This is a genomic window from Geodermatophilus sp. SYSU D00708, assembly GCF_054050115.1.
Genome location: NZ_JBJGYS010000014.1, coordinates 56291 through 111451, shown reverse-complemented (window position 1 = coordinate 111451; position 55161 = coordinate 56291). Strand labels below are relative to the sequence as shown.

Annotated in this window: 61 protein-coding genes (2 of these 61 only partly in view); 30 read left to right on the top strand and 31 right to left on the bottom strand. The window is 75.3% G+C overall.

Annotation, left to right across the window (positions count from 1 at the left end; translation table 11 throughout):
* Both rdgB and rph read right to left on the bottom strand, forming a co-directional pair.
* Window positions 1-502: the 5' portion of an RdgB/HAM1 family non-canonical purine NTP pyrophosphatase gene (gene rdgB, locus ACI79D_RS13710; RefSeq protein WP_456918974.1), read on the bottom strand. It extends 110 nt beyond the left edge of the window; the window shows 502 of its 612 coding nt (coding positions 1-502); its start codon is at window positions 500-502; its stop codon lies off the left edge, out of view.
* Window positions 499-1248 carry a ribonuclease PH gene (gene rph, locus ACI79D_RS13705; protein ID WP_456918973.1) on the bottom strand — a complete coding sequence of 250 codons (750 nt, stop codon included), beginning with the start codon at window positions 1246-1248 and terminating at the stop codon, window positions 499-501. The genes rdgB and rph overlap by 4 nt, the downstream gene beginning before the upstream one ends.
* 59 nt (window positions 1249-1307) lie before the next feature.
* On the opposite strand from rph, the gene ACI79D_RS13700 reads away from it, so the two are divergent.
* Window positions 1308-1712 carry a YjbQ family protein gene (locus ACI79D_RS13700; RefSeq protein ID WP_456918972.1) on the top strand — a complete coding sequence of 135 codons (405 nt, stop codon included), beginning with the start codon at window positions 1308-1310 and terminating at the stop codon, window positions 1710-1712.
* Window positions 1713-1742: 30 nt separating this feature from the next.
* On the opposite strand, the gene ACI79D_RS13695 is transcribed toward ACI79D_RS13700, so the two are convergent.
* Window positions 1743-2456, bottom strand: coding sequence for an alpha/beta fold hydrolase (locus ACI79D_RS13695; protein ID WP_456918971.1), 714 nt, complete (start codon window positions 2454-2456; stop codon window positions 1743-1745).
* Between the two features lie 208 nt (window positions 2457-2664).
* Between ACI79D_RS13695 and bcp the strand changes: the two genes are divergently transcribed.
* A complete protein-coding gene (gene bcp, locus ACI79D_RS13690) occupies window positions 2665-3165 on the top strand; it encodes a thioredoxin-dependent thiol peroxidase (protein WP_456918970.1) in 501 nt (166 codons plus the stop codon).
* Between the two features lie 132 nt (window positions 3166-3297).
* Here bcp and ACI79D_RS13685 read toward each other — a convergent pair whose 3' ends face one another.
* From ACI79D_RS13685 to ACI79D_RS13660, 6 genes are all read right to left on the bottom strand, one after another.
* Window positions 3298-3783: a DUF4262 domain-containing protein gene (locus ACI79D_RS13685; protein ID WP_456918969.1), complete on the bottom strand. Its 486-nt coding sequence runs from the start codon at window positions 3781-3783 to the stop codon at window positions 3298-3300.
* A gap of 93 nt (window positions 3784-3876) precedes the next feature.
* On the bottom strand, window positions 3877-4830 hold the full coding sequence (locus ACI79D_RS13680; RefSeq protein WP_456918968.1) for a DNA polymerase domain-containing protein: 954 nt from the start codon (window positions 4828-4830) through the stop codon (window positions 3877-3879).
* 60 nt (window positions 4831-4890) lie between these two features.
* Window positions 4891-5631: an MBL fold metallo-hydrolase gene (locus ACI79D_RS13675; RefSeq protein ID WP_456918967.1), complete on the bottom strand. Its 741-nt coding sequence runs from the start codon at window positions 5629-5631 to the stop codon at window positions 4891-4893.
* 149 nt (window positions 5632-5780) lie between these two features.
* Window positions 5781-6731, bottom strand: a complete 951-nt coding sequence (locus ACI79D_RS13670) for a PLP-dependent cysteine synthase family protein (protein ID WP_456918966.1) — start codon at window positions 6729-6731, stop codon at window positions 5781-5783.
* Window positions 6732-6778: 47 nt separating this feature from the next.
* On the bottom strand, window positions 6779-7057 hold the full coding sequence (locus tag ACI79D_RS13665; protein ID WP_456908608.1) for a ubiquitin-like small modifier protein 1: 279 nt from the start codon (window positions 7055-7057) through the stop codon (window positions 6779-6781).
* A 172-nt stretch (window positions 7058-7229) separates the two neighbouring features.
* A complete protein-coding gene (locus ACI79D_RS13660) occupies window positions 7230-7703 on the bottom strand; it encodes a Mov34/MPN/PAD-1 family protein (protein WP_456918965.1) in 474 nt (157 codons plus the stop codon).
* A gap of 132 nt (window positions 7704-7835) precedes the next feature.
* On the opposite strand from ACI79D_RS13660, the gene ACI79D_RS13655 reads away from it, so the two are divergent.
* Window positions 7836-8192 carry a hypothetical protein gene (locus ACI79D_RS13655; RefSeq protein ID WP_456918964.1) on the top strand — a complete coding sequence of 119 codons (357 nt, stop codon included), beginning with the start codon at window positions 7836-7838 and terminating at the stop codon, window positions 8190-8192.
* Here ACI79D_RS13655 and ACI79D_RS13650 read toward each other — a convergent pair.
* Both ACI79D_RS13650 and clpS read right to left on the bottom strand, forming a co-directional pair.
* Window positions 8131-8628 (bottom strand): DUF2017 family protein, encoded by a 498-nt coding sequence (locus ACI79D_RS13650; protein ID WP_456918963.1) that lies wholly within the window; start codon window positions 8626-8628, stop codon window positions 8131-8133. The genes ACI79D_RS13655 and ACI79D_RS13650 overlap by 62 nt on opposite strands.
* Window positions 8625-8921 carry an ATP-dependent Clp protease adapter ClpS gene (gene clpS / locus ACI79D_RS13645; RefSeq protein WP_456918962.1) on the bottom strand — a complete coding sequence of 99 codons (297 nt, stop codon included), beginning with the start codon at window positions 8919-8921 and terminating at the stop codon, window positions 8625-8627. The genes ACI79D_RS13650 and clpS overlap by 4 nt, the downstream gene beginning before the upstream one ends.
* Before the next feature lie 67 nt (window positions 8922-8988).
* Between clpS and ACI79D_RS13640 the strand changes: the two genes are divergently transcribed.
* A complete protein-coding gene (locus ACI79D_RS13640; RefSeq protein WP_456918961.1) occupies window positions 8989-10272 on the top strand; it encodes a nicotinate phosphoribosyltransferase in 1284 nt (427 codons plus the stop codon).
* 17 nt (window positions 10273-10289) lie between these two features.
* Window positions 10290-10865, top strand: a complete 576-nt coding sequence (locus ACI79D_RS13635; RefSeq protein WP_456918960.1) for an isochorismatase family protein — start codon at window positions 10290-10292, stop codon at window positions 10863-10865.
* 157 nt (window positions 10866-11022) lie between these two features.
* On the opposite strand, the gene serB is transcribed toward ACI79D_RS13635, so the two are convergent.
* The 4 genes from serB to ACI79D_RS13615 form a co-directional block, all read right to left on the bottom strand.
* Window positions 11023-12279 carry a phosphoserine phosphatase SerB gene (serB, locus tag ACI79D_RS13630; protein ID WP_456918959.1) on the bottom strand — a complete coding sequence of 419 codons (1257 nt, stop codon included), beginning with the start codon at window positions 12277-12279 and terminating at the stop codon, window positions 11023-11025.
* Window positions 12280-12418: 139 nt separating this feature from the next.
* Window positions 12419-14170 carry an aa3-type cytochrome oxidase subunit I gene (gene ctaD / locus ACI79D_RS13625; protein WP_456918958.1) on the bottom strand — a complete coding sequence of 584 codons (1752 nt, stop codon included), beginning with the start codon at window positions 14168-14170 and terminating at the stop codon, window positions 12419-12421.
* A 103-nt stretch (window positions 14171-14273) separates the two neighbouring features.
* On the bottom strand, window positions 14274-15110 hold the full coding sequence (locus ACI79D_RS13620; RefSeq protein ID WP_456919000.1) for a putative RNA methyltransferase: 837 nt from the start codon (window positions 15108-15110) through the stop codon (window positions 14274-14276).
* Between the two features lie 35 nt (window positions 15111-15145).
* Window positions 15146-15649: a metallophosphoesterase family protein gene (locus ACI79D_RS13615; RefSeq protein WP_456918957.1), complete on the bottom strand. Its 504-nt coding sequence runs from the start codon at window positions 15647-15649 to the stop codon at window positions 15146-15148.
* Window positions 15650-15732: 83 nt separating this feature from the next.
* Between ACI79D_RS13615 and ACI79D_RS13610 the strand changes: the two genes are divergently transcribed.
* Window positions 15733-17328, top strand: coding sequence for an MFS transporter (locus ACI79D_RS13610; protein WP_456918956.1), 1596 nt, complete (start codon window positions 15733-15735; stop codon window positions 17326-17328).
* 115 nt (window positions 17329-17443) lie between these two features.
* Here ACI79D_RS13610 and ACI79D_RS13605 read toward each other — a convergent pair whose 3' ends face one another.
* From ACI79D_RS13605 to ACI79D_RS13595, 3 genes are all read right to left on the bottom strand, one after another.
* Entirely contained in the window at window positions 17444-18403 is a 960-nt protein-coding gene (locus ACI79D_RS13605; protein WP_456918955.1) for a cytochrome c oxidase assembly protein, read from the bottom strand.
* A 126-nt stretch (window positions 18404-18529) separates the two neighbouring features.
* Window positions 18530-19453 (bottom strand): cation diffusion facilitator family transporter, encoded by a 924-nt coding sequence (locus ACI79D_RS13600; protein ID WP_456918954.1) that lies wholly within the window; start codon window positions 19451-19453, stop codon window positions 18530-18532.
* Window positions 19454-19613: 160 nt separating this feature from the next.
* Window positions 19614-20693 (bottom strand): peptidoglycan DD-metalloendopeptidase family protein, encoded by a 1080-nt coding sequence (locus ACI79D_RS13595; RefSeq protein ID WP_456918953.1) that lies wholly within the window; start codon window positions 20691-20693, stop codon window positions 19614-19616.
* A gap of 292 nt (window positions 20694-20985) precedes the next feature.
* Between ACI79D_RS13595 and ACI79D_RS13590 the strand changes: the two genes are divergently transcribed.
* From ACI79D_RS13590 to ACI79D_RS13580, 3 genes are all read left to right on the top strand, one after another.
* Window positions 20986-22167, top strand: a complete 1182-nt coding sequence (locus ACI79D_RS13590) for an alcohol dehydrogenase catalytic domain-containing protein (protein ID WP_456918952.1) — start codon at window positions 20986-20988, stop codon at window positions 22165-22167.
* Between the two features lie 164 nt (window positions 22168-22331).
* Complete coding sequence (locus ACI79D_RS13585; protein WP_456918951.1) at window positions 22332-23534, top strand: MFS transporter; 1203 nt, start codon at window positions 22332-22334, stop codon at window positions 23532-23534.
* A gap of 29 nt (window positions 23535-23563) precedes the next feature.
* The gene (locus ACI79D_RS13580; protein ID WP_456918950.1) at window positions 23564-24445 is read left to right on the top strand and encodes an aldo/keto reductase family oxidoreductase; all 882 of its coding nucleotides are present in this window, start codon (window positions 23564-23566) and stop codon (window positions 24443-24445) included.
* 4 nt (window positions 24446-24449) lie between these two features.
* Here the strand turns inward: ACI79D_RS13580 and ACI79D_RS13575 are convergent, their stop codons facing one another.
* Complete coding sequence (locus ACI79D_RS13575) at window positions 24450-25787, bottom strand: D-arabinono-1,4-lactone oxidase (RefSeq protein WP_456918949.1); 1338 nt, start codon at window positions 25785-25787, stop codon at window positions 24450-24452.
* Window positions 25788-25901: 114 nt separating this feature from the next.
* Between ACI79D_RS13575 and ACI79D_RS13570 the strand changes: the two genes are divergently transcribed.
* Window positions 25902-27128 (top strand): alanine racemase, encoded by a 1227-nt coding sequence (locus tag ACI79D_RS13570; RefSeq protein WP_456918948.1) that lies wholly within the window; start codon window positions 25902-25904, stop codon window positions 27126-27128.
* A gap of 106 nt (window positions 27129-27234) precedes the next feature.
* On the opposite strand, the gene ACI79D_RS13565 is transcribed toward ACI79D_RS13570, so the two are convergent.
* Genes ACI79D_RS13565 through ACI79D_RS13555 form a run of 3 tightly spaced genes read right to left on the bottom strand, consistent with a single transcriptional unit; the run spans window position 27235 to window position 29523 of the window.
* Window positions 27235-27633 carry a hypothetical protein gene (locus ACI79D_RS13565; protein WP_456918947.1) on the bottom strand — a complete coding sequence of 133 codons (399 nt, stop codon included), beginning with the start codon at window positions 27631-27633 and terminating at the stop codon, window positions 27235-27237.
* A gap of 31 nt (window positions 27634-27664) precedes the next feature.
* On the bottom strand, window positions 27665-29284 hold the full coding sequence (locus tag ACI79D_RS13560) for an ABC-F family ATP-binding cassette domain-containing protein (protein ID WP_456918946.1): 1620 nt from the start codon (window positions 29282-29284) through the stop codon (window positions 27665-27667).
* Window positions 29285-29328: 44 nt separating this feature from the next.
* The gene (locus tag ACI79D_RS13555) at window positions 29329-29523 is read right to left on the bottom strand and encodes a three-helix bundle dimerization domain-containing protein (protein WP_456918945.1); all 195 of its coding nucleotides are present in this window, start codon (window positions 29521-29523) and stop codon (window positions 29329-29331) included.
* Window positions 29524-29712: 189 nt separating this feature from the next.
* Here ACI79D_RS13555 and ACI79D_RS13550 point away from each other — a divergent pair, with 189 nt between their 5' ends.
* Both ACI79D_RS13550 and ACI79D_RS13545 read left to right on the top strand, forming a co-directional pair.
* On the top strand, window positions 29713-31008 hold the full coding sequence (locus ACI79D_RS13550; protein ID WP_456918944.1) for a phosphoribosyltransferase family protein: 1296 nt from the start codon (window positions 29713-29715) through the stop codon (window positions 31006-31008).
* Window positions 31009-31013: 5 nt separating this feature from the next.
* Window positions 31014-32120, top strand: a complete 1107-nt coding sequence (locus ACI79D_RS13545) for a CapA family protein (RefSeq protein WP_456918943.1) — start codon at window positions 31014-31016, stop codon at window positions 32118-32120.
* A gap of 6 nt (window positions 32121-32126) precedes the next feature.
* Here the strand turns inward: ACI79D_RS13545 and ACI79D_RS13540 are convergent, their stop codons facing one another.
* From ACI79D_RS13540 to ACI79D_RS13525, 4 genes are read right to left on the bottom strand one after another with little or no spacing between them, the layout of a single operon-like run.
* Window positions 32127-32549, bottom strand: coding sequence for a DUF1801 domain-containing protein (locus ACI79D_RS13540; protein ID WP_456918942.1), 423 nt, complete (start codon window positions 32547-32549; stop codon window positions 32127-32129).
* A gap of 11 nt (window positions 32550-32560) precedes the next feature.
* Window positions 32561-32686, bottom strand: a complete 126-nt coding sequence (locus ACI79D_RS13535) for a hypothetical protein (protein ID WP_456918941.1) — start codon at window positions 32684-32686, stop codon at window positions 32561-32563.
* Window positions 32687-32717: 31 nt separating this feature from the next.
* Window positions 32718-33296 (bottom strand): class I SAM-dependent methyltransferase, encoded by a 579-nt coding sequence (locus tag ACI79D_RS13530; RefSeq protein WP_456918940.1) that lies wholly within the window; start codon window positions 33294-33296, stop codon window positions 32718-32720.
* Between the two features lie 13 nt (window positions 33297-33309).
* Window positions 33310-34059: an SDR family NAD(P)-dependent oxidoreductase gene (locus tag ACI79D_RS13525; RefSeq protein WP_456918939.1), complete on the bottom strand. Its 750-nt coding sequence runs from the start codon at window positions 34057-34059 to the stop codon at window positions 33310-33312.
* Between the two features lie 311 nt (window positions 34060-34370).
* Between ACI79D_RS13525 and ACI79D_RS13520 the strand changes: the two genes are divergently transcribed.
* From ACI79D_RS13520 to ACI79D_RS13495, 6 genes are all read left to right on the top strand, one after another.
* Window positions 34371-35294, top strand: coding sequence for a hypothetical protein (locus ACI79D_RS13520; protein ID WP_456918938.1), 924 nt, complete (start codon window positions 34371-34373; stop codon window positions 35292-35294).
* Between the two features lie 90 nt (window positions 35295-35384).
* Window positions 35385-36899, top strand: coding sequence for a hypothetical protein (locus ACI79D_RS13515; protein WP_456918937.1), 1515 nt, complete (start codon window positions 35385-35387; stop codon window positions 36897-36899).
* Between the two features lie 98 nt (window positions 36900-36997).
* Complete coding sequence (locus tag ACI79D_RS13510) at window positions 36998-37537, top strand: GNAT family N-acetyltransferase (protein ID WP_456918936.1); 540 nt, start codon at window positions 36998-37000, stop codon at window positions 37535-37537.
* Window positions 37538-37575: 38 nt separating this feature from the next.
* Window positions 37576-38667, top strand: coding sequence for a winged helix DNA-binding domain-containing protein (locus ACI79D_RS13505; protein ID WP_456918935.1), 1092 nt, complete (start codon window positions 37576-37578; stop codon window positions 38665-38667).
* A 48-nt stretch (window positions 38668-38715) separates the two neighbouring features.
* Window positions 38716-39687, top strand: coding sequence for an aldo/keto reductase (locus ACI79D_RS13500; RefSeq protein ID WP_456918934.1), 972 nt, complete (start codon window positions 38716-38718; stop codon window positions 39685-39687).
* 150 nt (window positions 39688-39837) lie between these two features.
* The gene (locus ACI79D_RS13495; protein WP_456918933.1) at window positions 39838-41388 is read left to right on the top strand and encodes an FUSC family protein; all 1551 of its coding nucleotides are present in this window, start codon (window positions 39838-39840) and stop codon (window positions 41386-41388) included.
* 37 nt (window positions 41389-41425) lie between these two features.
* Here the strand turns inward: ACI79D_RS13495 and ACI79D_RS13490 are convergent, their stop codons facing one another.
* Genes ACI79D_RS13490 through ACI79D_RS13475 form a run of 4 tightly spaced genes read right to left on the bottom strand, consistent with a single transcriptional unit; the run spans window position 41426 to window position 44566 of the window.
* Window positions 41426-42388: an ABC transporter substrate-binding protein gene (locus tag ACI79D_RS13490; RefSeq protein WP_456918932.1), complete on the bottom strand. Its 963-nt coding sequence runs from the start codon at window positions 42386-42388 to the stop codon at window positions 41426-41428.
* 58 nt (window positions 42389-42446) lie between these two features.
* Window positions 42447-42905 (bottom strand): nitroreductase family deazaflavin-dependent oxidoreductase, encoded by a 459-nt coding sequence (locus ACI79D_RS13485; RefSeq protein WP_456918931.1) that lies wholly within the window; start codon window positions 42903-42905, stop codon window positions 42447-42449.
* 9 nt (window positions 42906-42914) lie between these two features.
* Window positions 42915-44168, bottom strand: coding sequence for a glutathionylspermidine synthase family protein (locus ACI79D_RS13480; protein ID WP_456918930.1), 1254 nt, complete (start codon window positions 44166-44168; stop codon window positions 42915-42917).
* 5 nt (window positions 44169-44173) lie between these two features.
* Window positions 44174-44566 carry a hypothetical protein gene (locus ACI79D_RS13475; RefSeq protein WP_456918929.1) on the bottom strand — a complete coding sequence of 131 codons (393 nt, stop codon included), beginning with the start codon at window positions 44564-44566 and terminating at the stop codon, window positions 44174-44176.
* A gap of 143 nt (window positions 44567-44709) precedes the next feature.
* Between ACI79D_RS13475 and ACI79D_RS13470 the strand changes: the two genes are divergently transcribed.
* The 3 genes from ACI79D_RS13470 (at window position 44710) to ACI79D_RS13460 (ending at window position 47393) form a co-directional block, all read left to right on the top strand.
* Complete coding sequence (locus tag ACI79D_RS13470; RefSeq protein WP_456918928.1) at window positions 44710-45567, top strand: formate/nitrite transporter family protein; 858 nt, start codon at window positions 44710-44712, stop codon at window positions 45565-45567.
* A 75-nt stretch (window positions 45568-45642) separates the two neighbouring features.
* Window positions 45643-46560, top strand: a complete 918-nt coding sequence (gene ypfJ, locus ACI79D_RS13465) for a KPN_02809 family neutral zinc metallopeptidase (RefSeq protein ID WP_456918927.1) — start codon at window positions 45643-45645, stop codon at window positions 46558-46560.
* Between the two features lie 71 nt (window positions 46561-46631).
* On the top strand, window positions 46632-47393 hold the full coding sequence (locus tag ACI79D_RS13460) for an enoyl-CoA hydratase/isomerase family protein (protein WP_456918926.1): 762 nt from the start codon (window positions 46632-46634) through the stop codon (window positions 47391-47393).
* A gap of 20 nt (window positions 47394-47413) precedes the next feature.
* Here ACI79D_RS13460 and ACI79D_RS13455 read toward each other — a convergent pair whose 3' ends face one another.
* The gene (locus ACI79D_RS13455) at window positions 47414-48256 is read right to left on the bottom strand and encodes a siderophore-interacting protein (protein WP_456918925.1); all 843 of its coding nucleotides are present in this window, start codon (window positions 48254-48256) and stop codon (window positions 47414-47416) included.
* A 390-nt stretch (window positions 48257-48646) separates the two neighbouring features.
* On the opposite strand from ACI79D_RS13455, the gene ACI79D_RS13450 reads away from it, so the two are divergent.
* The 9 genes from ACI79D_RS13450 to ACI79D_RS13410 all read left to right on the top strand — a co-directional run.
* Window positions 48647-49540 carry a hypothetical protein gene (locus ACI79D_RS13450; RefSeq protein WP_456918924.1) on the top strand — a complete coding sequence of 298 codons (894 nt, stop codon included), beginning with the start codon at window positions 48647-48649 and terminating at the stop codon, window positions 49538-49540.
* Between the two features lie 3 nt (window positions 49541-49543).
* A complete protein-coding gene (locus tag ACI79D_RS13445) occupies window positions 49544-50107 on the top strand; it encodes a phage holin family protein (protein WP_456918923.1) in 564 nt (187 codons plus the stop codon).
* 39 nt (window positions 50108-50146) lie between these two features.
* Entirely contained in the window at window positions 50147-50848 is a 702-nt protein-coding gene (locus tag ACI79D_RS13440) for a DUF3618 domain-containing protein (RefSeq protein WP_456918922.1), read from the top strand.
* Window positions 50849-51034: 186 nt separating this feature from the next.
* Window positions 51035-51424: a response regulator transcription factor gene (locus tag ACI79D_RS13435; RefSeq protein ID WP_456918921.1), complete on the top strand. Its 390-nt coding sequence runs from the start codon at window positions 51035-51037 to the stop codon at window positions 51422-51424.
* Entirely contained in the window at window positions 51421-52677 is a 1257-nt protein-coding gene (locus tag ACI79D_RS13430; RefSeq protein WP_456918920.1) for a sensor histidine kinase, read from the top strand. The genes ACI79D_RS13435 and ACI79D_RS13430 overlap by 4 nt, the downstream gene beginning before the upstream one ends.
* A 168-nt stretch (window positions 52678-52845) precedes the next feature.
* Window positions 52846-53457: a TasA family protein gene (locus ACI79D_RS13425; RefSeq protein WP_456918919.1), complete on the top strand. Its 612-nt coding sequence runs from the start codon at window positions 52846-52848 to the stop codon at window positions 53455-53457.
* A gap of 34 nt (window positions 53458-53491) precedes the next feature.
* Window positions 53492-54106: a signal peptidase I gene (locus ACI79D_RS13420; RefSeq protein ID WP_456918918.1), complete on the top strand. Its 615-nt coding sequence runs from the start codon at window positions 53492-53494 to the stop codon at window positions 54104-54106.
* The gene (locus tag ACI79D_RS13415) at window positions 54103-54777 is read left to right on the top strand and encodes a response regulator (RefSeq protein ID WP_456918917.1); all 675 of its coding nucleotides are present in this window, start codon (window positions 54103-54105) and stop codon (window positions 54775-54777) included. Before ACI79D_RS13420 ends, ACI79D_RS13415 begins: the two co-directional genes overlap by 4 nt.
* Window positions 54778-54963: 186 nt before the next feature.
* Window positions 54964-55161 carry the 5' end (the start) of a TasA family protein gene (locus ACI79D_RS13410; RefSeq protein WP_456918916.1) on the top strand. Its footprint extends 423 nt past the window's final position, so only the first 198 of its 621 coding nucleotides appear in the window; it begins with the start codon at window positions 54964-54966; its stop codon lies off the right edge, out of view.

Here is a 55161-nt window from a genome sequence, read left to right as displayed (position 1 = left end):
CGAGCCCCTCGGGGACGAACACCGGGTCGTAGCCGAACCCGTTCGTGCCGCGCTTGTCCCGGGCGACCCGCCCCCGCCAGGTGCGCTCCAGCACCCGCTCGGCACCCTCGGGGGTCACGAGCGCGGCCGCGCAGACGAACGCCGCTCCCCGCCGCTCGTCGGGCACGTCGGCCAACTGGCCCAGCAGCAACGCGGTGTTCCCGTCGTCGTCGCCGTGCCGGCCCGACCAGCGCGCGCTGAGCACGCCGGGCATCCCGTTGAGCGCGTCCACGGCGATCCCGGAGTCGTCGGCCACCGCGGGCAGACCCGTGTAGCGCACCGCCTCCCGCGCCTTGAGCAGCGCGTTCTCCGCGAAGGTGGCACCGGTCTCGGGCGCCTCCGGGTAGTCCTCGACGTCGCGCAGGCCGACCACGGTCACCCCGGGGACGGCGGTCTCCAGCAGCCGCTGCAGCTCGGCGAGCTTGCCCGGGTTGCGGGTGGCCAGCAGCAGCCGGGTGCTCACCGGGCGGCCCCCGCCAGGGCCGCGGTCTGGACGCGGGTCAGCTCGGCGCAGCCGCCGACGGCCAGGTCCAGCAGCGCGTCGAGGGTGGCCCGGTCGAAGACGCCGTTCTCGGCGGTCCCCTGCACCTCGACGAAGCTCCCGTCGCCGGTGCAGACGACGTTCATGTCGGTGCCGGCCCGCACGTCCTCCTCGTAGGCGAGGTCCAGCCGCGGCTGCCCGTCGACGACGCCGACGCTGACCGCGGCGACCGACTGCACGATCGCGGTCTTCTTCGCCAGCTTCTTGCGGTCGGCGAGCCAGGAGACGGCGTCGGCCAGCGCGACGTAGGCGCCGGTGATGGCCGCGGTCCGGGTGCCGCCGTCGGCCTGGAGGACGTCGCAGTCGATCGCGATGCTGTTCTCCCCCAGCGCGGCCAGGTCGATCGAGGCCCGCAGCGAGCGCCCGACCAGCCGGCTGATCTCGTGGGTGCGGCCGCCGACGCGCCCCTTGACCGACTCCCGGTCACTGCGCGTGTGGGTGGCCCGCGGCAGCATCGCGTACTCCGCGGTGACCCAGCCCAGGCCCGAGCCCTTGCGCCAGCGGGGCACGCCCTCGGTGACGCTCGCGGCGCACAGCACGCGGGTGCGCCCGAACTCCACCAGCACCGAGCCCTCGGCGTGGTCGAGCCAGTTGCGGGTGATCGTCACGGGGCGGAGCTGGTCGGCCGCCCGGCCGTCGGGGCGGGTCTTCCCGGGGATCGCCGTCACGTGCTCCGACAGTAGTGCGCCGCGCGCGGTCACCTCCGCCGCCCGGCAGGATCACCGGCATGCGATCGGAGCTGCGAGCGGTCCGGACCGGCGGGGTGCCGGCCGTCGTCGACCTCACCGACGAGTGCGCCGAGTTCGTGCGGAGCGAGGCCGACGGCCTGCTGCACGTCTTCGTGCCCCACGCGACGGCGGGGGTGGCGATCATCGAGACCGGCTCCGGCAGCGACGAGGACCTGCTGGCCCAGCTCGACGAACTGCTCCCCCGCGACGACCGCTGGCGGCACCGGCACGGCAGCCGGGGCCACGGCCGGGACCACGTACTGCCGGCGTTCGTCCCCCCGCACGCCACCGTGCCGGTGCTTCGGGGGCGCATGGAGCTGGGCACCTGGCAGCGGATCTGCCTGGTCGACACCAACACCGACAACCCGCAGCGACAGGTGCGGCTGTCCTTCCTGCCCGGCTGACGGGGTCGAGCCAGGAGCCCCGGGCTCGGGTCAGCGCTCCAGGAAGTCGACCAGCGGCTTGGTCGCCGACAGCCAGGGAGAGTGGTCGACGTCGAGTTCGAGGACCTCCTCACACGGGCTGGCCTCGATCATCCGGCGCTGCAGGGCCGGCGGGATGGCCCGGTCGGCGGTGCACAGGACGTACCGCCGGGGGACGTCGGCCACGGCCGGGTCGAGCGCGACCGGCGTGACGAACGGCAGCACTGGCTGGGGGCCGAGGAACTGCAGCGCCCAGTCCGCCTGCTCGTCCGTGCAGTGCCCGTAGAAGACCTCGCGGGCCGCCTGCGGGGACATCTCCGCGACGGGCGGCTCGCCGCTCACGGTCATGTTGCTCTGCACGCCGTCCCCCGCGCCCTCGGGCAGCTCGGTGAGCGCCTTGAGGCTCTCCCCGTCCCGCGGGAGGAAGGCGGCGACGTACACCAGCCGGCTGACCTGTTGCGGGCACCGGGACGCCGCCTGGGTGATGACCACCCCGCCCATGCTGTGCCCGACCAGGACGGCCGGCTCCGGGTCCGCCGTCAGTGCGGCGCACACCCGCTCGGCGTAGGCGTCGAGGGTCACCTGGTCGACGGGCGTGCGGTCGGCGCCGGACCCGGGCAGGTCGACCGCCACGACCGAGTGCCCCCGCTGCCGCAGCGCGACGGCCACCGGCTCCCAGCACCAGGCACCGCCGAACGCTCCGTGCACCAGGACGAACCGGGTCATGTGGGATCTCCTCCAGGATCTCGGGGGTTGCCGGTGGCCGCGGGCGAGCGCCCCACCGGACGGGCACTCTAGAGGACGGTGTGACCAGGAGCACGTCCACGGCTCGCCGCGCCGACCAGCGGGAACGCCCCTCAGGCGTCCCGGGGGCTGGTCCGTCCGGGGTGCTCCCCGTGGAGACCCGTCGGCCGGACAGGGCAGGATGCCGGGCATGACCGACACCGCCAACGGCATCGACACGGCCCCCGTCCGCCTGGCCCCCGGGGACCCGGCACCGGAGTTCACGCTGCCCGACGCGGACGGCAACCCGGTGTCGCTCGCCGACCACCGCGGGCGCCGGGTGATCGTCTACTGCTACCCCGCCGCGCTGACCCCGGGCTGCACCACCCAGGCGGTCGACTTCACCGCCGCCGCCGGGGAGCTGGCCGAGGCGGGGCTGGACATCATCGGCATCTCGCCGGACCCCGCGGAGAAGCTGCTGCGCTTCCGCGAGAAGGAGGGCCTGGGCATCACCCTGGTCTCCGACGTCGACAAGCAGGTGCTCAAGGCCTACGGCGCGTACGGCCCCCGGAAGCTGTACGGCAAGGAGGTGATCGGCGTGATCCGGTCGACCTTCGTCGTGGACGCCGAGGGCCGCATCGAGAAGGCCGCCTACAACGTGAAGGCCACCGGGCACGTGGCCAAGCTGCGCCGGGACCTCGGCCTCGCCTGACCCCTCGGCCCGGCCGGACGACGGCCGGCGCCACGGCCGGCAGCACGGGCGCGCGGCCGTCATGGCGGGCGCGCGGCCGTCATGGCGGCCGCCGCGGGAAGCGAGAAGCGGGTTCGCGGCGGGCGGACCCGCTCACGCCCGCCACGACCCCGGTCGCGGCTGGCAGCCGGGGCCGCACGGGTAGCCGGGCTCCCACGGGAAGCTGCCGTCGCTGTGCGCCCAGGCCAGCTGGTTGGCGGGAACGGAGTGCTCCGGCGGCCTCCGGTAGAAGCGGTTGGCCGCGAACAGCACCTCGCCGGGGTTCGGGCACGCCTCGACGAACAGCGCGCTCACCCGGTCGCCCCAGGTCAGCAGCTCGCCGGGGACGAGGTCGCGGCCGGCGGCGACCTCGCCGGCGACCCGCTGCAGCATCGCGTGCGTGGTGTCGGCGTCCAGCCCGACGACGACCTTCTCCGGGTGGCCGAGGCCGAACAGCCCGACCGTGTAGCCGAACGACGGCCCCTCGCCGTCCTCGCCCGGCCACACGTGGGTCACGGCCCAGCGGTGCGCCCGGATCACCCCGGCGAGGTGGGCGTCCTCCTGGTCGAGCCAGGCGGTGGTCTGCGGATCGATCGTCATGCCGGCAGCCTGCGCCGGCGGTCGGTGCCCGTGCGGGCCACGGCGGGTCCGGCTGTGGACGGCGCCCTCGGCTGTGGAGGGAGCGCGGAACCGTCAGTCCCCACCCTCCGCGCGATGGGCCCGCGCCCGCCGCCGGCCCTCGTGCATCGCCTGCACCCGGGCCACCGGGATGGTGTGCCCCTCGGCGACCAGGTCGGCCGGCAGCTCCTGCGGCTCGGGCAGCAGCTCGGCCCACCGGTCTCCGTCCCCCAGCTGTTCCGCCGCCGTCCGCACGGTGGGCTCGCCGGCGCGGGCGGCCGGGAGGTCCGCCCACGCCACCGGGGCCGACACGGGCAGGCCGGGCCGGATGCGCGGGCTGTAGGGCGCCACGATCGTCGACGAGTAGGACCGGGTGGAGTCGAGGAAGACCCGGCCGTGCCGGTCGGCCTTGATGTAGGCGGTCGTGGCGAGCTCGGGGTCGAGCCGCTCGGCCCGCACCGCCAGCGCCCGGGTCGCCGCCGCCGCGTCGTCCGCCCGCGCCCCGCGCACCGGAACGACGACGTGCACGCCCTTGGAGCCGCTGGTCTTGACCGCACCGGCCAGCCCGGAGTCGGCCAGGGCCCGGCGCACCAGCTCGGCGGCGCGGACGACGACGTCGAACCCGGCGTCCTCGGGCGGGTCGAGGTCGAGCACGATCCCGGTCGGCTCGGTCTCACCGGCCCGGACGAAGGGCACGTGGAACTCCACGGCCCGCTGGTTGGCCAGCCACAGCAGGGTCCGGCGGTCGTCGCAGAGGACCTGGTGCACCTCGCGGTGCGCTCCGGTGGACCAGACGGCGACCGTCCGCACCCACTCCGGCGCGCCCTTGGCCACGTTGCGCTGCATGAACGGCTCCTGGCCGGGCCGGACGCGCTTCACCGACAGCGGGCGCCCGGCCAGCTGCGGCACCAGCCGGTCGGCGAACGCGTCGAGGTGCTCGACGAGGTCGCCCTTCGTGACCTCCAGCCCGTCACCCAGCGGTGCATCCAGGCTGGTCAGCCGCACGCCGTCGCGTTCGTCGTCCACCACCCGGCCCACCGTGCCCGGACCGACCCGCCCGGGCAAGTGCGACCCGGGACGGGTCCCCGCTCAGACGTCGTACGTGGCGCCGGGCTGCACGAGCTCGCTCGCCGCGAACACCGCGCGCGCGTCGGCCAGCTGCGCGTCGCGGTCGACCCACGCGGGCACGTGGGTGAGCAGCAGCCGGCCGACGTCCGCCGCGGCGGCGTGTTCGCCCGCCTCCCGGCCGGTGAGGTGCAGCGCCGGGGGCAGGTCCGGGACGTCGGGGTGCGCGGCCTCGGCCAGCAGGACGTCGACGCCGCGGGCCAGCTCGACGACGGCCGCGCTGGCGCCGGTGTCCCCGGTGTAGACCAGTGACCGGCCGCCCGCGGTGAGCCGGATGGCGTAGCACTCGACCGGGTGCGCGGTGCGGGCCAGCTCCGCCTCGAACGGCCCCAGCTCCAGCTGCCCGGCGCCGACGGGCACGAAGTCGAAGACGTCGGTGAGCCCCTCGCCGTCGGAGTCGTAGGCCAGGGCCAGCCGGCGCTCGGCGCCCACCGGGGCGTACATGGGCACCAGCTGGCGGGAGGACCGGCCCGAGTAGCGGTGCCAGACCACGAAGGGCGCGACGTCGAGGCAGTGGTCGGCGTGCAGGTGGGAGAGGAAGACCGCGTCGACGGTGGCCGGGTCGGCCAGGGCCTGCAGCGCGCCGAAGGAGCCGTTGCCGAGGTCGAGCAGCAGCCGGAACCCGTCGTGCTCGACGAGGTAGCACGACGCGGGGGACGCCGGCCCGGGGCCGCTGCCCGAACACCCGACGATGGTGAGCCTCACGCAGCCGCCCCAGACACGCAGGTCAGGCTAGCTGGCGTCGCCGGGAGACGCGGCTCACGCCCCGAGCAGGACCCGGCTCGAGGCACGCAGCAGGCCCCGGCCCGAAGGGCACGGCAGGACCCGGTTCGAAACCCACAGCGGAACCCGGCTCAGGCCCAGAGCTGACCCTCGAGCGCGGAGGTCGCCTCCTCGAGGGTGCCGGCGTACGCACCGGTGGAGAGGTACTTCCAGCCGCCGTCGCAGACGATGAAGACGATGTCGGCCTTGCGCCCGGCCGCCACCTCCTTGTCGGCGATGCCCAGCGCCGCGTGCAGGATCGCGCCGGTGGAGATCCCGGCGAAGATGCCCTCCTGCTCCACCAGCTGGCGGGTGCGGCGGACGGCGTCCTGCGGCCCGACGCTGAACCGGGAGTCCAGCAGCGTCGGGTCGTAGAGCTCGGGCACGAAGCCCTCGTCGATGTTGCGCAGGCCGTAGACCAGCTCGCCGTAGCGCGGCTCGGCGGCGATCACCCGGACGTCGGGCTTCTTCTCCCGCAGGTAGCGGGAGACCCCCATGAGGGTGCCGGTGGTGCCCAGGCCGGCGACGAAGTGGGTGATCGAGGGCAGGTCGGCGAGGATCTCCGGGCCGGTGCCGGTGTAGTGCGCCTCGGCGTTGGCCGGGTTGCCGTACTGGTAGAGCATCACCCAGTCGTCGTGCTCGGCGGCCAGCCCCTTGGCGACGGCGACGGCCTGGTTGGAACCGCCGGCCGCAGGGGAGCTGATGATCTGCGCGCCGTACATCTCCAGCAGCTGACGCCGCTCGATCGAGGTGTTCTCCGGCATCACGCAGATCAGCCGGTACCCCCGCTGGCGGGCGACCATCGCCAGCGAGATCCCGGTGTTGCCGCTGGTCGGCTCGAGGATGGTGTCGCCCGGCTTGAGCTTCCCCTCCTTCTCGGCCGCCTCGATCATCGAGATCGCCGCGCGGTCCTTGATCGAGCCGGTGGGGTTGTGGTCCTCGAGCTTGGCCCACAGCCGGACGTCAGGGGACGGCGACAGGTTCGGCAGCCCCACGAGCGGGGTGTTGCCGAGCGAGTCGACGAGTGAGGCGAAGCGGGCCATGGGAGTGCTCTTCCGGGAGACGGGCGGGGGCGGGCCGAGCGGAGCGCTCAGCAGCCGCCGGCGACCGCCGGGAGGATCGTCACCGAGTCGCCGTCCTTGACCTGGGTGTCGAGCGCGCCGGTGAAGCGGACGTCCTCGTCGTTGACGTAGACGTTGACGAAGCGGTGCAGCTTGCCGTCCTCGGTGACCAGGCGGTTCTTCAGGCCCGGGTGCTTGGCGTCGAGGTCGTCGACGAGCGCGGCCAGGGTGTCCCCGGTGCCCTCGACGGTCTTGTTGCCGCCGGTGTGGGTGCGCAGGATGGTCGGGATCCGGACCTCGATGGCCATGGCGTGCTGATCTCCTCGGGATGTGGGGGTGGCGGGCCCGCTGATGGGCAGCGAGCCGTGCGTCTGGTCGGGCAACGCCCGGTCGCCGCGGGGCATTCCTGAGCCCCGTCGGCCGGCCCCGTCCAGGGTCCCGCGCCGAGCGTGCGAGGCGTGGGGGGACGGGGGGTGTTCCTCAGTCGTAGACGACGGTGGTCGGCGAGTGGCCGAACAGGTAGGACTCGACGACCTCGACGTCCTCCTCGGTGACCTCGCCGTCGACGATGCGGAAACTGCGGAACTCGACGTCGTCGCCGGCCAGCCCGGTCTGCGCACCGTGGTGCCGCGTGGAGACCAGCACGTAGTGCGCGTTGGGCTCGGACGCGTAGCTGATGTCGGTGCGCGACGGGTACGCCTCGGTGGCGGTGTGCGAGTGGTAGATGACCACCGGCTCCTCGTCCCGGTCGTCCATCTCCCGGTAGAGCTTGAGCAGGTCTCCGGAGTCGAACTCGTAGAACGTGGGCGACCGCGCCGCGTTGAGCATCGGGATGAATCGCTCGGGGCGGTCGCTGCCCTCGGGGCCGGCGACGACGCCACAGGCCTCGTCCGGGTGGTCTTCCCGGGCGTGGGCCACGATGGCGTCGTAGGTCGCGCGGTCGATGCGCAGCACGGCTCCAGTCTAGAAGGACCCCCTGCCCCCCACCGCTCGCGGGCTCGGAGCGGGCCCCTGCAGGGGGCCGTTCCAGGACGTTCCCAGGCTCGTGCGGGGCCCGGCCGGGACCGCCCGATACGGTGCCCTCTCGTGGTCTCCTCGCTGCTCGTCGCCGTCGGCGTCCTGCTGATGGCCCCGCCCGCCCTGATGCTCGGGCTCGGCGGGCTGCGGCGCCGCAGCGGCCACTACAGCAGCGACGTCGGTGCCGACCGGGCCTCCCTGGTGCTGCTGGTCACCCTGCGCTCGCTGGTGGTGCTGCTGGTCTTCGCGCTCTCGGCGGTCGTGCTCGTCTCCGCCGTCGGCGCGCTGCTGCGGGACGTCGAGCTGCACGGGATGGTCTACGTCCTGTTCACCCTCGACGCGCTGCTCGTGGCGCTGGTGCTGCTCACCTTCGGCCGGCGCGACCGGCGGCGAGTGCGTCGACGAGCGACCCCTGCAGGCCGGTGAGCCAGTAGTAGACCGCGAGCTGCTGGCCCTCGTCGCTGCCGAGGTCCTCCGGCGGCTCGGTGTCCTCGGTGACGTCGAGCCGGGTGCCCAGCGCCAGCCGCAGGTCGTTGCTGGTCCGCAGCCACGCCGCCGCCTGGTCGGGGTCGAGCCGCACCGGCCCGCCGTCCGGCGGCAGGGTGGCCCGCACGGTGGCCAGGTCGTCGGTCTTGCCCGAGCGCAGCGCCGACTCGGTCATCTCGCGGAAGTCGGCGGCGAGCTCGGGGTCCCCGCGGTGCCCCGTGGGCAGCAGCCGGGCGATCACCGGGTCCCCGCTGACGTCGCTGGTGTCGGCGGCGAGCAGCTGCTCGAGCTGGTCGAGGAGCAGCGTCACGATGTGGGCCTCGGCCGGTTCGAGCCGGGCCACCACGTCGTCCCCCCTGCGGCGGAACGGCCTCATGCGTCGCGCTGGAAGCTGGCCCACAGCCCGTAGGCGTGCAGCCGGCTGGTGTCGTGTTCCATCCGCTCCCGTGGGCCGGAGCTGACGATCGCCTTGCCCTCGTGGTGCACCTGCAGCATCAGCGTGGTCGCCGTCGGCTCGTCGTAGCCGAACAGCTCCTGCAGCACGAAGGTCACGTAGCTCATCAGGTTGACCGGGTCGTTCCAGACGATGGTCACCCACGGCCGGTCGAGGTCGCCGCGCTCCTCGGCGGTCTCTTCGGGCGTCCGTGTGGGCGCGAGGGGTCCGGCCACCCCCTCACCTTAGGACGCGGGCAGCTCGCCGAGTCGCCGCCGCGCCACCGGCCTAGGCTCGGTGGCCATGTCGACGGGTTCCGCGCTGCTCACCGACCGGTACGAGCTGACGATGGTCGCCGCCGCACTCGCCGACGGCACCGCCGACCGCGACTGCGTCTTCGAGGTCTTCGCCCGCCGCCTGCCGCACGGTCGCCGCTACGGCGTGGTGGCCGGCACCGGGCGGCTGCTGGAGCAGCTCCCCCGGTTCCGCTTCTCCGACGAGGACGTCGCGTCGCTGCGGGACCAGGGCCTCACCGACACCCGCCTGCTGGACTGGCTGGCCGACTTCTCCTTCAGCGGGGACGTCGAGGGCTACGCCGAGGGCGAGCTGTTCTTCCCGGCCTCCCCCGTGCTCACCGTGCGGGCGTCGTTCGCCGAGGGGGTGTTGCTGGAGACGCTGATCCTGTCGATCCTCAACCACGACAGCGCGATCGCGTCGGCCGCCGCCCGCATGGTCGGCGCCGCCTGCGAGCGGCCGTGCATCGAGATGGGCTCGCGGCGCACCCACGAGGAGGCCGCCGTCGCCGCCGCGCGGGCCGCGCACCTGGTCGGCTTCCGGGCGACGTCCAACCTCGAGGCCGGCCGCCGCTACGGCGTGCCCACCACCGGCACCAGCGCGCACGCCTTCACCCTGCTGCACGACGACGAGGCCTCCGCCTTCCGCGCGCAGGTCGCCGCCCTCGGCGTCGGGACGACGCTGCTGGTCGACACCTACGACGTCGACCGTGGCATCCGCACCGCCGTCGAGGTGGCCGGCCCGGAGCTGGGCGCGATCCGGCTGGACTCCGGCGACCTGCCCACCCTGGCCACGCACGCGCGGGAGCTGCTCGACTCCCTGGGCGCGACCGGCACGAAGATTATCGTCACCAGCGACCTCGACGAGTACGCCATCGCCGGGCTCATGGCCGCGCCGGTCGACGGCTACGGCGTGGGCACCTCGCTGGTGACCGGCTCGGGCGCCCCCACCGCCGGGATGGTCTACAAGCTGGTCGAGCGCGACGGGGTCCCGGTCGCCAAGAAGAGCGAGGGCAAGAACTCCGTCGGCGGCCGCAAGCACGCCGTCCGCCGGCACGACGACTCCGGGACGGCGACCGCGGAGGTCATCAGCAGCGCGCCGATCGATCCCCGGGACGGCGACCGCGACCTCGTCGTCCCGCTGGTGAAGGGCGGCACCGTGCTGAGCTCGGCCACGCCGACCGAGGCGCTGGCCGAGGCGCGCGCCCACCACGAGCGGGTGCGCGCGGCGCTGCCGCAGGAGGCCTGGGCGCTCTCCCGCGGGGACTGCGCCATCGAGACGATCACGTCCTGACCCGGGGAGGAACCGCGATGTCCCGCGCACTGGTGGTCGTCGACGTGCAGAACGACTTCTGCGAGGGCGGCAGCCTCGCGGTCGCCGGCGGGACGGCGGTCGCCGCCGCGATCAGCGCGCACGTCCAGGAGCACGCCGGCGAGTACGCCCACGTTGTGGCCACCCGCGACCACCACATCGACCCCGGCGACCACTTCCACGAGGAGCCGGACTTCGTCGGGACCTGGCCGGCCCACTGCGTGGCCGGCAGCCACGGGGTCGAGCTGCACCCGCGGCTGGACCGGCAGCCGATCGCGGCGGTCTTCGACAAGGGCCACTACTCCGCGGCCTACTCCGGCTTCGAGGGCAGTGCGGACGGCGTGCTGCTGGCCGACTGGCTGCGCGGGCGCGGGGTCGACGCCGTGGACGTCGTCGGCATCGCCACCGACCACTGCGTGCGGGCCACCGCGCTCGACGCCGTCCGCGAGGGCTTCACCACCCGCGTGCTCCTGGCCCTCACCGCGGGCGTGGCCCCGGAGACCACCGACGCCGCCCTGGCCCAGCTGCGCGCCGCCGGCGTGGAACTCGAGGGTGCCGTGCACCGCGCCGGCTGAGAAACGGCGACGACGCTCCTGGGTCGGGACGGCAGACAGCCGTGTGGACCGGTCGCGGGGGCCCGGACGGCCTCCCGACCGGGACACGGGCAGCGGCTCGACGGCGCAGGGCACGGCACTGGCCGCGGCGTCGCCCGGAGGGCGACGATGCCATCGCTCACGTCGCGTCGAGGACCTCGTCGCGGGTGAAGCCCAGCACCTGCAGGACGGCGTCCAGGTAGGGCTGGTTGAGCGCGGTGTGCGCCTGCTCGCGGACGTAGGGCTTGGCGTTGAAGGCGATGCCCAACCCGGCCGCGTTGAGCATGTCGAGGTCGTTGGCGCCGTCGCCGACGGCCACCGTCTGGTCCAGCGGGATGCCGTACTGGTCGGCGAAGCGGGCCAGCGCGCGGGCCTTCCCGGCGCGGTCGACGATCTCCCCCACCAGCCCGCCGGTGAGCTTGCCGTCGGCCACCTCGAGGGTGTTGGCCGCGGCGAAGTCCAGGCCCAGCTGCTCGGCGAGCGGGTCGGTGATCTGCGTGAAGCCACCGCTGACGACGCCGCAGCGGAACCCCAGCCGCTTGAGGGTGCGGATCAGCGTGCGGGCCCCCGGGGTGAGCACCAGCGCCTCGCGCACCTCGTCGAGCACCTCCACCGGCAGCCCGGCCAGCGCGGCCACGCGGGCCCGCAGCGACTCGGCGAAGTCGAGCTCGCCGTTCATCGCCGCGGCGGTGATGCGGGCGACCTCCGCCGCCCGGCCGGCCCGTGCGGCCAGCTCGTCGATGACCTCGCCGCGGACCAGGGTGGAGTCGACGTCGAGCACGATGAGCCGCTTGCTGCGCCGGGTCAGGCCGACCTGCTCGACGGCGATGTCGGCGCCGGTCCGGGACGCCACCGAGGCGAGCGCCGTGCGCAGCTCGGTGGCCTCGGCGCCGGAGACGGTGAGCTCGAAGCTCACCACCGGGTAGTCCGAGAGCCGGCGGATGGCGTCGATGTTGCCACCGAGCCCGGCGACGGCGGAGGCGGCTCCGGCGACCGCGGCCGGCGGGACCGGCCGGCCCAGCACGATCACGTGGTGTGCCCGGCTGTTGGACCGCTTCTCCTCGTCCACGGAGTCCACCTGCACCTGCATGCCCGTGGCGTCGGCGACCTCGGCGGCCAGCCGCGCGAGCCGGGCGAGGAACGCCGCGTCGTCGACCGGCGGGCCGCCGTCTAGCCGCACGGCGGTGACCTCCACGCCGAGCACCAGCTGGCCGTGCACGACGACCTGCTCCACGTCGACCACCTCGATGGCCCGCCGCCCGTCGCCGGCCTCGGCCAGCGCGGCGAACAGCCGCGCGGTGACCCCGGGCCGGTCCACCCCGGTGACGGTCAGCAGGGCCCGGGGCGTCTCGGGGCGGGGGTCCGGCGGCGTGCGGGGGGCGGGGTCGAGCGGCACGTCCTCATCGTGCCGCACACGCGGCGACGCCCCGCCGGCCGGGGCCGACGGGGCGTCGCTGTCGCTGCACTTCCGGGGAGCGGCCCCGTCCCGGGCCCCGCCCTGAGCGTGCGCAGGGTGGGGAGGACGGGGTCCTTCCTCAGGTGGGGTCGGGGTCCCTGCTCCCCTGCCGACCGCCGGCGGTGAGGCCGATCTCCCCGGCGTACGGCTCGTGCCGCTTCCCCGCGTGGGCCTCCCGCTCCAGGCGCTCGGCGAGGTGCGGGTAGTGCGCCTCGAACGCCGGGCGCTCGGACCGGATCCGCGGGATCTCCAGGAAGTTGTGCCGCGGCGGCGGGGACGACGTCGCCCACTCCAGCGAGTTGCCGTGGCCCCAGGGGTCGTCGCGCAGCGCCAGCGGCCCGAACCGCCAGGACTTGAAGACGTTGTAGAGGAACGGGATGGTCGACGCGCCGAGCACGAACGAGAAGATCGTCGAGACCGTGTTCAGCGTGGTGAACCCGTCGGTGGGCAGGTAGTTGGCGTACCGGCGCGGCATGCCCTCGTTGCCCAGCCAGTGCTGGACGAGGAAGGTGCCGTGGAAGCCGATGAAGGTCAGCCAGAAGTGCAGCTTGCCCAGCCGCTCGTCCATCATCCGGCCGCACATCTTCGGGAACCAGAAGTAGATGCCGGCGTAGGCGGCGAACACGACGGTGCCGAAGACCACGTAGTGGAAGTGCGCCACGACGAAGTAGGTGTCGGACACGTGCCAGTCCAGCGGCGGGCTGGCCAGGAGTACGCCGGTCAGGCCGCCCAGGAGGAAGGTGACCATGAAGCCGATGGAGAACAGCATCGGCGTCTCGAAGGTCATCTGACCCCGCCACATGGTGCCGATCCAGTTGAAGAACTTGATGCCGGTCGGCACGGCGATGAGGTAGGTCAGGAAGGCGAAGAAGGGCAGCAGCACCGCGCCGGTGGCGTACATGTGGTGCGCCCAGACGGTCAGCGACAGGCCACCGATGGCCAGCGTCGCGAAGACCATGCCCTTGTAGCCGAACAGCGGCTTGCGGGCGAACACCGGGATGATCTCGGTGATGATCCCGAAGAACGGCAGCGCGATGATGTACACCTCGGGGTGGCCGAAGAACCAGAACAGGTGCTGCCACAGCATGGCGCCCCCGTTCTCCTCGGAGTACACCAGCGCCCCGAGCTGCCGGTCGGCCAGCAGGGCGAACAGCGCCGCGGTCAGGATCGGGAACGCCAGCAGGATCAGCACGCTGGTGACCAGCGCGTTCCAGGTGAAGATCGGCATCCGGAACAAGGTCATGCCCGGCGCGCGCAGGCAGACGATCGTCGCGATGAAGTTGACGCCACCGAGGATCGTGCCCAGGCCGGAGACGGCCAGGCCGGCGATCCACAGGTCGGCACCGGCACCCGGGCTGTTGGTGACGTCGGACAGCGGCGTGTAGGCCGTCCAGCCGAAGTCGGCCGCCCCGGCGGGGGTCAGGAAGCCCGACACCGCGATCGTGCTGCCGAAGAGGAACAGCCAGTAGGAGAAGGCGTTCAGCCGCGGGAAGGCGACGTCCGGCGCGCCGATCTGCAGCGGCATGATCAGGTTCGCGAACGCGAAGAACAGCGGCGTCGCGAAGAACAGCAGCATCACCGTGCCGTGCATGGTGAACAGCTGGTTGTACTGCTCGGGCGAGAGGAACTGCAGCCCCGGCCGGGCCAGCTCGCCGCGCATGAGGAGGGCCATGAGCCCGCCCACCATGAACCATGCGAACGAGGTGGCCAGGTACATGAGGCCGATGGTCTTGTGGTCGGTGGTCCGCAGCAGGTTCGAGAGCCGCGAGCCCTTCTCGACCTCGCGAGCCGGGCTCGGCCGGCTCACGATCGGCGCCGGTGCGATCGTCACCGTCGCAGCATAAGCGGTGCCTGTCCGACACCTCCCGGCGATGGGGGCGGGCGCGCCGGTCAGGGCCGCTGCGCCGTGACCGGGCCGTGACCGGACTCACCGGTCACCCGGCGCGGGCCCACGTGGTGAGGTCCACCGACACGGTCACCGGGGAGGACTCCGGCAGGCCGGCGACCGCCGTCGCCAGCGCCTCCGGAGCGAGGTGCCGCGCGTGCGGCCCCATGCCCACCAGCGTCCGCACCGCCGCCCGGTCGAGCTCCAGCCGCTCCCGGTGCTCCCCGGCCGCCACCTGGCGCAGGTGCGGCTCCAGGGTGGCGGCCAGCCGCCGTCCCTTCTCGGGGTCGACGCGCAGCAGCCCCAGCGGCCCGACCAGCTCCGCGAGGTGGTCGGCGGCGGGGGTGACGACGACGAGGCGGCCGCCCGGCCGCAGGACCCGGGCGATCTCCGGGCCGTTGCGGGGGGCGAACACCACCAGCACCCGGTCCACGGCGGCATCCCGCACCGGCAGCCGCGCCCAGGCGTCGGCGACGACCGCCAGTGCCCGCAGGTGGGCAGCGGCCGCCCGGCGCGCGGCGTACCGCGAGGAGTCCAGGACGACGCCGACCGCGTCGGGCAGCCGGTCGAGGACGCCGGCCAGGTGGTGCCCGGTGCCACCGCCGAGGTCGAGCAGGGTCGCCGGCGGGCACGGCTCCGCGAGGACGGCGTCCCCCAGGGCGTGGGTGATCCCGCGGTAGTGCCCCGCGGCGAGGAAGGCCACCCGGTCGGCGACCATCTCCGCCGTGTCGCCGGACGGCGGCACGTGCCCGGGTGGCAGCAGGGTGACCTGCCCCTGCCGCGCGCGGTCGAAGGCGTGCCCGGCGGGACAGCGCAGACCGCTGCCGCCGGGCAGCGCCGCGAGCGGTCCGCCGCAGACCGGGCAGGCCAGCAGGTCCACCGCCACGGGAGGCCACGGCCGCCGGCTGCCGGGTCCGGCGGTCACCGGGCGACCGGGTGGAAGGTCACCTCGTGCAGCGCGCCGTCGGCGGCGACGGCCGTGACGAAGGTGCCGTGCGGCTGGCGGCGGCGGTCGGTCGGCGATCCCGGGTTGAGCAGCCGCAGGCCGGTGGCGGCGGTGGTGTCCCAGGGGATGTGGCTGTGCCCGAACACCAGCAGGTCGGCGTCCGGGAAGCGGGCCGCGCAGCGGGCCTCGCGGCCCTTCTTGTCACCGGTCTCGTGGACGACGGCCAGCCGGATGCCCGCGAGCTCGGCGCGGGCCACCTCGGGGAGCCGCTCGCGCAGCGCCCCGTGGTCGTTGTTGCCGTACACCGCGACCAGCCGGCGGGCGCGCTCCTCGATGCGGTCGAGCAGCGCCACGTCCACCCAGTCGCCGGCGTGCACGACGACGTCGGCCGCGTCGATGGCCGCCCACAGGGCATGAGGTAGGTCACGCGCGCGCTTGGGGACGTGCGTGTCCGCGGTGAACACCAGGGAAAACGGCACGTACCCATGCTCGCAGGCGGATATCTTGCGGCAGCCGACGACGCCGTCGCCCCACTCCCGCACGACCTCTCGAGGACTCCCCCATGACTGACCCCACGTCCACGCGCGCCTCCGGCGCCGGCCACGTCGGCGAGGAGCCGTACCCGAGGCGGTGGCTGGCCCTGGGGGTCATCGCCATGACCGTCCTGCTGGTCATCCTCGACGCGACCATCGTCAACATCGCGCTGCCCGCGGTCTCGGCCGACCTGGGCATCACCGCGGCCACCCAGCAGTGGATCGTCACCGCCTACACCCTGACCTTCGGCGGCTTCCTGCTCCTGGGCGGCCGGATCGCCGACTTCTGGGGCCGCAAGCGCACCTACCTGGTCGGCGCGGCCGGCTTCGCCATCGCCTCCGCGCTCGGCGGCATCGCCCAGAACGAGGGCATGCTGTTCGCCGCCCGGGCGCTGCAGGGCGTCTTCGGCGCCCTGCTGGCCCCGGCGTCGCTGGCGCTGCTCACCGTGCTGTTCACCGACCCCAAGGAGCGGGCCAAGGCCTTCGGCGTCTACGGCGCCATCGCCGGCGGTGGCTCGGCGGTCGGCCTGCTGCTGGGCGGTGTGCTCACCGAGTACGCCGACTGGCGCTGGTGCTTCTGGGTGAACCTGCCCGTCGCGCTGCTCGCCGTCGTGCTGGCCATCCCGATCGTCCCGGAGAGCAAGGCCCCGGGAGACACGCGCTACGACATCCCCGGCGCGGTGCTGGTGACCCTCGGCCTGGCCTCGATCGTCTACGGCTTCACCCGCGTCGCGGAGGCCTCGCAGACCAACTCCATCGAGGCCGCGGAGGCCAACGCGCGGGCCGCGGCCCAGGGCAGCCCCACGCTCGTCACGCCGGAGAGCGGGTGGACCGACGGGCTCGCCTGGGTCTTCATCGTCGGCGGCCTGGTGCTGCTGGCGCTGTTCGTCCTGCTGGAGCTGCGCACCCGCAACCCCCTGCTGCCGATGCGCATCGTCCTCGACCGCAACCGCGGCGGGGCCTACCTGACCTCGACGCTGGTGGGCGCCGGGCTCATCGGGGCGTTCTTCTTCCTGAGCCTGTACTTCCAGCAGGTCCTCGGCTACGAGCCGGTGGTCGCCGGCCTCGCCTCGCTACCGACGACGCTGGGCGTGTTCATCTCCGCCGGTGCGGCCAGCGCCCTGGTGCCGCGGGTCGGGCCGAAGCCGCTCATGGTCCTGGGCGGGCTGCTCGCCGCCGCCGGACTGTTCACGCTGTCCTTCGTCGGCCTCGACACGGGCTTCTGGCAGCTGCCCTTCCCGGGCCAGCTGCTGCTCGGCCTGGGCCTCGGGTTCACCTTCGTGCCGCTGTCGAACCTGGCGCTGGTCGGTGCGGGTGAGCACGACGCGGGCGCGGCCAGCGCCATGCTCAACGCCACCCAGCAGGTGGGTGCCTCCATCGGCACCGCCGTCCTGGCCTCGCTGTCGGTCGGTGCGATCAGCGCCTACACCGCCGACGCGCTGACCTCGGGGGCGAACCCGCAGGACCCGGCGCTCGGCCTGACCGCGCAGGTCGAGGGCTACACGACCGCCTTCACCTGGGCGGCCGGCCTGCTGGTGCTGGGCGCCGTCGTCGCGGCGGTGCTGATCAAGGCCACCAAGGACGACCTGCCCGCGGAGGGCGACGCCGTCGTCCACGTGGGCTGAGCTCGCTCCACCCCTCCCCCGCAGTTGATCATGGGGTTGTTGCCGGCGACACGGCGGGACACGCCGTGGGAGCGGGCAACAACCCCATGATCATCGCGGAGAGGGGGCGACGGACTCAGCCGTCCCGGGCGGCGAGCGCCCGCAGGCGGGCGTTGTATGCCTGGAGCTCGGCGTCCTCGGTGCGGACGGCGGCACGGTCGAGCCGCCTGCCCTTGCGGTCCTCCGAGCCTATCCACGAGAAGAGCACGATCGCCATCACGAACACCGTCGGCAGCTCGCCGAAGGACCACGCGATGCTGCCGGCGGTCGACTGGTCGCTGAGCGGGTCGACGCCCCAGCCGGCCGGTGGCACCGCGAAGGTCTCCACCACCAGCGCGCCGGCCATCATGATCGCCACGCCGAAGAACGCGTGCAGCGGCATCGGGATGAGCAGCTCAAGCATCCGGCCGCCGTGGCCCATGGTCCGCGGCCAGGGGTCCTGGGCGAGGATCGGCCCGAAGAACAGCAGCCCGGTCACGGTGAAGTGGGCCAGCATGAACTGGTGCCCCACGGGGTTGCCCATGAGCGCGTCGAACAGCGGCGTGAAGTAGACCCCGTAGAGGCTGCCGAGGAACAGCGGCAGCGTGAACAGCGGGTGCGAGAGGAACCGCGCCACGCGGCTGTGCAGGGCGTCGAGCAGCAGCGCCCGCGGAACGCCGGCCAGCCCCTTCCCGCGGGGCAGCGTGCGCAGCGCGAGCGTCACCGGGGCGCCGATGAGCAGCAGCAGCGGCGAGATCATCGACAGCACCATGTGCTGGGCCATGTGCACGCTGAACAGCACCATGCTGTAGCCGTTGAGCCAGGTGCCGGTGACCCCGAACAGCGACAGGCAGCCGGCGATCCACGACGCCGTCCGCCACCACGGCCACGTCACCCCCGACCGGCGCAGCACCACCAGCGCCGCCAGGTAGCCGACCAGCCCGAGCAGGCTCAGGACGGCGAGCACCGACCACGGCTCCAGGTGCGGCAGGAACATCCGCCCCCAGGTCGGTGGTTCCGCGGGCACCCACATGCCCGAGTGGTGACCGTGCTCCACCGAGTGCGCCTCCTGCCGTGCCGTGCTGGTGGGTCCACTCTCCCACTTGGTCACGTTCTGGAACGGCCACCCTTCAGGGGCCCGCGCCGAGCCTGCGAGGCGTGGGGGGAAGGGTGGTCCTTCCCCTTACTCGTGGACCGGCGCCTCGTGCCCGGCGTGCGCCTCGGCCTCCAGCTGGAATGTGCAGTGCTCGACGTCGAAGTGGCTGCCCAGGCAGGCGCAGAGGGCATCGAGCACCCGTCCCCCGTGCCCGGCCTCGAGCGCCTCGTCGGTGACGACGACGTGCGCGGAGAGAACCGGCAGGCCTGAGGTGATGGTCCAGGCGTGCAGGTCGTGGACGTCGAGGACGCCGTCGACACCGAGGATGTGCGCCCGCACCTCGTCGAGGTCGACCCCGCGGGGCGCGGCCTCCAGGAGCACGTCCACGGCCTCCCGGAGCAGCGACCAGGCGCGGGGCAGCACCAGCGCGGCGATGACCAGGGACGCCACGGTGTCGGCGGGGGTCCAGCCGGTCGTGGCGACGACGACGGCGGCGACGATGACCGCGACCGAGCCGAGCGCGTCGCCGAGCACCTCGAGGTAGGCGCCGCGGACGTTGAGCGAGTCCCTCCGGCCGCGGTGCAGCAGGGCCAGGCCACCGAGGTTGACCACGAGGCCGGCCGCGGCGACGGCCAGCATGACGCCCGAGCCGATCTCCGGCGCGTCACCGATGCGGCGGACCGCCTCCACCACCACGTAGCCGGCCACCCCGACCAGCAGCAGGCCGTTGGCGACCGCGGCGAGGATCTCCACCCGCTGCCAGCCGAAGGTCCGCCGTCCGCGGGCGGGCCGCTGCGCCAGGGAGACCGCGCCCAGGGCCAGTGCCACGCCGAGCGCGTCGGTGGCCATGTGGCCGGCGTCGGCGAGCAGCGCGAGCGACCCCGAGACGACGGCGCCGACGACCTCGGCGGCCATGACCGCGACGGTCAGGCCGAGGACGACGGCCAGCCGCCGGCGGTACTGCGCCGTGGCGGTGGCCGGGCCAGGCGCGTGGCCGTGGTCGTGGCCCATCAGCCGCCCACCTCCGTCCCGCGCCGCACACCGGGCAGTCTCCCCCACCGGGCGGCCGGCGCGGGTGGCCCCGGCCCGGTGACGTGCTGGAACGGCCCCCTCGCGAGGGCGGCCGTGAGCTCGGCGGCGTGCTGGAACGGCCCCGCAGCGGGGTCCTTCTTCAGATCTGGACGCCGCGCTCCCGAAGCCACGGCAGCGGGTCGATCTTCTGGCCGTTGACGCCCCCGACGTGCACCTCGAAGTGCAGGTGCGGACCGGTGGACTGGCCGCGGTTGCCGAGCAGCGCGATCGTGTCGCCGGCACGGACGACCTGGCCGGGCGTGACGAGGATCTGCTCCATGTGCCCGTAGACGGTGACGTCGCCGTTCTCGTGCTGGATGTAGACGGCGTTGCCGTAACCGCTGGCCGGGCCGGCCTCGAGGACGATCCCGTCTGCCGCGGCGTACTCGGGGGTCATCATGGGCGCGGCGAGGTCGATGCCCGCGTGCAGCGTGCCCCAGCGGGCCCCGAAGGTGCTGCTGAGCCGGGCGCCGGCGACGGGTAGCACGGCCTTGGGCCGGGCGGCCTCCGCGGCGGCCTCGGCGGCCAGCCGGTCGGCCTCGGCCTGGGCCTGCGCGGCGGCGGCCTGCTCGGCCTCGCGCGCGGTACGGCTGGCGGTCATCTCCTCCAGCCGGGCCTCGTCGGACGCCTCGACCGCGGCCGGCGACTGGTCGTCCAGGCCCAGCTCCGCGGCGACGCTCACCGAGCGGCTGACCGACTCGGCGTCGGCCTGCGCAACGCGGTCACCCACGGAGAACACCCCGAGACCGGCGGCCCCGACGAGGGCGGCGGCGAGGTACATCGCGGGACGGCGGTGCCGCGCCGGCGGCGACGTGCGACGAGGGCGGCCGTGCGAGCCGCCGGTCGCGGCGGCCCCGGCCTGCGGGCGGGTGTCCTCGGTGCGGACCCCGGGGAGGTCGATGCCGGCGCGGGCAGCGGCCTCGGCCTGGCCCGTGAGGTCGGCCAGGTCGGTGACCTCGGCCAGCGTGCGCGCCGGCCGGTCGCCGGACGTCCGAGGAGCGGGGTCTCCCGACGGCTGCGCATCCCCCGTGCGCGGCGTCGGGGTGGTCTGGGTCGACGCCTCGGTCGCGGGCTGCCGCCGGGAGGACGGGGCCGCGGCCGGGATCTCAGCGGGGGTCGCAGCGCCCCGGACGGGCACCGGCCCCTCGGTGAGGAGGCGGTCGGAGTGGAGCGGAGTCATGCACCTGGCTTCCGGAGGGGACAGGGGGTCGTCGTGCGGTGCCCGGGGGAGCGGGCGGGGCCCATGTAAACACGTCGTTATCGTTTCGTGATTGGAATACAGGGGTATTGACCTGCAGTTTCGTGATCCGCACCACAGGGTTGCACCATTGTCATTCAACTCTTTGTATATCGGTCATCACGCTGCGTGATTGACTCGCCGAGGCGGGTCGGATGCAGGGGCGATGCAGGTCACGACCGGGCAGGAGGGGCTTGATCGCGCCCTTGACAGCCCGACCGGAGGAGCACACTCCATGCGCGCAGTGACTTGGCACGGCCGTGCCGACGTCCGGGTGGACACCGTCCCGGACCCGACGATCCAGGAGCCCACCGACGTCGTCATCGAGGTCACCTCGAGCGGCATCTGCGGGTCGGACCTGCACCTGATCGAGGTGATGGCGCCGTTCATGACCGTCGGCGACGTCATGGGCCACGAGCCGATGGGCATCGTCCGCGAGGTCGGCTCCGAGGTCACCGCCGTGAAGCCCGGTGACCGGGTCGTCGTCCCCTTCAACATCTCCTGCGGCACCTGCTGGATGTGCTCGCAGGGACTGCAGTCCCAGTGCGAGACCACGCAGAACCGCGACAAGGGCTTCGGGGCGTCCCTGTTCGGCTACACGAAGCTCTACGGGCAGGTCCCCGGTGGACAGGCCGAGTACCTGCGGGTGCCGTTCGGCAACACGCTGCCGATCAAGGTCCCCACGGGGCTCCCCGACGACCGCTTCGTCTACCTCTCCGACGTCCTGCCCACGGCCTGGCAGGCGGTCCAGTACGCCGCCGTCCCGCCGGGCGGGACGCTGCTGGTCCTCGGCCTGGGCCCGATCGGCGACATGTGCACCCGCATCGCCCACCACCTGGGCATCGAGAAGGTGTACGCGTCCGACATCGTCCCCGAGCGGCTCGCCCGGGCCGCCGCGCGCGGCACCGAGGTCATCCGGTCCACCAGGAAGGACGACGTCGTGCAGGCCATCCAGGACGCGACGGAGGGCCGCGGCGCCGACGCCGTGATCGACGCCGTCGGCATGGAGGCGCACGGCTCCCCGCTGGCCTCGATCGCGCAGAAGGCGACCGCGGTGGTGCCCGACGCGATCATGGAGCGGGTCATGCAGGTGGCCGGCGTCGACCGGCTGGCCGCGCTCAACGCCGCCATCGACGCCGTCCGCCGCGGCGGGACGATCTCGCTGTCGGGCGTCTACGGCGGTGCGACCGACCCGCTGCCGCTGATGCGGATGTTCGACAAGCAGATCCAGCTGCGCATGGGCCAGGCCAACGTGTGGCGCTGGGTGCCCGACATCCTGCCGATCCTCACCGAGGGCGACCCCCTCGGCGTGGACGACTTCGCCACCCACCACGTGCCGCTCGAGCAGGCGCCGGAGGCCTACGCCAACTTCCGGGAGAAGAAGGACGGCGCGGTCAAGGTGCTGCTCAAGCCCTGACTTCCCGGCCGGGCCCCGGACGCCGGGTGTGAGGAGACCCACCCGGCGTTCGGGGCATGCCTGTGCGGGGCACTGACTTGCCCTGAGAGAGGGTCGGAACCGACCCCGGCAGGACGACGCAGTCCGAGCCACACCCGAAGTCGTCGTCCCCCAGGAGTTCCTCCGTGCCCCGCGGTCTGCTCGCCCTCGCCATCGGCGCCTTCGGCATCGGCACCACCGAGTTCGTCGTGATGGGCATGCTGCCCGAGATCGCCGGCGGACTCGGCGTCTCGGTGTCCGCCGTCGGCATGCTCATCTCCGCCTACGCGATCGGCGTGGTCGTCGGCGCCCCCACGCTGACCGCGCTGGGCGTGCGCTTCTCGCCCCGCCAGACGCTGGTCGGCCTCATGGTCGTCTTCGTCGTCGGCAACGCGCTGTCGGCGCTGGCCCCGACCTACGAGACGCTGGCCGCCGCCCGCGTCCTCGCCGCGCTGGCCCACGGCTCGTTCTTCGGCGTGGGCGCGGTCGCCGCGCGCCGGCTGGTTGCCCCCGACCGGGCCGCCCAGGCCATCTCGCTGATGATGGTCGGCCTGACGCTGGCCAACGTGATCGGCGTGCCCGTCGGCACCTTCGTGGCCCAGCAGACCAGCTGGCGGGTGGTGCTGGGCGCCGTCGCCGCCATCGGCCTGGTCACCATCGCCGGCCTGCTCGCCTGGCTGCCCCGCGACCTCGGCGAGCCCGGCGACCTGCGCAGCGAGCTCGCCGCCTTCCGGCGCGGCCAGGTGTGGCTGGTGCTGGGGCTGACGATGGTCGGCTTCGCCGCGCTGTTCGCCGTCTACAGCTACGTCAGCCCGATCCTCACCGAGCTCGGCGGCATCCCGGTCGAGTGGGTGACGCCGGTCCTGGCGCTGTTCGGCATCGGCACCACCGTGGGCACCCTGGTCGGCGGCCGGTTCGGGGACCGCTTCGGCTTCTCGTTCGTCGCGGTCGGGCTGGTGGGCACGGCCGTCGTCCTGGTCGCCTTCGCCTTCCTCGCCCGGACGCCGGTCGCCGCGGTGGCGCTGCTGGTGCTCTTCGGGGCCATCGCGTTCTCCCTGGGCCCGGTCGTGCAGAACGGCGTCATCGAGGCCGCGCAGGTGCGGGGCGGCAGCCTGGTGTCGGCGGCCAACCAGGCCGCGTTCAACGTGGCAAACGCCGTCGGTGCGGCCCTGGGCGCGCTGGTCCTGTCGCTGGGGCTGGGCTACACCGCGCCGATGTGGGTCGGCGCCGTCGTCGCGGTGGTCGGCGCCGGGATCGCCGTCCTCGCCCGGTCGGTGGGCCGGACCGAGGTCACCCCGGCCACCCTCGAGCCGCGGCCGGCCGACACCGTGTGCCAGACCGCAGCCTGACGACACGACCGCCGGGGTAGGGCCCCCTCATGACCTCCATCACGGCGGAACGGTCCGGACAGGCTCCCCTCGGCGACCGGTCGGTGCACCGGCTGGGCTACGGCGCGATGCAGCTCGCCGGCCCGCACGTCATGGGCCAACCGGCCGACCGCGACGCCGCCGTCGCCGTCCTGCGCCGGGCGGTCGAGCTCGGCGTGGACCACATCGACACCAGCGACTACTACGGCCCGCACGTCACCAACAAGATCATCCGCGAGGCGCTGCACCCCTACCCCGACGACCTCGTCATCGTCACCAAGGTGGGGGCGCGGCGGACGCCCGAGGGCGGCTGGCCCGAGGCCCTCTCCCCCGACGAGCTCCGCTCGGCGGTCGAGGACAACCTGCGCAACCTGGGCGTGGACGCCCTGGACGTGGTGAACCTGCGGATGCCCGGGTTCGCCGAGCCGGTGGAGCGCTCGCTGGCCGAGCCGTTCGAGGCCCTGGCGAAGATGCAGCGGGAGGGGCTGGTCCGACACCTCGGCGTCAGCAACGTGACGACGCAGCAGCTGGCCGAGGCGCAGTCCATCGCGCCGGTGGTCTGCGTGCAGAACCACTACAACCTGGTGCACCGGCACGACGACCCGATGATCGACGCGCTCGCCCGCGAGGGGATCGCCTACGTGCCCTTCTTCCCGCTGGGCGGGTTCACCCCGCTGCAGTCGGCGGCGCTGGAGACGGTCGCCCGCCGGCTGGAGGCCTCCCCCATGCAGGTCGCCCTGGCCTGGCTGCTCGCCCGCAGCCCGAACGTGCTGCTCATCCCCGGCACCTCGTCGGTGGCCCACCTCGAGGAGAACCTGACCGCGGCCGCGCTGGTGCTCGGCCCCCGCGAGCTCGAGGAGCTCGACGCCATCGGGGGCACGCCCACGGCGTGAGGGGTCAGCGGCCGGGCGCCGGGCCGAGCACCCGGTCGAGGTGGTCGTTGGCCAGGACGCCGGTCGGGTCGAGCCGGTCGCGGACGGCGAGGAACCCGTCGAACCGGGGATAGCGCTGCCGGAGCAGGTCGGCGTCCAGGCCGTGCAGCTTGCCCCAGTGTGGGCGCCCGCCGACCGCGCCGGCGATCGCCTCCAGCGCGGCGAACCAGGGGCCCGGGTCGGTCGCGGCCGGGACGTGGGCGGCGACGTAGGCGGTGTCGCGGCCCGAGGCGGTCGACAGCGGGATGTCGTCGGCCGCGGCCAGCCGGACCTCGACCGGGAACGCGGTGCGCCAGTCGCCGGCCTCGTGCACCCGCCGCAGCTCGGCCAGCACCGCCGGCGCCTCCGACCGCGGAACGGCGTACTCCATCTCGAGGAAGCGCACCCGCCGGCGGCTGACGAAGACCCGGTGGGAGTGGTCGGTCCAGCTGCGGGCGCCCAGCGCGCGGGCGGAGGCCCGGGCCAGCGGCGGCACCAGCGCGGGCACCCGCCGTCCGGCCGCGACCACCCCGGCGAAGGCCGCGTTGGCCAGGACCTCGTCGTCCCACACCGCGCGCCACCGCGGCAGCGGGTCGAGCCCCTCCGCCAGCGGGACCCGGGTGTTGCACTTGACCAGCGTCGCGTCGGTGTGCGGGAACCAGTAGAACTCGACGTGGTCGGTGCAGGTCATCAGATCCTCGAAGCCCCGCAGGGCGGTGGTGAGCCGGCCCGGCCCCTCCACCGCGTGCAGCGCGAACGCCGGCTCGGCCTGCAGGGTCACCGCCGTCACCACGCCCAGCGCGCCGAGCCCCACCCGGGCGGCGGCGAACACCTCGGGGTGGGTCTGCGCGTCGCAGTGCAGCAGCTCGCCGGCCGGGGTCACCAGGTCCAGCGCGCGCACCTGGGTGGCCAGCCCGCCGAAGCGCGCACCGGTGCCGTGCGTGCCGGTGGCCAGCGCGCCGGCGACGGTCTGCCGGTCGATGTCGCCGAGGTTGGTCAGCGCCCAGCCGGTGCGCGCGAGCTCCGCGGTGAGCCGGTAGAGCGGGGTCCCCGCACCCACGGTGACCAGGCCGTCGTCGCCCACCGAGACGCCGCACAGCTCGTCGAGAACCAGCGCGACGTCCTCGGGCCGCCCGATGGCGGAGGAGGAGTGGCAGCTGCCGACGGGCCGCACGCGCCGGCCGGCGTCGGCCGCGGCGGAGAGGACGGCGGCCACCTCGTCCGGGGACGTCGGGTGGACCACCACCACCGCCTCGGCCCGCTGGTTGCCCGCCCAGTTGCGCCACCGTCTGACGTCCGCGGGTTCCGCCGGTCCAGCCGCCACTCCGACCTCCTCCGCCGCGATCGGACCCCGGCACTCTGCCCGGGCGGGACTGCGCAGGTCAACGGCCCGTCCATGGGGTTGACCCTCCGCTGTCGGGCGGCCACGCTCGCCCGCGTGACCGCCGTCCGCCCGCGCCCGGCCGAGGCGGCCCGCACCCGGCTGGACCGGGCCACCGCCGATCTGGACCCACCCCTGGCCGTGGTGGACCTCGACGCGCTCGACGCCAACGCCGCCGCCCTCGTCGCGCGGGCCGGTGGGCGGCCGATCCGGGTGGCCAGCAAGTCGGTGCGCAGCCGGGCGCTGCTGCGCCGGGTGCTGGCCCGGCCGGGCTTCGCCGGCGTGCTCGCCTACTCCCTGGCCGAGGCGCTGTGGCTGGCCGGCGGCGCGGACCCGGTCACCGACGACGCCGTGGTCGCCTACCCGTCGGTGGACCGGGCGGCGCTGCGGCGGCTGCTCGGCGACGAGGCGGCCGCGGCGCGGGTGACGGTCGTGGTCGACTCCACCGACCACCTCGACCTCGTCGACTCCGTCGTCCCGCCCGGACGGCGACCGGCGGTGCGGGTCTGCCTCGACGTGGACGCCTCGTTCCGGGCCGCCGGCGGCCGGGTGCACGTCGGGGTGCGCCGCTCCCCCGTGCACGAGCCGGCGCAGGCCGCCGCGCTCGCCCGCGCCGTCGTGGCCCGCCCGGGGTTCCGGCTGGTCGGGCTCATGGCCTACGAGGCGCAGATCGCCGGCGTCCCGGACGCGCCGCCGGGCCGCCCCGCGCGCGGCCTGGCCGTGCGCGGGGTGCAGGCGCTGTCGGCCCGGGAGCTCACCGGCCGGCGGGCGGCCGCGGTGGCGGCGGTCAGGGAGGTGGCCCCGCTGGAGTTCGTCAACGGCGGGGGCACCGGGAGCCTGGAGCGGACCGCGGCCGACCCCTCGGTGACCGAGCTGGCGGCCGGCTCCGGACTGTTCTGCCCAACGCTGTTCGACGGGTACCGTGCCTTCACCGCGCGCCCGGCCGCGCTGTTCGCCCTGCCGGTGACCCGGGTCCCGACGCCGGGCACCGTGACCGTGGCCGGGGGCGGCTGGATCGCGTCGGGCCCGCCCGGCGCGGACCGGGCCCCCTCCCCGGTGTTCCCCGCGGGGCTGCGGCTGCTGCGCGCCGAGGGCGCCGGGGAGGTGCAGACGCCGCTGCGCGGGCCGGGCGCGGCGCAGCTGCGGGTCGGCGACCGGGTGTGGTTCCGCCACGCCAAGGCCGGGGAGCTGTGCGAGCACGTCGACGTCCTGCACACCGTCGCCGGCGAGGCGCTCACCGGCACCGTGCCGACCTACCGCGGTGAGGGCCGCGCGTTCGGCTGAGGACGGCCCCCTCCGCCCCCCTCCCCGCGTTGATCATGGGGTTGTTGCAGCCGACACGGCAGGACACGCCGGGCGGGACAGCGACAAGCCCGTGATCAACGACCGGTCAGCCCTCCGGGTCCCCGGCGAGGGCACGGGCCGCCGCGGCGTCGGCCGCGTCGAACCCGATCTCGCCCACGGTGCCGTGCTGCGCCGCCTGGCCGTCGATCCACCGGCGGTGGGCCTCCCACGCCGACTGGCGGGTGGTACCCAGCGCCTGCCCGATCTCGGCCCAGGACGCGCCCGCCGACCTCGCCGTCCGCACGGTGAGCTGCCGCCCCTGGCCGGCCCGGCGGGCGATCACCTCACCGAGCGCCAGCAGCTCCAGCGCCTCGCCGCGGTCCAGCGGGCGCGGGCCGCCGGCGTCGTCCGGATCGGCCAGCGAGTCGCGCGTGCGCAGCTCCTCGTACCGGCGGACGGCGGTCTGCAGCGTGTGCTCCCGCTCGAGGGTGTCCACGTCGACCATGCACCCAGCATCCGTCAGGCTAGCCTGACGGTCAACGGGTGCGGGCGACCCGCGTCTCGTCGAACACCGGCTCGGCCGACTCGTACACCCGGCCGTCGGCGCCGAAGACCAGGAACCGGTCGAACGAGCGGGCGAACCAGCGATCGTGGGTCACGGCGAGCACCGTCCCCTCGAACGCGGCCAGCGCCTCCTCCAGTGCCTCCGCGGAGAGGACGTCGAGGTTGTCGGTCGGCTCGTCGAGCAGCAGCAGGGTCGCGCCGGAGAGCTCCAGCAGCAGCACCTGGAAGCGCGCCTGCTGCCCGCCGGAGAGGGTCCGGAACTCCTGGTCGCCCTGCTCGGCCAGGCCGTAGCGGCGCAGCGCGGCCATCGCGCGGCCCCGGTCGACCCCCGGCCGGCCGGGCTCCCCGTGCCACAGCAGGTCGACCAGCGTGCGGTCCAGCCACTCCGGGTGCGCGTGGGTCTGCGCGAAGAAGCCGGGGACGACGCGCGCACCCAGCCGCCACGAGCCGGTGTGCCCGACGTCCTGCCCGGCCAGCAGCCGCAGGAAGTGCGACTTGCCCGCACCGTTGGCCCCGAGGACGCCGACCCGGTCGCCGTACCAGACCTCCAGGTCGAACGGGCGCATCAGGCCGGTGAGCTCCAGCTGCTCGGCCATGACCGCCCGGACGCCGGTGCGCCCGCCCCGCAGCCGCATCGCCACCCGCTGCTCCGGCGGGCGGTCCGGCGGCGGCCCGGCCGCCTCGAACTTCGCCAGCCGGGTCTGCATCGCCCGGTAGCGGGAGGCCATGTCCGGCGAGTTGGCCGCCTGCTGCTGCAGCGTGCGGACCAGCTCGACCAGCCGCTGGTGCTCCTCGTCCCAGCGCCGGCGGAGCTCGGCGAGCCGGTCGTGCCGCGCCGTCCGGGCGTCGGCGTAGGTCGCGAACCCGCCGCCGTGCACCCACGCCGACCCGCCCTCGACGGTGACCACCCGGTCGGCGACCCGGGCCAGCAGCTCGCGGTCGTGGCTGACGAACAGCACCGTCTTGCGGGTCTCCAGCAGCCGCTGCTCCAGCCAGCGCTTCCCGGGGACGTCGAGGTAGTTGTCCGGCTCGTCGAGCAGCAGCACCTCGTCGGGCCCGCGCAGCAGCGCCTCCAGGGCGAGCCGCTTCTGCTCCCCGCCGGACAGCGTGGACAGCTCGCGGTACTTGCAGCCGTCGTAGGGCACGCCGAGCGCGGCGACGGTCACCGTGTCCCAGGTGACCTCGGCGTCGTAGCCCCCGGCGTCGCCCCACTGCGCCAGCGCGTCGGCGTAGGCCAGCTGGGCGGCGTCGTCGTCGGTCTCCATGAGCGCGAGCTCGGCGGCCTCGACGGCGTCCCAGGCGGCGCGCACGGCGGGCGGGGCGAGCTCGACGAGGAACCGCTGCACCGTCGTGTCGTCGCGCACCGACCCGATGAACTGCCGCATCACGCCGAGCCCGCCGCTGCGGGCCACCGCGCCGGCCTCGGGCACGAGGTCGCCGGCGACGATCCGCAGCAGCGTCGTCTTGCCCGCGCCGTTCTCCCCCACCAGCGCCGCGCGGGCGCCCTCACCGATCCGGAAGGAGACGTCGTCGAGCAGCACCCGCCCGTCGGGCAGGGTGTGTCGCACCCCGGTCACGTCGACGTAGCCCACCCGGACATCGTCCGGACGGCCGCAACCGCGTTACGCCCGGGCCTTCAGGCGACCGACAGCAGCCGCTCCCGCGCCAGACGCTCGACCAGCTCCGGCAGCGCCGTGGCCGGTACGCCGCTGAGGTCCCGCCGGCAGTTGCGCACCACGGTGCCGATCACCTGTGGCCGCAGTCGCGTCTGGAACTCGTCGGCGAGCCGGGCGACGGCCTGGTCGACGGCGGGGTCGTCGGTCACGGTCATGCGGGAGCGCCTCCGTGGGGCCCTGGGGCGGGAGGACGGGCGGCGATCTGCACCCGTCGGTGGTCCGCTCCACCGTGACGGGCGCTCCCGCGCGGGACCAGGGACCTAGGTCCCCCGGGCTCCATCTGGGACCAACGTCCCCTGTCGGCCGCCCGGGCAGGCGCGGAGCATCGGGGCGGGAGGTGGCTCGTGCCGTTTCCGGACCGCCGGGAGGCCGGGCGGCGGCTGGCCCGGCGCCTGGACGCCCTGCGCGGCGGCGACGTCGTCGTCCTCGGCCTGCCCCGGGGCGGGGTCCCGGTGGCCGCCGAGGTCGCCCGCGCCCTCGGCGCGCCGCTGGACGTCGTCGTCGTGCGCAAGCTCGGCGTGCCGGTCCAGCCGGAGCTCGCCATGGGCGCCGTCGGCGAGGGCGGCGTCACGGTGGTCGACCGCCGGGTGGTCGCCCTGGCCGGCGTCGGGCCGGCCGACCTCGCGCGGGTGGAGCGGCGGGAGCGGGCAGAGCTGGAGCGGCGCGCCCGCGCGTTCCGCGGCGACCGGCCGCCGGTGCCGCTTGCCGGCCGCACGGCGGTCGTCGTGGACGACGGGATCGCCACGGGGTCGACCGCGCGGGCGGCCTGCATGGTCGTCCGGGCGCAGGGCGCGGCCCGCGTCGTCCTGGCCGCCCCGGTGTGCGCCCGCGAGGGCACCCGGTCCCTGGAGCCGGAGGTCGACGAGCTGGTCTGCCTGGAGGTCCCCCGCCGGTTCGTCGCGGTGGGGCAGTTCTACGCGGACTTCCGCCCGACCGGGGACGACGAGGTGGTGGAGCTGCTGCGGGCGGGCCGCACCCCGGCCCGCGCCGACCGGGTCGAGGACGTCGAGGTGCCCGCCGGCGGGGTGCTGCTGGCCGGTTCCCTGACCGTGCCGGCGGGCGCCCGCGGGCTGGTCGTGTTCGTCCACGGCAGCGGCAGCAGCCGGCACAGCCCGCGCAACCGCCACGTCGCCGGGGTCCTGCACGCCGCGGGCCTCGCCACCCTGCTGTTCGACCTGCTCACCCCGGCCGAGGAGGCCGACCGCGGCACCGTCTTCGACATCCCGCTGCTGGCCGCCCGCCTCGGCGAGGTCATCGCGTGGCTGCGCAGCTGCCCGGCGGTCCAGGGGCTGCCGATCGGCTGCTTCGGCGCCAGCACCGGGGCCGCCGCCGCGCTGGTGGCGGCCGCCGACGACGACCGCGTGGCCGCCGTGGTGTCCCGCGGCGGCCGCCCGGACCTGGCCGGGGCGCGGCTGGGCGACGTCCGGGCGCCGACGCTGCTGATCGTGGGCGGCGCCGATCCGCAGGTGCTCGAGCTCAACCGGCAGGCGGCCGAACGGCTGCGGTGCACCCACCGGCTGACCGTCGTCCCGGGCGCCACCCACCTGTTCGAGGAGCCCGGCACGCTGCAGGCGGCCGCGGAGCTGGCCCGCGACTGGTTCGCCGCCCACCTGACCCGCACGCGCGAGCACAGCGGCTGAGCACGGTGACCGGCCGGCCGGTGACGCTGTTCCTCAGCGGCGACGTGATGCTCGGCCGCGGCGTCGACCAGGTGCTCGCCTGCCCGGCCGACCCGGAACTGCGCGAGCGGGCCGTCCGGGACGCCCGCACCTACGTCCGCCTCGCCGAGGAGGTCAACGGGCCGATCCCCCGCCCGCTGCCCCCGGCCGCGCCCTGGGGCGACCTGCTCGCCGTGCTCGACGCGGCGGCCCCGGACGCCCGCATCGTGAACCTCGAGACCAGCGTGACCGCCGACGGGGACTTCGCGCCCGGCAAGCCGGTCTGCTACCGCGTGCACCCGGCGAACCTGCCGTGCCTGGCCGCGGTGCGCCCGGACGTCTGCGTGCTGGCCAACAACCACGTGCTCGACTTCGGCCCCCGCGGCCTGGCCGACACCCTCGCTGCACTCGCCGCGGCCGGGCTGCGGGTCGCCGGGGCGGGAGCGGACGAGGAGGCCGCGTGGGCGCCGGCGGTCGTTCCGCTGCGCGGCGGCCGCCGCCTGGTGGTGACCGCCTTCGGGACGCCGTCCAGCGGCATCCCGGCGGACTGGGCGGCGAGCGGACGACGCGGCGGCGTCGCCTTCCTCGACCGCCTCAGCGACGCCGCCGCGGACCGCGTCCTCGCCCGGGTGGCGGCGGTGCGGCGCCCGGACGACGTCGTCGTCGCCTCGGTGCACTGGGGGTCGAACTGGGGCTGGCCGGTACCCCCGGAGCAGCCGCCGTTCGCCGCCCGCCTGGTCGACGGCGGGGTCCACGTGGTGCACGGCCACTCCTCGCACCACCCGCGCCCGGCCGAGGTGCACCGCGGCCGGCTGGTGCTGCACGGGTGCGGCGACCTCGTCGACGACTACGAGGGCATCGGCGGTCACGAGCACCACCGGCCGGACCTGCGGGTCGCGTGGCTGGTCACGCTCGGCCCCGACGGCGCCCTGACCCAGCTGCGGGGAACGGTCCTGCGGGCACGGCGGATGCGGCTGGAGCGTGCGCCGGCCGCTGACGCGGCGGAGCTGGCCGAGCGACTCAGCCGTGCCGGGAGCCGGTCCGCGCTGCGGCTGGCGCCGACGCCGGACGGCGAGCTGGTCGGCCGCCCCTAGCGGCGGTCAGGCGGCGGAGTAGGCGTTCTGCCCGGCCGCGGTCGCGGCGACGGCGTCGCGCACCAGGGCGCTGAGCTCGGCCTCGTCGACCCGGTCCAGCGAGGTGAACCGGATGCAGCTCCTGCCGCAGGAGACCTTGCCGAGCCGCTCGGCCCGCGCCTCGGGCAGGTACTCCCCGTCGACGACGGCGCACACGTAGAGCGACAGGTGCCGCTTCTGCGCGGCGAGCGCGATGAGCGGCCACGTGGTCGTCTCCTTCGCCGACCGCGGTCGGTAGGGCATGAGCCCGTAACCGAGCATGCGGCCGCTGCCGACCGGCACCAGCTGCCGGTCGATCCCCGGCGCGGCGGCCGTGACCAGCGCGTCGGTCCGGCGCAGCTCCTCCTCGCGCGGACCCGCCGCGGCGAACCACTCCTCGATGTCGCTCATGCGCCGCCTCCTCAGCCGAGAGCGAGGGACAGCACCGTCGCCCCGGCCGCGAGCACCAGCGCCAGCACGACCACCGCCGCGACGAGCCGCCGTCGCCGCTCGGCCCGCCGGCCACCGGCACCGCCCATCCCCATCACGGGCGGCACAGTACCGCCGGGTGGGGACCGTTCAGTTCCTCCGCCGTCCCCACAGCAGGGTGTCCAGCGCGGTGCCGGCCGGGGTGTCCCGGCGGACCTGCTCGAGCCGGTCGACGTCGAGAAGCTCCGCCACCGGCGCGAGCCGGTCGACGCTGGCCAGGATCGCCGGGTCCTGCGGGCCGCCGACGCCGTGTTCCGGGTTCGCCACGTCGTGGCCCAGGACGAGCAGCCGGCCGCCGGGCCGCAGCCAGCCGACCGCCCGGCGCAGCAGGGCGGTGGTGTCCGGCTCCGGCAGGTGCAGGTAGGCGACCAGCACCAGGTCCAGCGAGCCGGGCGCGGTGTCCCAGGTCAGGACGTCGGCGGTCACCCACTCGACGCGCTCGGCGCCCGGCCGGCCCTGCCCGCGGGCCAGCCCGGTGGCGGAGAAGTCGACGGCGGTCACCCGCCAGCCGCGCTCGGCCAGCCACAGCGCGTGCCGCCCCTCCCCCGCCGCCAGGTCGACCGCGGCCCCGGGCGGGAGCTCCGCCAGCAGCTCGGCCACCAGCGCGTTCGGCCCCGGCGACCACTGCTGCTGCTCGGCGTAGCGCGCGTCCCAGTCGGCTGCCTGCACGACCGGGAGTCTGTCAGTGCAGGACCATGCCGCCGGCGACGTTGAGCGCGTCGCCGGTCAGGTAGTCCGCGTCGCTGGAGGCCAGGAACAGCGCCGCGCGGGCGACGTCCTGCGGCTCGCCGAGGCGGCCGAGCGGGGAGAGCGCCGACCAGGTGGCCACCTCGGGGCGGCTGCGCGTCCCGGCGGCGGCCTGCTCGACGACGTGCCCCGGGCACAGGCAGTTGACGGTGATGCCGTGCGGGCCGAGCTCGTGCGCGGCGGCCCGGGTGAGCGCCATGACGGCGGCCTTCGATGCCGCGTAGTGCGCCTGGCCGCCGCCGGCGGTGCCGCCAGGGGTCGCCACGTTGACGACCTTGCCGGCGCAGTCGTCCCCCGGCGCCCGGAACCCGATCATGGCGCAGGCCGCGGCCTGGATGGCGACGAGCATCGACTGGGCGGGCATGGCGAACGGCTCCCCCAGTTCCGCGGGGTCCATCTCGAGCAACGGCGCGAACCGCTGCACCCCGGCGTAGTTGACCAGGACGTCGATCCCGCCGAGGCCGGCGATCGCCTTCTCCATCGCCTCCCGGGTGTCGGTCACGTCGGACAGGTCGACGCGGTAGGAGCGCCCGCGGACCTCCTCGCTCAGCCGGGCGGCCTCGTCGACCCGCGGGTCGAGGACCGCCACCGTCGCCCCCTCCGCGGCGAAGGTGCGGACGATCGCCGCGCCGATGTCGCGGGCGCCACCGGTGACCACGACCCTGCGCCCGGACAGCCGCGTCACCGCGCGACCGGACCGGGACGGGCCGAGCGGGGAACCGGACCGGGGCGTGCGAGGGCCGGGGTGGAGTGGGTCATGGTGGGGTCTTCCGTCGGGTGCAGTCCGTGGACGTCGTTACCCACTCGCGGCGCGCAGTCACACGCCGGTGCTTCCGGACCCCGGCGTACCGCAACGGCGCGGGCGCCGGTCGACGTCACGCTGCGTCACCGATCGGCCGCGGCGCCACCCGAAGAGGGGACGGTTCTCGACGCGCGGCTCGGCCGGAGCGTTCCTAACCTCAAGTGAGCGACCGATCACGCTGAGGAGGGGGAGCGATGTCCGACGGCACGCCGGCCCTCCCCCGCGCGGTCCGCGGGCGTCGGGTGCTGGCCCGGGCGGCACTCCTCGGCGGCCTCGGTCTGGGGTGGTGGCTGCTCGGGACGTCGTCCGCCGCGGCCGACGAGCCCCGCCACCTGCTCCCGGTCCCCTCGGCGATCGCCGAGGTCGCGGAGTCCGCGCACACGCTGCCCCGGGCCCTCGCGGCCGAGGTCCCCGAGGTCGCCACCGCGCCCCTCGACACCGCCGCGGCGCCGGCCGACGACGTCCCCGCCGTCGCTGCGGTGACCGAGGCCGTGCGCGCCGTCGCCGAGCCGGTGGTCGCCCCCGTCCGTGCCGCCGTCCCGCAGGCGGTCCGGTCGGCGGCGGCAGCCGTCGCGCCGGTCACCGACGCGGTGCGTTCGTCGCTCGAGGCCGTCGTCCCGGCCGTGACCCCGCCGGTGCCCGGCGGCCTCGAGCGACCCGCGACCCCCGTCGCCGCGCCGGAGCCGGCGACCGTCCCGGCCCCCACGCCCGCCGCCGGGCCCGCCGCCGCGGCAGCGCCGCCGGCTCCCGGAACGGTCGCTCCCGCCGCCGGGCAGCACCCCGCGGCCGTCGGCCCGGCGGTCCGCGCGCAGGCCGAGCCGCCCGCAGAGCCGGTGCCGGCCGCCACCCCCGCCGCCGCGCACGACCACCCGCGCGCGGCGACCGCGCCGGGCACCCCGCCGGCGGCCCCGCTCGCCCCGTGGCCGGGCGGCGGCGCGCCGGTCCCGGCGGCGTCCGCCGCTCCCGCCGCCCCGGCCGGATCCGCTCCCGACGCCGCCAGCGCCGTCCTGGCCGCGGGCGTGCCCGCCGCCGTCCTGGCCGCCGCCCGCGCCCGCTCCGCCGAGGCCCGCGACGCGGCCGGCGACACCGTCTTCGACCCGTCCTTCTCCCCCGACTGAGTGCCCCGGGCCGGCTCGCCCAGCCGGCACGGCACGCCACCGGCCTCGCCCGGGGCCGGTGTCCACTCAGACCCGGAGAGAGAGACAGCGATGAACAGTTGGGTGCACCGCGGCCTGCGGACCGCCCTGCTCACCGGTGGCCTGCTGGCCGCCGGAGCGGGCGTCGCCGCAGCCGACGAGAACGACGTCACGGCCGACGTGCTGGGCGTGACCGCGACCGTCCCGGTCGAGGACGGCACCGTCCTCCGGACCCCGGTCGTCACCGGGACCGGTGAGAACCTGACCGTCGGGGACGAGGCCGGCGACGGCCTCACCCTCCCCGTCGACACGAACACCGAGCCGGGCACGACCGTGCTCGGGAACGACGGCGCCGGCGGGGTGAGCGCCCCCGTCCGCGTCACCGAGGCCGACGACACGCCGCCCGACCCCGCCGACGGCCTCACCGTCACCGTCCCGGTGAACACCTCCGGCGGTGGCACCGCCGGCACCACGGTCACCGTCCCGGTCGTCACCGGCGACCTCGGCGACGTCCTCGACGGCGACCCGACCACGGGCACCGCGGTGGACGTCGACCTGACCGACCCGGTCGAGCCGGGGCCGGGCGGGTCCGGCGTGCTCCTCGACCTCGCGGACGCGGTGACCGTCGGCGACGACGACCCGGCCGCCGGCAGGGACACGGTGGTGGAGGCGCCTGTCTCGCTCGACGGGGACCGTCCCACGACCGTGGACCTGCCGGTCCCGGGCACGGAGGAGGACGGCGGCCCGCTGTCCGGGAACTCCGTCGCGGTGGACGTCGGCGGGCTGCTGGGGACCGGCCGGCCCGACGAGGACCCGGACGGCGAGCCCGCCCTGGGCCTCCCGGTCGGGACCGGTGACCTCCTCCCGGACCTGGTCGGCGGGGACGCGGCCTCCGACAGCACCGTCGACGTCGACCTCGGCGGGGGAACGGTGCTGGCCGTCCCGGTCGACGAGGGCGGCACGGGCACCGGCAGCGACCTCCTGGTGCGGGTCACCCTGCCGCTCGGCCTGTCCGGCCTGCTGGACGGCGAGGGCACCGGCACGGGCACCCCACCCGGTGACGGCGGCACCGGCCCGTCGGGGACCGGGAACGGCTCCGCGACCGACGGCACCGGAACCGACGGCACCGGGACCGACGGCACCGGCGGCACGGAGGACGGCCCCGCCGGCACGAACGGCGGGACCGGCGGCACCCGGGACGCTGACTGGCCGGCGTCCGGCACCGGCGGCCCGGGCACCGGTACCGACGGGAGCGGGACCGCGCGCGGCACCGGGACGGGCGGCACCTCCGTCGCCGACTGCACCGGCACCGGTTCGCAGCCGGACGGGGACGCGGACGCCGCCGGCACCGGGCCGGCCTCCGGCGGTCCCTCCGGCTACGACGCCGCCGGCGATCCCGGCAGCCCGGTCGCGGCGACCGGGGACGCCTGCGGCACCGGCTCCCCGCAGGCGCTCGCCACCCGGACGGCGTCGGCCTCGGCGACGCCGCCCGGGCCGCTGACGGCCTCGGCCGGCCTGCTGGCGATGGCCGGGCTCCTGCTGGCGGCCGGCCGCGGTCGGCTGTGGCGGGACCGGGCGCAGCCGTGACCGCTCCCCGGCGGTAGCCGTCCCCGGCGGCCCGGACGTCCCCGTGGCGTCCGGGCCGCCGGCGTGCGCGCGCTCCGGACCGGCGGCATCGTGACCGGGTGCGTTCCGAGACGACGGCCCGCCTGGTCCCCTTCGAGCCGGAGCACCTGCCGGCGGTGCTGCCGTGGTTCGACTCCCCCGAGGTCCAGCGGCGGCTCGGCGGGCGCGAGTGGCCCGAGCGGGAGCTGGCGCTGCGCACCACCACCTGGACCGAGGAGTTCCGCGGTCGCCGGGTCCTGCGGTCGCACACCTTCGTGCTCGTCGACCCCGAGGGCCGCCCGGTGGCCCAGATCGGCGGGGACGTCTACGACCGGTGGACGACCTGGGACCCGGAGCGCGAGCGCGTCCTGTCCAGCGACCCCCGCCGGGCGATGGGCGCGGCCTACGTCGTCGACCCCGGCCGGTGGGGGCAGGGCCACGGGCGGGCGGCGCTGCGTGCGCTGGTCGACGCGCCGCAGACCGCCGACGTCGAGCAGTTCGTCCTGGGCATCGAGCCGGACAACACCGCCAGCCTGCGCGCCGCCGCCGCGGCCGGGTTCACCCACCTCACCACCGAGCCCGACGCCGAGGACATGGTGTACCTCCGTCTGCTCCGCTGACCTGGGGAATCGTCGGACCGGCCTGCCACGCTCGCGGCATGACCCCGGCCCGCGAGACGACGCCCCGCGAGACGACGGCCCGCGAGCTCGCGCTGCTGCGGCTGGTGGCCCAGCGGATCGCCGGGCCCCGGCCGGCCACGGCCGCCGAGGCGGTGCGCGGGCTGCTGTGCGTGCAGGCGCAGGACCTGCCCGGCGCCCTGACCTCCGTGGCCCTGCGGACGGCGCAGCGGTCGCGGGCCGGGGTGGAGGCGGCGCTGGACGCCGGCGAGGTGGTCCGCTCGTGGCCGATGCGCGGCACCCTGCACCTGGTCGCCGCCGAGGACCTGCCCTGGCTGCTGGAGCTGCTCGCGCCGCGGGCGCTGGCCGGCAGCGCCGGCCGCCGGGCCGGACTGGGGCTCACGCCCGCGGACCACGCGGCGGCCCGGGAGGCAGCGGTGGCCGCGCTGACCGGAGGACGCCGCTGCCGCCGCCGGGAGCTGCTCGCCGTCCTCACCGCGGCCGGCCTGGACGTCTCCGGGCAGCGCGGTCCGCACCTGCTGGGGTACCTCTGCCAGACGGGGGTCCTCTGCCTCGGGCCCCGCGAGGGCGCCGAGCAGGCGTTCGTGCTGCTCGACGAGTGGGTCCCCGCGCCGCGCCGACCCGACCGCGCCGAGGCGCTGGCCGAGCTCGCCCGCCGGTTCGCCGTCGGCCACGGCCCGGCCACCGCCGCCGACCTCGCCCGCTGGGCCGGGCTGCCGCTGACCGAGGCGCGGGCCGCGCTCGCCGCCGTCCGCTCGGAGCTGGCGGCGGTGGAGGTCGACGGCCGCGAGTACCTCCTGGCGCCGCAGACCCCCGACCTGCTGGCGGAGCACCGCGCCGAGGCCGCGGCGCTGTTCCTGCTGCCCGGCTTCGACGAGTTCGTCCTGGGCTACGCCGACCGCAGCTGCGCCGTCCCGCCGCAGTTCGCCGACCGCATCGCGCCGGGCGGCAACGGGCTGTTCCGGGGCACCGTCGTCCACCGCGGGCAGGTGGTGGGCACCTGGCGCTGGGAGGGCCGGGGCGCCCGCCGGACGGTCGCCGCGACGCCGTTCACCGCCTTCCCCGGGGAGGTCGCGGCGGCCGTCCCCGGTGCGGCGGCGGAGCTGCCGTGACGCGGTGCCGGGGTGGCCGCGGGCGGAGCGCCGGGGTTGGGTGGGGCCATGGAGTACACCCGCCTGGGCCACACCGGTCTGGAGGTCTCCCGGCTCTGTCTCGGGATGATGAGCTTCGGCGACCCGGCCCGCGGCAACCACCCGTGGAGCCTGCCGGAGGAGGACAGCCGCCGGCTGATCGAGAAGGCGGTCGCCGCGGGCATCACCTTCTTCGACACCGCGAACGTCTACTCGGACGGGTCGAGCGAGGAGATCACCGGCCGGGCGATCCGCGACTTCACCGACCGCGACGACGTCGTCCTGGCCACCAAGGTGCACGGCCGGATGCGCCCGGGGCCCAACGGCGCGGGGCTCTCCCGCAAGGCGATCCTGCGCGAGCTCGAGGACAGCCTGCGCCGGCTGGGCACCGACTACGTCGACCTCTACCAGATCCACCGCTGGGACCCGCACACGCCGATCGAGGAGACCCTGGAGGCGCTGGACGCCTGCGTCCGCTCGGGCAAGGTGCGCTACCTCGGCGCGTCGTCCATGTGGGCCTGGCAGTTCAGCAAGGCGCTGTACCTGGCCGGTGAGCACGGCTGGCACCGGTTCGTGTCGATGCAGGACCACTACAACCTGCTCAACCGGGAGGAGGAGCGGGAGGTGCACCCGCTCTGCGCCGACCAGGGCATCGGCGTTCTCCCGTGGAGCCCGCTGGCCCGCGGCCGGCTGACCCGCGACTGGGAGGAGTCGACTCCCCGCTCCGAGTCCGACGCGTTCGGCCGCACGCTGTACGACGAGGCCGGCGACCGCGCCGTCGTCGAGCGGGTCGCCGAGGTGGCCGCCGAGCGCGGCGTCCCGCGGGCGCAGGTGGCGCTGGCCTGGGTGCTGGCCAAGCCGGTGGTCACCGCGCCGATCGTCGGCGTCACCAGGGACGCGCACCTCGACGACGCCGTCGCGGCGGTGGACCTGCACCTGACCGAGGAGGAGGTCGCCCGCCTGGAGGAGCCCTACCGGCCGCACGCCGTCGTCGGCTTCTGACCGGTCCCCCGAGAGCACCCCGCCCTCCTCACCGCTCGCCGGCTCGCGCACCCGAGCCGGCGACCGGCGGCTCCCGGGTCGCTGCGAGGGGACCGGGATCACGCCGCCGCCGGGCGGTGCACGGCCCGCGCAGCGGTGAGGATGAGGGTCGTGTCCGCTGCCCCCTCCCGCGTGCGGCGGGTGCGCCCCCACCTCGTCGGCCCGCCGCTGCCGGCCCTGTCCGCGCTGTGGCAGGCCGGCGGCCGGCGCGGGGTCACCGCCGCGGTGTGCATGACCGTGCCGCTCGGCCTCGGCGTGGCGGCGGGCCGCGCCGACCTCGGCTCCGCGGCGGCGCTCGCCGCGCTGACCGCGGTCTACGGGCACGCGCTCCCCTACCGCCGCCGGGCGGTCGTCGTCGCCGCGGTGGCCGGGACGCTGACCCTGGCCGGCACGCTCGGGGCCCTGGCCGGCGGGCACCCCGTCGCGCTGTCCCTCCTGCTCGGCGCGCTGACCGCGGCGGCGGCCGCGGTCACCGTGCTCTGGCGGGTCGGCCCGCCCGGGCCGCTGGGCGTCGTGCTGGTGGCCGGCGGGTCGAGCGCACTGGGCACCGGCGCAGCCGACCTCGGCCCGCACGCCCTGGCCGCGGTCGGCGGCGCGGCGCTGGCCTGGGCCGGCTGCATGCTGCCCTGGCTGTGGGACCCCACCGGCCCGGAGCGGCGCGCCCTGGCCGCGGCCGACGCGGCGGTCGGGGTCGTCGAGCGCGGCGAGCTGGGCACCCAGCGGCCCGGCACCATCGCCCGCGCCATCCGCGTGGCCGAGGCGGCGGTCAGCAGCGGCAGCCGGCGGGACGACGGCACGCTGCGCCGGCGCCTGGACGAGGTCGAGGAGCGGTTCATGCGGGCGCTGCCGGAGACGCCGCGGAGCACCACGCCGCTGCCGGAGGCCGCCCTCCCCGACCATCGCTGGTGGCACGCACCCTGGGCGGCCATGGCGCTGCGGATCGGGGTCGGCGCCGCCGGGGCCGGGCTGGTCGCCACCGCCCTGGGCCTGGCCAGCCCCTACTGGGCGGCGGCCACCGCGGTCGGCGTCCAGCTGGGCACCGACGCGCGGGCCACGCGGGCCCGGGCGCTGCACCGGGCGACCGGCACGGTGCTCGGCGTCCTCGTCGCGGGCCTGCTGATCTGGCTGGACCTGCCGGTCGGGGTGGAGATCGTGCTGGTCGGTCTGCTGCAGCTGGGCGTGGAGCTGCTCATCGCGCACCAGTACGTGCTGGCGGTCTCGTTCATCACCCCGCTGGTGCTGATGCTGGTGCACATCGGCCTGCCCGCGCGGTCCGGCGCCGACCTGATCGGCGAGCGGCTGGCCGAGACGGCGGTCGGCATCGTGCTCGCCCTCGCCGTCGGGCTGTCCCTGCTGCCGCGCGCGGCCAGCCGCCGCTTCCCGGGCGCGGTGCGCGCCACGGCCGACGCCGCGGTCACCGCCGCCGCGGCCGGCCCGGGGACGGCGGCCGACCGCCGGCTGCACGACGCCCTCGTCCACCTCAACGAGGTCGCCACCGCAGCCCGGGCCGAGCTGCTGCCGACCCCGGCGGTCACCGCCTGGACCACCCGGTCCCGCTGGGTCGCCGACCTCGGGTGGGGGCTGCTCGGCGCGCGGGCCCGCGGCGACGCGGAGCTGGCCGGCTCGCTCGCCCGCCGGATCACCGACGAGCTGGCCGGCTGACCGCCGGACGCCCCGCACGGGCCGCGGCCCGGTCCGCTCAGGCGGGCAGCTGCCCGGCGATCCGCTCCAGGTCGTCGAGGACCAGCCGGGCGCCGAGCGGCCCGATCGCCAGGAACCAGCGGTCGTCGTCCACCTCGAAGGCCCGGCCCTGCTGCACCGCCGACATGCCCTGCCACAGGCCCCCCGCGGTGACCTGCGCGGCGGCGGTGCGGCCGTCCTCCCCGTAGGCGGCGGAGAACACCAGGTCGGCGTCGGCGGAGGCGATCTCCTCCGGGCTGACCTCGACGAAGGTCTCGGCGGTCCGCTGCGCCTCGGGACGGGCGAAGCCGACGTCGGCGAGGACCGCCCCGATGAACGAGCCCTCGCCGTAGAGCCGCACGGCGGTGCCGTCGAGGAACCGCACGATGCTCACCTCGGTGGCCACCGGGTCCCCGAACAGCGCACCGACCTCCGCGGCCCGGTCGGTGTGCGCGGCCAGCAGCTGCTCGGCCTGCTCGGTCCGGCCCAGCGCCTCGGCGTCGAGGAGCAGGTTCTCCTGCCACGACTCGCCGATCGACTCGGCGAACACCGTCGGGGCGATGGCCGAGAGCTGCTCGTACACGTCGGTGTGCCGGACGGCGTTGGACAGGATGAGGTCGGGCTCGAGGGCGGCGATCGCCTCCAGGTCCGGCTCGGCGATCGTGCCGACGTTCGCGATCTCCGCGGGGTCGGCGCCGGCGTCCTCGATGTAGGCCGGCAGGGCGTCGCTGACGTCGGTGCGCACCGCGCCGACCGGGGTCAAGCCGAGCGCGAGGACGGCGTCGAGCTCGCCGGTGTCGAGGACGACGACCCGCTCCGGCGTGCCCTCGATCTCGGTCGTGCCGAGCGCGTGCTCCACCGAGCGCGTCTCCGCGGTCGGCGCGGCCTCCGTCGTCCCCTCGTCGTCCGCGCCGCAGCCGGCCAGCGCCAGCCCCACCGCCACCGCGAGCACCCCGCCGCGGTACCGCCCGATGCCCTGCACGTCGTCCTCCTCGTCCGCCGGCCCCTCCGGCGCCCAGGAGAACTTAGGTGAGCCTTCCCTACCCGCGGTCGGCGGGGCGGCGCTCGACCACGAACACCGGGATCTCCCGGTCGGTGCGCTGCTGGTAGACGGCGTACTCGGGATAGGCGGCGACCGCCCGCTCCCACCACTGCGCCCTCTCCTCGCCGGCGACCTCGCGCGCGACGCCGTCCCACGGCTCCGGGCCGTCCTGGACGGTCACCTGGTCGGGGTGGGCCCGCAGGTTCGCCACCCAGGCCGGGTCCGTCGGCGCCCCGCCCTGGGAGCCGACCATCGCGTAGGCGCCCCCGTGCTCCACCCGCATGAGCGGCTGCTTGCGCACCTTGCCCGACCTCGCGCCGCGGGTGCTGAAGATCGCGACGGGCAGGCCGGTGTCCCGCAGCGTGTTGGCCTCGCGCCCGCCGGTGGCCTCGTAGCGCTCCACCTGGTCGCGGACCCACTGCTGCGGACTGGGCTCGTAGTCCCCTTCGAGCGGCATGGCCGGACCCTAGACGGGCCGGCTCCCGACGGCCTGCGGAGCCCGGTGGTCGATGGTGTGCGGCACGAACCAGCTGAGGTTGTCGGTGATCAGCCCGTCGCTCTCGCGGATGCCCAGCCCGGCGGGCTCGCCGTCGACCACCCACGCCCCGAGCACGGGGTGGTGCGGGCCGTCGACGCCGGGGAAGTCGGGCAGCGGGGCGAACTCCTGCACCACCCAGCCCTCGGTGCCGTACCCGCCCGGCTGGGCGACCAGCACCTCCCCGCCGCGGACGATGGAGACGTTGGCCCCCTCGCGACCCCACAGCGGCTTGCGGACGTAGTCCCGCCAGGACGACGGCATCTCGTCGGCGAAGTAGGCCGGCAGCAGCAGCTGCGAGAGCTCTGCGTCGCCGCCGAACAGCTGCCACAGCACCGGCAGCAGCGCCTTGGTGCTCCACAGCATCTTGTAGGCCGGCTCGACCCACGTCGTCCCGCCGGGTCGGGCGGCGTCGGCGAGGACGGCGGCGCCGAACTCGTCCTCGACCAGCCACTCCCAGGGGTAGAGCTTGAAGACGACGTCGAGGTGGCGGCCCTGCGGGTCGTAGAAGCGCCCGTCGCCGTCGTCCAGCGCGATGTCCTCGACGACGAGCTCGATCGCCTCGTACCCGGCCTGGACGACGGTGTCCATCAGGTAGGCGACGGTCATCCGGTCCTCGCCGGAGCGCTCCTCCGACGTCCACGCCAGGTGCACGCGGGGCCGCACGCCGGTCCGCCGCTCCCACCGCAGGAGGTTGCGCCGCCAGGCGGCGACGAGCCGGTCGTGCAGGGCGTTCCACTGGTCGGCGCCCTGGCCGGTGAACAGGTGCCAGTTCCACTGGGTGACCGCGGACTCGACCAGCCCGGTGGGGGTGTCGGCGTTGAACTCCAGCAGCCGAGGCGGCCCCTGACCGTCGTAGCGCAGGTCGAACCGGCCGTACACGCTGGGCGGTTCGGCCTCCCAGGTGCGCCGGACCTCCGCCCGGGCGACCGGCGGGATGCGCATCCGGTCGAACAGGTCGTGCTCGACGACGTGGTCACCCGCGGCCACGCAGATCTCGAACAGTTGCGCGACCCAGCCCTCCAGCCGTGTCACCTCGGCCATCGTGAAGTCGTAGAAGGGGCCCTCCCGCCAGTAGCTGCGCTCCTCGCCGCCCGGCGTGGTGGTGCGGTTGTAGACCAGCCCCTGGGCCTCGATCTCGGCCTCCCACCCGGGCCGGACGACGCCGGACTCGATCCGCCGCACCGCGCTCAGCCGCCGGCCGTGCCGACGCGGCCGCCCGTGCCCGACCCGATGCCCCCGGTCACGCGGGTGCCGCCGGACACCTTGCCGGTGGCGGGCAGGCCCGCGCGCTGCCGGGCGGCGGTGTCGGTGGGGCTGATCCGGGTGCCGCCGGCGGGCAGCACGGTGCCGACCGGCAGGCCGGGGCGGAAGCCGCCCAGGTAGAGGAAGAACAGTCCTGCGCCCGGACCGCGGTAGCCGTCGTCGCAGTAGTCGTCGTCGACGATCTCGCCGTCCTCGTTCGTGCAGTAGGCGACCTGCTCGTCGTCGTCGTCCGTCCCGCACCCGGCGAGGAACCCGGTCGCCGCGGTCGCGAGCACCGTCGTGGTGAGGGCGCTGCGGACGCGGTTGGAGACGGCCATGTGCTCTCCCGGCTGTGTCGAGGGTGTCGGTCGACCCTAGATCGGCACCCGGAGGTGGTCACCCTCCCGCACCGTCGACGAGCCGGGTCGGCCGCCGGGCGCTAGCGTCCGGACACCGAGGCCCGCTGCCGCGTGGAGGCGCGATGTCCGACCGCCAACCGCCCGAGATGGCCCAGGTCGCCAGCGAGACCGGGGCGAAGAAGGTCCACCGGACGTGGGACCGCGTGCTGGTCAGCTCGTTCCTCGGTGGCGCCTACATCGCCTTCGGCGCGCTCGTGGCCATCACCGTCTCCTCCGGCCTGGACCCGAGCAGGTGGGGCACGCTGCCCACGCTGTTCATGGGCGCGGCCTTCACCCTCGGGTTGGTCCTCGTGCTCATCGCGGGGTCCGACCTGGCCACCGGCAACATGCTGCTGGTGCCGTTGGGCGCCATGCACGGCCGCCTCAGCGGCAGCGACGTGGCCAAGAACCTGACCCTGGTGCTGCTGGGCAACCTGCTGGGCGCGCTGTTCGTGGCGTACTTCCTCGCCGTCCAGACCGGGGTCATCGGCACGCCCGGCTCCTCGGGCAACGCCGCGCTCACCCACGACCGGCTGGCGGCGATCGCCGAGGGCAAGGCACTGAACGAGTCGCCCTGGCAGGTCTTCCTGCGCGGCCTGGGCTGCAACTGGCTGGTCTGCCTGGGCGTGTGGATGTCGCTGGCGTCGAACGCCGTCTCAGGCAAGGTGCTCGCGATCTTCCTGCCGATCATGGCCTTCGTCGCGATGGGCTTCGACCACGTTGTGGCGAACATGTTCTTCCTGCCGGCGGCGATCTGGGCCGGGGTCCCGGGCATCGGCTGGGGCGACGTGCTGCTGAACTGGCTGCTGGCGGGCATCGGCAACCTGGTCGGGGCGGTGGTCTTCGTCGCGACGTCCTACTGGTACCTGTTCCTGCGCGGCGAGCCACGGGAACGACCGAGCCGGACGCCGACGGGCGGGGAGGCTGCCGAGCGCGCATGACCCGGCTCCGCCCGGGGCACCGCCGTCGGGGTCGGCACCGTCTCGGCGTGCCCACGACCGGGAGGGATCTGCGCGATGAGGTACAGCGAGGGCGCCGACCTCGACACGTCCGGCGTGCAGGACCGGCGCGGCGGCGGGTTCGGCGGCGGCAAGGGCCTGGCGGTCGGCGGCGGCGGGCTGGGCCTGGTCGGCGTCGTGGTCCTCGTCCTGTTCCAGCTGCTCGGCGGCGGCAGCGGGGGCGGCACCGGCGCGGCCCTCGGCCAGCTGGGCGGCCTCGCCGAGGGGCAGACCGCCGACAACGGCCAGCTCGAGCAGCAGTGCCGGACCGGGGCCGACGCCAACGAGTCGGTCGACTGCGCGGTCGTCGCCGACATCGAGTCGATCCAGGACTACTGGTCCGGCGTGCTCGGCGACCGGTACCAGCCCACGAAGACGGTGTTCTTCCAGGGCTCGGTGCAGACCAGCTGCGGCGGCGCCACCAGCGGCTCGGGCCCCTTCTACTGCCCGGGCGACCGGCTGGTCTACATCGACCTGTCGTTCTTCGACACGCTGCAGCAGCAGTTCGGCGCCGAGGGCGGGCTGTTCGTCAACGCCTACGTCATCGCCCACGAGTACGGCCACCACGTGCAGAACCTGCTCGGCACCAACCAGCAGGTGACCCCGGGTGAGACCGGCCCGGAGAGCGGGACGGTGCGGCTGGAGCTGCAGGCCGACTGCTACGCGGGCAGCTGGGCCAACCACGCCGAGACGGTGCCCGACGAGTCCGGCCAGCCGCTGATCGCCGAGATCACCCAGGACGACGTCGACCGGGCGCTGGACGCCGCCGCCCGCATCGGCGACGACTTCATCCAGCGCAACCTCGGCGGCGGCACCGTCGACCAGGACGCGTTCACCCACGGCTCGTCGGAGCAGCGGCAGCGCTGGTTCACCACCGGGTACCAGACCGGCGACCCGGCGCAGTGCGACACCTTCGCCACCGACGACCTGGGCTGATGGAGAAGGACCCCTCTGCCCCCCGCCCCTCGCAAGCTCACGGCGGGCCCCTGCAGAGGGGCCACCTGCGGATGGCGACCGACGGCGCGGTCGCCGTCCTGACCATCGACCGGCCAGAGAAGCGCAACTCGCTCACCGCCGGCATGTGGGCGGCGCTGCCGGAGGTGCTGGCCGGGCCGGCCGGCGACCCGGCCGTGCGGGTCCTGGTCGTCACCGGCGAGGGGCCGAGCTTCTGCGCGGGCGCCGACATCGCCGACCTCCTCGGCGGCCCGGACGCCGAGGACCCGATGGCGGCGCTGCGGGCGGACAACCTCGCCGCGCAGGCGGCGCTGCGGGAGTTCCCCAAGCCGACGATCGCCATGATCCGCGGCCACTGCATCGGCGGCGGCGTGGAGATGGCCACCTGCTGCGACCTGCGCGTCACCGACCCGACCGGGGTGTTCGGGGTGACCCCGGCCCGGGTCGGCATCGTCTACACGCCCGAGTCGACCGCGGCGCTGCTCGACCTGGTCGGGCCCGGCACGACCAAGTACCTGCTGTTCAGCGGGGAGCTGATCGACGCACCGACGGCGCTGCGCACCGGCCTGGTCGACCGGCTGGTGGCCGCCGAGGACCTCGAGCGGGAGGTGTTCGCCCTCGCCGAGGTGCTCGCCGCCCGCTCGGCGCTGACCCAGCGCGCGGTCAAGGAGGTCGTCGCCGACCTGACCGCCGGCGGGGACGGCCGGGCCGTCGCCGGCCGCTGGTACCGCGAGACCATCACGACCGGTGAGCTCGCCGAGGGCGTCTCCGCGTTCGCCGAGCGCCGCCCCCCGCGCTTCCCCTGGACCGGCTGAGACCGGGACCCCCGCGCTGTTCAGCCGACGGCGAGGGCCTGCTCCTCGGCCTCCACCGCCGCGTTCCACTCCGCCTTCTCCGCGCGCCACCCCTCGTCGGTGCGGCCCAGCCGCCAGTAGCCGGACACCGACAGCAGCTCGCGGGGCACCAGGCGCTCGGCGCGCAGGAACCGGCGCAGGTCGCGGACGAACCCGGCCTCCCCGTGCACGAAGGCGTGCACGGTGCCGGCCGGCAGCTCGGTGGCCAGGACGGCGGCGACCAGCGCCACCCCGGGCGGGCCGGCACGGTGCACCCACACCAGCTCCACACCGGGCGCAACGGCGAGGTCCTGCTCCTCGGCGGGGTCGGCCACCTCGACGAACGCCCGCGCGGTCGCCCCCTCGGGCAGCCGCTCCAGCGCGGCGGCGATGGCCGGCAGCGCGGTCTCGTCGCCGACGAGCAGGTGCCAGTCGGCGTCCGGGCTGGGGCTGTAGGCCCCGCCGGGACCCAGCAGCTGCACGGTGTCCCCGGGGCGCGCGGCCACCGCCCAGGGGCCGGCCACCCCCTCGTCCCCGTGCACGACGACGTCGAGGGTGAGCTCGCCGGTCGCGGCGTCCCACGCGCGCACGGTGTAGGTGCGCAGGCACGGCCAGAGCTCCTGCGGGTGGGTGGCCTTGACCGCCTCCACGTCGAACGGCGCCGCGTAGGGCGCGCCGGCGGGCGGCAGCACCAGCTTCACGTAGCTGTCGGCGTGCGCGGGTGCGAAGCCGGCCAGCCCCTCCCCGCCGAGGACGAGGCGCACCAGGTGCGGGGTGGGCCGAGCGGTGCGCAGCACCGTGGCCAGCCGGGGGGTGCGCGGGCGGCGCGGGGCCTGCTCGGCCATGGAGGCTCCTGGGATCGGGAGGTAAGGTCTGCCTCACCTTAGTCCGCGGAACGCGCCCGGGGGCGCACGCACCGGACGGCACAGTTTCGTCGACCCACCTGCGGGTATCCGCTGCACCGCGACACGGCGCCACCTAGACGCGGTGAGCACGACCCGACCGTGCGCCTCCGGACCCGGGATCCGGGGGTCACGGCCACGCCGACGCCGCTCCGCCGGGATGCGAGGAAGCGTCCGGCGGTCGAGCACCGCGCGACCCGGCCACCCTCCGCGGGGGGGCCGGTACCTGGTCTACCTGCACATTCGCCTGGGTGACGGCCGTCCAGCAGATGTGTGGGTGATCGCGATCTGGGTAGCGCCTGCACCGACCACGACGCACGCCGAGGAGGAACCATGACGCACTCCATGGACACCCCGCTCCCGCCGCCCCCGTCCACCGGATCCGGCGCGACCGCCGGGTCGGCGGCCACCGGGACGACCACGACCGGTACGACGACGTACGGCACGACGACCACGACGTACACCTCCGACTCCCCCTCCACCACCGACGTCGCGAAGGACGAGGCCCGCAACGTCGGGCAGACCGCCGCGCAGGCCGGCAGCCAGGTCGCCTCGACCGCCGCCGACCAGGCCAAGGAGGTCGCCTACGAGACCAAGCAGCAGGCGCAGAACCTGCTGGACCAGGGCCGTTCCCAGGTGCGCCAGCAGGCCGTCAACTCGCAGCAGAAGGCCGCTCAGGGCCTGCAGGGCATCGCCTCGCAGCTGCGCGGGATGGTGGACGGCACCGGCGCCCCGTCCGGGCCCGCCCGTGACCTCGTGGAGCAGGGCACCGCGAAGGTCGAGGAGTTCGCGAGCTGGCTGCAGAACCGCGAGCCCGCCGACCTGCTCGACGAGATCCGCTCCTTCGCCCGCCGCAAGCCGGGCACCTTCCTGCTCGGCGCCGCCCTCGCCGGCGTCGTCGCCGGCCGGCTGACCAGCGGGGTCAAGGCCGCGCACAGTGACTCGGGGTCCGCGACGGGGCAGCACCGGGCGGCCACGGTGAGCTACACGCAGACCAACTACGTCGACCCGGCGCCGGCCTACTCCGGCTACGCCGACACGACGACCGGGTACACCGAGACCACCGGGTACGGCGAGGGAGCCGGCTACAGCGGCGCCCCGACGACGGGCACCACGCCGGTCCCGCCGCCGCCGTACGGCACGGTGCCGCCCGAGGGTGCCGCCGTCCCCCCGACGACGACGTCCGGCTGGGACGACCCGGCCCGCCAGCCCGGTCGGGGGGTCTGACCGATGACGACTCCCTACTCCGGCGCGTCGCCGGTCGGGTCGCCGCAGGGCTACCAGGACCCGTCGCAGCAGAACTACCAGCAGGGCGGGTACGGCCAGGGCAACTACACCGTCTCCCCTGAGCAGGCGCAGACCTACGGGGCGCACAGCGGGGCCATGGGCACCCCCACCACCGCCGAGGGGCGCCCGGACGTCGAGGGCACCTCGGTCGGCCAGCTGATGGGCGAGGTCGCCAAGGACCTCTCCACGCTGATGCGCCAGGAGCTCGAGCTGGCCAAGGCCGAGGTCAAGGCCGAGGCGAGCAAGGCCGGCAAGGGCGCGGGCCTCATGGGCGCGGCCGGGTTCGCCGGCTACATGGTGCTGCTGTTCCTCTCCATCGCCCTGTGGTGGGCGCTGGAGAACGTGATGGACGCCGGGCTGGCCGCGCTGATCGTGGCGGTCATCTGGGGCGTCATCGCGGCGGTCACCTTCGTGATGGGCCGCAAGCAGCTCAAGCGCGTGAACCCGAAGCCCGAGCGCACCGTCGACACCCTCCAGCAGGTGCCCGGCGCGCTCAAGCCCAACTGACCCGCGGCCACCGGCCCCTCTCAGACATCGGAGTTGGACATGACCACCAGCAACGACCCGGAAGTCATCCGTCGGCAGATCGAGGCCACCCAGCGTGAGCTGAGCTACGACGTCGACGCCCTCAACGAGAAGGTCAACCCCGCCCGGGTGGTGGACCGGCGGGTCACCGCGGCCAAGGGCCGCATCAGCCGCGCGAAGGAGAGAGTGATGGGGAGCGCCCAGAACGCCCGCAGCTCCGTGATGGGCACCGCGCACGACACCCGCTCGACGGCCTCGTACCACGCGCAGAACGCGGCCGGCACCCTCCAGGACAAGGCGAGCAGCGCCGCCGAGTCCGTGCAGGACGCCGCCTCCTCCGCGGCGACCGCCGTGCAGCAGGCGCCGGACACCATCGTCCGGCAGACGCAGGGCAACCCGCTGGCCGCGGGGCTGATCGCCTTCGGTGTGGGTTGGCTGGTCTCCAGCCTGATGCCCGCCACCGAGAAGGAGCGGCAGCTGGCGCAGCAGGCCGAGACCGCGGTGCGCGAGAACAAGGACGCGCTGCTGGCCCCGGCCAAGCAGGTCGCGCAGGAGATCAAGGAGGAGCTCCAGCCGGCCGCGCAGCAGGCCGTCCAGGAGGTCAAGTCCACCGCGCAGGACGCCGCCCAGACGGTCAAGGAGGAGGGCCAGTCCGCGGCCCAGGACGTCCAGGGCCAGGCCCAGGAGTCACGGCAGACGGTGCAGAGCCACACCTCCAGCTAGGCGCTCGTCGCCCCACCGCACCGCGCCCCGCCGGGATCCCCCGGCGGGGCGCGGTGCGTTCGGCTCCCCTGATGGGGTGAGCAGCCGGCCGCGCGCTCTGCAGGACCGGCTGCGGCAGGCCGACGTCGTCCGGGAAGGAACGACCACCCGGAGCCGCCGGGACGCCGGATGCGAGGGAGCCCGCCCGTGCCGACCGCAGCTCCGCGCGTGCTGGTGGCCGACGACGAGGACGACATCCGCGCGCTCGTGTGCCTGGCCGTCCGCCGGGCCGGGGGGACGGTGGTCGCCGACGTGGCCGACGGGACCGCCGCGCTGACCGCCGCGCGGGCCGGGTCCCCGGACCTCGCCGTCCTCGACGTGTCGATGCCCGGTGCCAGCGGGCTGGAGGTCTGCGCCGCGCTGCGCGCCGAGCCGGGCACCGCCGCGGTCCCGATCCTGCTGCTGTCGGCCGGCGCCTCCCCCGACGACGTCGCCCGCGGGCAGGCCGCCGGAGCCGACGCCTACCTCGCCAAGCCCTTCTCGGTCGCCGGGCTGGTGGCCCGCATCCGGGACCTGACCGCCGGAGCGCCCGCATGACCACCGCTGAGGCGTCGCTGCCGCCCGCCGACGTCCGTTCACTGCAGGCCGAGGTCGAGCGCCTGCGGGCGGAGAACGCGGCCCTGACCACCCGGATGCAGACCCGCGACGGGGAGCTCGAGGTCGTCACGCGGATGCTGCAGGCGCGGGCGCAGACGATGACCAGCGTCATCGACGCGGTCACCGAGCAGTCGATCATCGGCACCGACGTCGACGGTGTCGTCCGGGTCTGGAACCCCGGGGCCGAGCGGATGCTGGGCCTCCCCCGGGCCGCCGTCGTCCGGCGGCGCCGGATCACCGACTTCCACCTCCCCGAGGAGCTCGCCGAGGCCGGTGGTGGGCTCGCTGCGCTGGTGCGCACCGCGCAGCAGCAGGGCAGCGACGTCCGCGACTGGACGTACCTGACCGCCGCCGGTGAGGAGCTCACCGTCTCCGTGGCGGTCACCCCGCGCACCGACGACACCGGCGCGCACGCCGGCTGGAACTTCGTCGGCACGGACATGACCGAGGTCCGCGCCACCGAGCGCATGAAGGACCAGTTCGTGAGCCTCATCAGCCACGAGCTGCGCACGCCGCTGAGCTCGATCCTCGGCTACCTGGAGCTGGTCCTCGACGACCCCGACCAGCCGCTCACCGACGAGCAGCGGCAGTACCTGACCACGGTGGAGCGCAACGCCCAGCGCCTGCTGCGGCTGGTCGGCGACCTGCTGTTCACCGCCCAGGTCGACGCCGGCCGGTTCAGCCTGCAGCCCGAGGACGTCGACCTCGCCGCCGTCGTCCGCGCCGCGGAGGAGACCGCCCGGGTCACCGCGGCCGGCGCCGACGTCGACGTGGTGGTGGACGCGCCCGAGGGCGGCCTGGTCGTCCGCGGGGACGCCGTCCGGCTCGGCCAGGCCTGCGACAACCTCGTCTCCAACGCGGTGAAGTTCACCCCGCGCGGCGGCCGGGTCACCCTCACGCTGCGCGAGGCCTGGCGGACGGCGGACGGCGAGGTCGGCAGCGACCCTCAGCCGGACGCCGTCCCCGTCGCCCGGCTGTCGGTCAACGACACCGGCATCGGCATCCCGGCCGGCGAGCAGGCGCAGCTGTTCGCCCGCTTCTTCCGCGCCTCCACCGCCCGGCGGGCCGCGGTCCCCGGCGTCGGGCTGGGGCTGGCGATCACCAAGGCGATCACCACCGCGCACGGCGGCACGCTGGAGGTGGCCAGCGTCGAGGGGCAGGGCACGACCTTCACGCTCACCCTGCCGCGCTAGGAGGGACCCCCTCCTCCCCGCCCCTCGCGAGCCTCCCCGGGATGCGATCCCGTGGGAGGCTTGCGGCTCTCTTGCGGATGACGGGCGGGGGGCCTGCGGTTCGGCCTCCAGAGTCGTCCCTGTCGCCGGAACAACCCGTTCCGGTCCCCACGACAGGAGACGCAGGACATGAGCAGCAAGGCCCGCACCACCACCGCCCGCAAGGTCGTCGGTTCCCTCGGCGTGATCGGCGCCGCCGCCGCCGTCGCCGGCCTGGGCACCTTCGGTACCTTCACCGACTCCACCACCCCGATCTCGACCCAGGTCGCCACCGGCACCGTGGACGTCAACCTGGCGCAGCCGGCCGCCGCGATCCCGGCCACCACGGCCAACTTCGTGCCCGGTGACACCATGTCCCGCGCGGTCACCCTGTCCAACGACGGCACCGCGCCGCTGTCCTCGGTCACCCTGGGCGTGACCTCGTCCACCTCGACGGTGCTCACCACCGACATCATCAACGGCCTGCAGCTGGAGCTGAAGTCGTGCTCGGTCGCCTGGACGCAGGGCGGCACCGCCGACGCCCCGACCTACACCTGCTCGGGGACTCAGCGTTCGCTGGGCACGGGGCCGGCGGTTAGCAACCGCACGCTCGACACGCCCGCCAGCCTGACCCCCGGCAAGGTCGACAACCTGGTCTTCACCGTCTCGCTGCCGACCACGGCCGACAACGCGTTCGCCGGCAAGAGCAGCACGCTGAGCCTCACGTTCACCGGCGTGCAGCGCAACGGCACCGCCCGCTGACCGCCGTCCCGCCGAGCTGACCGGAGAGCCCGACATGACCGCCGTCCTCCCCCTCGCCGTGCCGGGGGCAGCCCGCCCGCTGTCCCCGGCCGAGGACGCCGCCCGCACCCTGGGTCGGCTGCGCCCCGCCGTGGGTCTCGTGTCCCGCTGGTCCGTGCGGGCCCTGGTCCTGGTGGCGGTCGTGGCCTTCACCGGCCTGGCCATCGGCCCGCACGTGCTCGGCTACCGCACCATGACCATGCTCACCGGCTCCATGGCCCCGGCCATCGACCCCGGCGACGTCGTCATCAGCACCCCCCTCGCCGTCTCCGACGTCACCGAGGGAATGATCATCAGCTACCACATCCCCATCGACGACCACCGCGTCGTCACCCACCGCGTCACCGACGTCACCCACGCCCCCGACGGCACCGTCACCGTCCAGACCCAGGGCGACGCCAACGACGCCCCCGACCCCTGGACCGCCGTCCTCCAGGGCGACACCGCCTACCAGGTCCAGGCCGTCATCCCCGAACTCGGCCACCTGCTCACCGCCCTGCGCACCCCCTGGATCAGCCACGCCCTCGTCTACGGCGCCCCCGCCCTCCTGGCCGGCTGGCTCCTGCTCACCATCTGGCGCCCCGCCCGCGACGAGGAGGACGACGCGTGAGCTCGCCGCGCCGTCGGCCGACCGCCCTGGTGGTCGACGCCGACGCCACCGACCGCGCCCGGGTCGCCGGCCTGCTGCGGGTGACCGGCTGGGACGTCTCCGAGGCTCCCGGCACCCGCGAGGCCCTCACCCTGGCCCGCCGCCTGGACCTGGACCTGGTCGTCACCGACCTGCCGGCCCCGGCGGGCGAGGGCCCCGCCCTGCTCCGCCGCCTGCGCGTGGCCGGCAGCCGGGCACACCTGCTGGTCGTCGCCGGCGACCCCCCCGCGGAGGAGCGGGCCGCCGCGCTCGCCGCCGGCGCCGTGGCCTGCCTGCCCAAGCCCGTGGGTGCCGAGATCCTGCTGGACCTGCTCCGCGACCGGGCGGCGGCGCCGCAGCCGGTCACCGAGGTCGGCGACCTGCACGACGAAGACGTGGACGCCGACGTGATGGACCGGCTGCAGGAGCTCTACGTCAGCGCCCTGCCCGACCGGCTGACCGCGATCGCCGACCGCGCCCGGGCCGGGGACGCACCGGCCCTCGCCCAGGTGTCGACGACGCTCGCCGGGACCAGCGCCCAGCTCGGCCACCCGGAGGTCGCCGCGGTCTGCCGGGCGATCGCCCGCGACGCCCGCCGCGGCATCCTCGCCCACGACCTCGTCGTCGAGCTCCGCTCGGTCGCCGGCGCCTGAGCAGCCCGCAGCCCGCAGCCCGCCGGCCCACCACTGCCCGAGGCTCTGCCCGAGGCTCCCGCCCTGGCCTCGCGGGAGGCTTGCGCCTCTCTTGCGGAAAGCGGGCGGGGTGCCTGCGGTTCGGCCTCCAGAGTCGTTCCTGTCGCCGGGACACCCCGCCCCGGCCGGATGCAGGAGACGACAGCCATGACCCGCAAGACCCGCGCCACCACCGCCCGCAAGGTCGTCGGTTCCCTCGGCGTGATCGGCGCCGCCGCCGCCGTCGCCGGCCTGGGCACCTTCGGTACCTTCACCGACTCCACCACCCCGGTCTCGACCCAGGTGTCCACCGGCACGGTGTCGATCGACCTGACCCAGCCGGCCACCCCGATCCCGGCGACGATC

Coding starts and splice junctions, on each gene's coding strand:
- ACI79D_RS13700 (WP_456918972.1), top strand. CDS start 1,308: ATGCGATCGGAGCTGCGAGCGGTCCGGACCGGCGGGGTGCCGGCCGTC.
- ACI79D_RS13695 (WP_456918971.1), bottom strand. CDS start 2,456: ATGACCCGGTTCGTCCTGGTGCACGGAGCGTTCGGCGGTGCCTGGTGC.
- bcp (WP_456918970.1), top strand. CDS start 2,665: ATGACCGACACCGCCAACGGCATCGACACGGCCCCCGTCCGCCTGGCC.
- ACI79D_RS13685 (WP_456918969.1), bottom strand. CDS start 3,783: ATGACGATCGATCCGCAGACCACCGCCTGGCTCGACCAGGAGGACGCC.
- ACI79D_RS13670 (WP_456918966.1), bottom strand. CDS start 6,731: ATGGCCCGCTTCGCCTCACTCGTCGACTCGCTCGGCAACACCCCGCTC.
- ACI79D_RS13665 (WP_456908608.1), bottom strand. CDS start 7,057: ATGGCCATCGAGGTCCGGATCCCGACCATCCTGCGCACCCACACCGGC.
- ACI79D_RS13650 (WP_456918963.1), bottom strand. CDS start 8,628: ATGAGGCCGTTCCGCCGCAGGGGGGACGACGTGGTGGCCCGGCTCGAA.
- ACI79D_RS13640 (WP_456918961.1), top strand. CDS start 8,989: ATGTCGACGGGTTCCGCGCTGCTCACCGACCGGTACGAGCTGACGATG.
- ACI79D_RS13635 (WP_456918960.1), top strand. CDS start 10,290: ATGTCCCGCGCACTGGTGGTCGTCGACGTGCAGAACGACTTCTGCGAG.
- ACI79D_RS13610 (WP_456918956.1), top strand. CDS start 15,733: ATGACTGACCCCACGTCCACGCGCGCCTCCGGCGCCGGCCACGTCGGC.
- ACI79D_RS13600 (WP_456918954.1), bottom strand. CDS start 19,453: ATGGGCCACGACCACGGCCACGCGCCTGGCCCGGCCACCGCCACGGCG.
- ACI79D_RS13595 (WP_456918953.1), bottom strand. CDS start 20,693: ATGACTCCGCTCCACTCCGACCGCCTCCTCACCGAGGGGCCGGTGCCC.
- ACI79D_RS13590 (WP_456918952.1), top strand. CDS start 20,986: ATGCGCGCAGTGACTTGGCACGGCCGTGCCGACGTCCGGGTGGACACC.
- ACI79D_RS13580 (WP_456918950.1), top strand. CDS start 23,564: ATGACCTCCATCACGGCGGAACGGTCCGGACAGGCTCCCCTCGGCGAC.
- ACI79D_RS13565 (WP_456918947.1), bottom strand. CDS start 27,633: ATGGTCGACGTGGACACCCTCGAGCGGGAGCACACGCTGCAGACCGCC.
- ACI79D_RS13555 (WP_456918945.1), bottom strand. CDS start 29,523: ATGACCGTGACCGACGACCCCGCCGTCGACCAGGCCGTCGCCCGGCTC.
- ACI79D_RS13540 (WP_456918942.1), bottom strand. CDS start 32,549: ATGAGCGACATCGAGGAGTGGTTCGCCGCGGCGGGTCCGCGCGAGGAG.
- ACI79D_RS13520 (WP_456918938.1), top strand. CDS start 34,371: ATGTCCGACGGCACGCCGGCCCTCCCCCGCGCGGTCCGCGGGCGTCGG.
- ACI79D_RS13515 (WP_456918937.1), top strand. CDS start 35,385: ATGAACAGTTGGGTGCACCGCGGCCTGCGGACCGCCCTGCTCACCGGT.
- ACI79D_RS13505 (WP_456918935.1), top strand. CDS start 37,576: ATGACCCCGGCCCGCGAGACGACGCCCCGCGAGACGACGGCCCGCGAG.
- ACI79D_RS13500 (WP_456918934.1), top strand. CDS start 38,716: ATGGAGTACACCCGCCTGGGCCACACCGGTCTGGAGGTCTCCCGGCTC.
- ACI79D_RS13485 (WP_456918931.1), bottom strand. CDS start 42,905: ATGCCGCTCGAAGGGGACTACGAGCCCAGTCCGCAGCAGTGGGTCCGC.
- ACI79D_RS13475 (WP_456918929.1), bottom strand. CDS start 44,566: ATGGCCGTCTCCAACCGCGTCCGCAGCGCCCTCACCACGACGGTGCTC.
- ACI79D_RS13470 (WP_456918928.1), top strand. CDS start 44,710: ATGTCCGACCGCCAACCGCCCGAGATGGCCCAGGTCGCCAGCGAGACC.
- ypfJ (WP_456918927.1), top strand. CDS start 45,643: ATGAGGTACAGCGAGGGCGCCGACCTCGACACGTCCGGCGTGCAGGAC.
- ACI79D_RS13460 (WP_456918926.1), top strand. CDS start 46,632: ATGGCGACCGACGGCGCGGTCGCCGTCCTGACCATCGACCGGCCAGAG.
- ACI79D_RS13455 (WP_456918925.1), bottom strand. CDS start 48,256: ATGGCCGAGCAGGCCCCGCGCCGCCCGCGCACCCCCCGGCTGGCCACG.
- ACI79D_RS13450 (WP_456918924.1), top strand. CDS start 48,647: ATGACGCACTCCATGGACACCCCGCTCCCGCCGCCCCCGTCCACCGGA.
- ACI79D_RS13445 (WP_456918923.1), top strand. CDS start 49,544: ATGACGACTCCCTACTCCGGCGCGTCGCCGGTCGGGTCGCCGCAGGGC.
- ACI79D_RS13440 (WP_456918922.1), top strand. CDS start 50,147: ATGACCACCAGCAACGACCCGGAAGTCATCCGTCGGCAGATCGAGGCC.
- ACI79D_RS13430 (WP_456918920.1), top strand. CDS start 51,421: ATGACCACCGCTGAGGCGTCGCTGCCGCCCGCCGACGTCCGTTCACTG.
- ACI79D_RS13425 (WP_456918919.1), top strand. CDS start 52,846: ATGAGCAGCAAGGCCCGCACCACCACCGCCCGCAAGGTCGTCGGTTCC.
- ACI79D_RS13420 (WP_456918918.1), top strand. CDS start 53,492: ATGACCGCCGTCCTCCCCCTCGCCGTGCCGGGGGCAGCCCGCCCGCTG.